Below are 57,671 nucleotides of genomic sequence, written 5' to 3'. Positions count from 1 at the left end.
GACCTGGAGCATTGCCAGCAATGCGACGATTGTTTTACCTGAGCCGACCTCGCCCTGCAGCAGCCTACTCATCGGTACGGGAGCAGAAAGTTCGGCGGAGATAACGGAATTGACCGCCTGCTGCCCTTCTGTGAGTGGGAAGGGCAGATTCGCCAGCATCGAAGCCTGCTGGCCTTCCGCGTGTTCGGGGCACGCTGGGGCTATCCTGGCAGAGACATCAGCACGGCGAAGCGCCATGACGAGTGCGAGTGACAGAGCCTCATTGTACTTGAGACGCTCGATGAACGGTTCGGGTCCGCGGTCGTCAGGCTGGTGAATCCCCCGGACCGCTTCGTCAAAACCAACCATCCCCTCTGGAACGGCATCGAGTGGCTCGGGGATCGGGGGGGTCTGTGTCAGTACCGCATTCACCGCACCGAGCAGCGCCCAACTGGTCGCCCCTTTCCTCGCTGGATAGACTGCGAGGTACTCAAGCTGGGACAGCAGTTCTTCCAGTTCCTCCGGGGAACCGAATTCTCCGAGGGTGCGCAGGGAACCCGTGGCGAACTGTTTTCGTCCTGGCTCGGGGAGGATGACGTACGCCGGATGAGAGATTTCGGCCTGTCCCCGGTAGATCCGGAGTTTGCCGGAGAACATCGCCCGGACCCCGGTCTTGAGCTGACGGGCCGGTAGTTTCGCCTGGAAGAATGTGGCTGAGAGTGCGTTCGATCCATCACTGATCATAATCCGGTGCATCTGTTTCCCGGTGGATGTGTACCCGGTTTTCGCGGAGATCACGGTGCCGACGCAGGTGACGGTGTCACCGACTTCAGAATCATCGACATTCACCCCCGCACCATGATGCGACCAGGCGCGGGGAAAATGCAGGAGAAGTTCATCGACGGTAGTGTATCCGAACGCCTTCTCCAGCGATCCCGCGACCGTCTTGGGGACGAGGCCATCTATTCTCCGGGGATCCCGCCAGCCGAGCATCTCTTTACTCCACCCCAACCTCGGCCAGGTGGTCGAGCCCCTCCGCGGGGTAGACCATCACCTCAATATCACCGTTACCGACTCCATCAAGGTGGTCGGTGAATCGAGCGAGGTCGAGTTCTGCGGCGGCAGTGTCGGTGAGCAGCAGAGTAACCAGTTCACCACCACGACCGAGGAGTCGGATGCAGGTCTGTTCAAGTGCCGCCTGGAGATCATCAGCGACGAAAAGTATCCCGCTTCCGCTGGTTACCAGGATGTCCCCCCGCGCGCAGGGGCCTGCGACGGTGAGTGCCGCCTTTTCCGCCCGCTGGAGAACTGCAGTACGCATGGATCCTGCGGCCTCGGCCATCGCGTAGGAATCCACCGCAACGGGTTGATCCGGATCATGGACCGCCAGCGCCGCGATACCACTGACGAGGCGGGCCGTCGGAAGAATCGTCATGGTACGTTCCGCCGCATGCGCCGATAATTCCGCGGAGACCATCTCTCTACGGGTGAGCAGGCCGTTCGGAAGCAGAATCACTTCACCAATACCCCGCATACGTAATTCCGCGAGAATCCTGGAGACGATGTCGGTAGTTCCGTCCACTCCGTCATCGATGTTTCGCGGCGTCGGCGTGACGACAATCGCACCAGCCTGCTGGTAGAGCTGAGCAAGCGGCCCCTCCGGGGCGACCGCCAGAACCGCCCGGCGCCTCGTCTCGACATGTGGGGTCTCCGGAAGTATCTCGAGCCGCAGATCACTCACTTCCCCGGCGCGAAACAATTCCTCGATCACGGGTCCGGGTACATCAGTGTGAATGTGGACCGTGACCGCATTCACGGAGTCGTCCGGAGATGCGGCAACCGGAGCGAGAATGAGGCTGTTCCCCATCGGTAACAGGGTTTCCCGGAGCTTCTCTGGTCGGATATGTTCTGCGAACCGGAGGAAGCACATGACCTCGAGCTCACGACTGTTTGCCCGTCGGTTGTCGCATCCCGATGGCTCCGGGGTATGTTTCTGTTTTCCGGTACTTCCGAAGGAGTCCACGACATCTTCTCCCCTGACTGTTCCCTCGATTTCATCGAGCAGCGCCTGCAGGAGGATGACGAATCCGGCACCACCTGCATCGACGACTCCGGCCGAGCGCAGAACTTCGAGCTGGGACGGAGTCTTCATCAGTGCGGTGCGCGCTGCACTGACGGCAGCGGTGGCGGTCTCCCGGAGTCCTTCTCCTGCTTGGGCCGCTGCAACGGCCGTCGCCCGGAGAACAGTGACGACGGTTCCTTCTACGGGCTCCGTGATTGCTCTGTCCACCAGGCGTACCGCGATCGCGAGGGAGTTTTTCAGACATCTCCCGTCGATGCTCCCGCTGGCTGCGGCCTGCGCGATTCCGCTCAGAACCTGGCTCAGCACCACACCCGAGTTCCCCCTCGCGCCACGAACCGATCCTGCGGCGAGAGCCGCGGCAACGGAGTGTGCGCTGTCCTGCTCCCCGTCATCCAACCTCGTTGCCTCGGAGAGCGCTGCCTCCATCGTGTACGTCATGTTCGAACCGGTATCCGCGTCAGGGACCGGGAAAACGTTCAGATCGTTGATCTCTTCCCTGCGGGTGGACAGCGCATCCACCGCCCGTTCCGCCCAGGACAGGAGGGCGGTTCCGTCGAGGGATACGTCAGAGGCCATGGTTGACTAGTCTACAGTCGCCAGTCCACGGGTTGTGCACCCTGCCCGGCGAGAATCTCGTTGGCACGACTGAACGGGCGCGAACCGAAGAAACCCCGGTGGGCCGAAAGTGGCGACGGGTGCGGTGAACATATACAGGGGGTGTTCCCGAGGAAACGCTGCGTGTTCTGCGCGTCACGTCCCCACAGAATGGCGACGAGGGGGCGGTCTCGTTCGGCGAGCGCCGTGATCGCCACTTGGGTGATCTCCTCCCATCCCTTACCACGGTGGGAGGCCGCGGCACCGGGCCTCACCGTCAAAACACGATTGAATAACGCGACCCCCTGCCTGGACCAGGGGGTCAGGTCACCGTCTTCCGGGATCGGTAGCCCGAGGTCGTCAGAGTACTCCCGGAAGATGTTGGCTAGTGACTTCGGCAATGGCCGGACACCAGGCTGGGTGGAGAAGGACAGCCCCATGGCATGGCCGGGAGTCGGGTACGGATCTTGCCCGACGATGAGCACCTTGACCTCATCAAAGGGGTAGGTGAAGGCCCTCAGCACATCGACACCCGCGGGTAGATAACCACGACCGGCTGCGTTCTCCGCGCGGAGAAAGTCTCCCATGCGATGGATCGCAGGTTCCACAGGGGAAAGAACCCGCTGCCAACCTTCTTCAACGGGGAGGGCACTGTGATCGGTGGACGGGGGCATGGGAATGTCTGTGTCACTCATGGCGTCACCAAGTCTATGTTCCCAGTGGTACCCCGGGGAAACTGTCCCACCCGACACTATGTGCCGGAGCTTCGGAATCAACGCTCACTACGGGGCAGGACGTCGCGCGGTGCCGGTGAACCGCCCCGATCACCCGGAATCCGCTGGGAGCGTCCTTTGATGTCGTCCCGATGAGGGTGTGATCCTCACCACCGGAGAGTATCCATCTCCACGGATCCTCCCCGAGGAGTTCTCCCGCTGCGGTGAGCGCAGAGTCCGGTGCGATGGCGAGCGAGGCCAGATCGATCGCCACGTCACTGCGCTGGGCGAGAGTCGTGAGATCGGCGATCAGACCGTCGGAGTTGTCCGTCATCGATGAGGCCCCCGCAGCACGGGCGATCACGCCTCTACCGGGATCAAGTGCGGGGGCGACGTGGGCATCGACCAGCGCGGAGAACTCGGCGGGGACGTCATCTCTCCCGAAATGTCGCAAGAGTGCGAGGCCAGCAGCCGAGTATCCGATCCGTCCGGCGGCGATCACGGCTTGCCCCGGCCTGGCGGCATCCAGGGTCAACGCAGGCATACTTCCGCCGAGATGTCCGATGGCGCTCATGCTGACCACCAGGCGGTCTCCACAGGTGAGATCACCACCCGCGAAGTCCGCACTGTAGTCAGAAACCCGTTCACTGACGCCTCGGGCCAATTCCGTGATGAATTCGACAGGGGTATGGCCCGGCGCGGACAGCGCCAGCACGACGGCTACCGGCCGGGCGCCCATCGCCTCGATATCGGCGAAATTCTGTATCACAGCCTTCTGCCCGATCTCAGCGGCTGAGGACCAGTCGAGTCGAAAATGCCGTCCCTCAACGAGCATGTCCGTGGTGACCACAGTGCGGGTGTTCGGGTTCGGCATCGGGAGAACAGCGGCATCATCACCGTTCCGGTGCGATGGTGCTGCCTCGAGAATCGCACGAATCGTCCCCTGTTCCCCGATATCGGCAACGGTCAAGCCACTGTAGTGGAGGGGATATACGGTGGACACGGTGTCAATCACTCTTTTTCGGTGGTGGGTACGAGCAGGGGCTGGAGGCGACCGGACGGCTAGGATGGGGTTCCATGACCGCCGAGCAGTCCACTCCATTTAACCGTGTTCCACTGTTCATTGCCCTCGGACTCTCCGTGGCACTGGTGATCGGCACCCTTATCGGCGCCCGGATCGTCTATCAGCGCGCCGCCCTCCAGCCTGTCTCGATGAGCATGATCGACTCACCCGAGGCTGATTCCCCGGAGTGTGCACGCCTCACCGACACACTGCCCGACGAACTCCTCGGACACCCCCGAGCGGAGCTCACCGAACCGGCTCCCCCGGGTGCTGCGGCCTGGCGCTCCAACTCCACCACGCGGATCACCATCCGGTGCGGAGTCTCGCTACCGCTGCAGTACACGACGCTCTCCAGGCCGACAGAGGTCGACGGCACCCACTGGTTCCGAGTCGATGATGCAACCACCGGTTCATCACTGCGAACCTGGTTTTCCGTGGACACCTCCCCCGTTGTCGCCGTCACCGCAGATGACAAGTCCCTCAGCGGTACTGATCATCCCCTCGCGGAACTGTCCGGTGTACTCGGGTCTCTGCCGCACAGGAATCAAGAAGCCGCGCCGCCGCCGCTGGCAGACCTCGCGCCGGGATCATCCGACACTGACTGCGACAAACTGCTCCTCTCTCTTCCGGAGCGACTGGCCGGGGATACCGGATACGCCCGGCTCGACGATTCCGGTATCAAAGCATCAGGCCTTCCAACGGGATCAGCAGCGTGGATCGCACCGGGGGTGGAACCCGTCGTTCTCCGATGCGGCGTCGCGGACTCCCCGTCCTACGAACCGGGTGTCCAGGTACAACAGGTCAACGACATCGCCTGGTTCGAGGATCCCAGGTTGGCGAACGGTACCACTGCGGGAGTCTGGTATGCCCTGGGGCGGACCACCAATGTCGCCGTCTCGATGCCACAGACTGCGGGGAACACCGCGATCGTCGTCATCGGTGATGCCATCACCCGCAACATTCCCGGGAAAACTGGCGCCCAGTAACCCCGGCGCCGGACTTCGCTGTTCCGTGCTTTTCACCGTTCCGTTTCCGAGGAAGGACCACAATGACCATTCTCCACAGCGGGCGACCGGATCTCCCCGGTTTCGACCGCCACGGTGGCGTCTATTCAAACCCGGAGTGGTGTGCCTTCGTAGATTCGGATGACCCCACCATGGAGCCCGCGTATTTCTCGGATGCAGCCGGAACTTTTCTTATCGCCCACTACTGCCCCGCAGAACCTCCACCGCACTATCCCCGAGGTCTCGTTTTCGGTGGGCGGGGAGGATGTACCTCCCGTCTGCTCCTTGCAGACGGTACTTCGGCTGAGCGGATTGCGGACCTGATATCCGCTGCCGTCGACATGTTTCCAGACTCCCGGGGGGCCTGGTCCTGGCCATTCCTTCCGGGAGACGATTCCGGGAGGCTCATCCGGGCCTTGGGGATCAGTGCCTCCCAGCTTCGGCTCGCCGGCGCGGACTGCACGGTCCGTGTTGCCCCCGGCGGCGTCGAGGCACATATCGCCGATGCACTGCAGTCCCGCGAAAGACGGGAGGATGTACGTTCTGAGCTCACAGAGTTCGCCAAAGGACCTGTCCGAATATCCGCCACCCCCGGCACAGACCCGGCGTCCCCCTCTCCTGATGTCCTGGCGCCACTGTTCCACGCGGTGGAACGAGCACACGGGCACCCCATCACAGAACTCAGGGCGCTCGAACTGCTCCGGCGTCGGCATGAGTTCCTGGCAAGATCGACAACGGTGTTCACCGCGACCGACCCCGCCGGTACCGTTACGGGATTCAGTGTGCTACGTCACGTCGGAGATGAGGCGACCGTGGACATCGTGGGACTGGCAGATCCAACATACGATTCAGCGGCTGGTCCACTTTATTCACACCTCGCGTTCTGGGCACCGCTGGAGTGGTGCGCGACACAGGACAACAGAATTCACACGCTCCATCTCGGGATGCAGGCCTTCGAAGCGAAGACCAGACGCGGGGCGGCGATGCGCTCACTGTGGACCGTCACGGTACCCGCGGAAAACATCTGTTGATTCAGTGCAGTGCACGAGCTACCAGGATGTCGAGAAGCTCACTATAGGAGACCCCTGATGCGGCAAGAACCTGCGGATACATGGAGATCTGGGTGAATCCGGGCAACGTGTTCACCTCGTTGATCACTGGCCCGTCGGGGGTGGCGAAGAAATCGACCCGGGCGAGACCGTCCGCGTTCACTGCGCGGAACGCCGCGACGGCCATCCGGCGGATCTCCTCCGTCGTCGGCTCATCCAGTGGAGCCGGGATCTGCGGGGTGACCGCATCATCGAGGTACTTCGTGTCGAAGCCGTAGAAACCCTCGTCTCCTGATTCAGTCCCCTGTAGCTGTGCCGGAACGGAGGCAAACAGTTGGCCGTCCGGGTACTGCAGGACACCGACCTCGACCTCTGGGCCGGTGATCTGGGATTCGACGATGACCTTATCGTCCTCTGCGAATGCCGTGTCAAGGGCCGCCGCGAAGTCACCCCAGTCCGTCACCCTGGACACCCCGATCGATGAACCGCCCTGGGCGGGTTTCACGAACACAGGCAGCCCCAGCCTCGCCCGCTCATCGGGATCGAGCTCCCGGCGTTCTCGGAGGATGATCTCCGGTGCGACGACGAGACCCGACGCCGAAAGCAGCTTCTTCGTGTACTCCTTGTCCATGCAGCACGCTGACGCCAGAACGCCGCAGCCCACGTACGGTACCCCGGAGAGCTCGAACATCCCCTGGACGGTTCCATCCTCGCCGAACCGGCCGTGCAGTGCCGGGAAGATCACGTCCACCTCGGCGTGCACCTGTCCGGCACGCTCCCCGTCAAGGATCATCAGGCACCCCCGGGACTCCGGATCGAGGGAGAGCCGGAGACGTTCCCGCAACTGCACCTCCGGCAGGCTGCGCCCGGATATGGTGAGCACCCGAGGATCGGGTTCGCCGATCGTCCACACCCCCTCGCGGGTTATTCCGACCGGCACGATCTCGTAGCGTTCCGGATCGAGGTGGGACATGATCGCGCCGCCGGTCACGCATGACACGGAGTGCTCGGAGCTGCGGCCCCCGTAGACGACCGCGACGCGGATGCGGCGATCAGATCCGGGGTTGCCCCATGCTGGGGCGGTACTGGGTTCAACGGGTGAAGTCACGACCGTCATCGTACCGAGCGCCCTGCTCGGTGTCCTCTTCCGCCCTATTCCGCCTTCTTCGAACGTCCCATCAGCGCACGGATCATGGTGTCCACGTCCATTCCGCCGTGACACACCCCAACGACCGCCTGGGTGATCGGCATCTCGACGCCATGTTCGCGGGCGAGCTGCCAGACGGACTGGGACGATATGACACCCTCGGCGACCTGGCCGTGGGTTGCCCGGGCAGCATCCTCGAGGGAGTCACCTCTACCGAGGCATTTTCCGAAGGAGCGGTTCCTGGACAGTGGCGAGGAGCAGGTCGCGATGAGGTCACCGATGCCGGCGAGACCGGCGAAGGTCCGCGCATCCGCTCCGAGGGCCTCACCGAGCCTGGAGATCTCCGCGAGGCCCCGAGTCATCAGCGAGGCGAGGGAGTTCTCCCCCAATCCTTTCCCTGTCGCCATTCCGCAAGCCAGGGCGATGACGTTCTTGCACGCGCCGCCGATCTCACAACCGATGACGTCGTCGTTGGTGTACGGGCGGAAGTAGGGTGCAGCGAGTGCCGCCTGAACCACTTTCGCGCGCTTTTCGTCGGTGCACGCTATGACCGTCGCCGCAGGCTGTTCGAGGGCGATCTCGCGGGCGAGGTTCGGTCCCGAGAGAACGGCGATACGGTCCGGATCAACCCCGGCGACCTCGGCGATCACCTCCGTCATCCGGAGGTGCGTGCCCCGCTCGATACCCTTGGCCAGGCTCAGCAGGGTCGCTTTCTCCGGAATGAGTTCCCGCCATTCGGAAAGATTCTCCCGGAGCGTCTGGCTCGGGACCGCTAGCACAACGATGTCAGCGTCCTGCAGTGCCTTGGCAGGCTCGGACGTCGCCCAGATCTCCCTCGGCAGGACGAGCCCCGGGAGGTAATCGGTGTTCTCTCGGCTGATCTGGATGGTACGGGCGACCTCGCTGCGGCGGGCCCAGAGTGTGACGGCACTCCCGGCGTCCGCGAAGACCTTGGCGAGGGTGGTGCCCCAGGAACCGGCGCCCATGACTGCGACTCTGACCATGATCGTTCTCCTCGTCCTCGGTGTCCGGTGCGGCGAACCCCTCCGCCGACGGTTCCCAGAAAACCCTCACCCGATTCTAACGCGTACGATCCGGTCCCCCACCCTGGGGACATCCGGGAATCCTCAAGCGGCCGACCCGTGGTTTTGCGTTGCAGCAGGCATCTGACTTGACTCAGCTTCGCGTGACACCTTTCATATTGACCCGGTAACCAGTGGGAAAAGATTTCGCCGAAGCGAACTGTGTTCCCTAAGGCAATAACGGCTGTCTGTAATGTTAATCACGTTTGCTAGCATGTATTTTAGTTGTTTATTAGGCTCCGAAAAGTGAAGGGGCCAAGCCTCTCCAAACTCTGAACATCCCGGCCCGGTTTAAGGCTTATCCGGCCTGAGGATTAGATACGAAGACAAGTCGTGTAATCGGAGGAACCTTCAATGACACGTACTCTAGGATTAACTGTCTCACTCGCATTGCTTCTTTTGGGATCACCGACCGCCGTCGCTGACCAGCCAGAAGATTTGCAGGCACTGTCGAGAATCTCGCCAAAAACCAAGACCCATTTCCAACAGAACGGCCCCTTGGTGCACAGCGCCTTGAAGACAGGCTGAGCGCCATCGAACCCCTTTACACTGACCGGGAAGTGGCCGAGTTGACTGTTTTTGGCTTTGGCAGAGCGGCTGAAATGAATCCTGAGCTTGCCCGCTTGTTCCAGACGAATAATCCTCAACAGGTTCACCCTACTGAAGAGCAAGTTACGTTTGTTTACGACAAACTGCTCGAAAAAATCCCGGATTACCATGATGAAGTTTCGCTCAAACTGCAGAGCGGAGACCCCGTATCTTACGCAGCAAGCAATTGTGACCACTGCACAGGCTCTTCGTGAGATCGAGAGGGAATACAGCCACACATCAGGAGAGAACCAATATACACCGTACGGCTGGCATGATACTCACGCCTATGTTGAACTCAATGGTACTGCTGTTTTAAATGCTGCGGTATATGCAAATATGGCTGTAGCGACTGAGGTAGCCTTCGTTCTTTACATTGTACCCGGAGCTGTCAGTTATCAGTTCCCCATGATGGCGAATACGCTGGACGGCAACCTCTTCATTGCTCAACTTTGTGAACAATTCAGAAAGTGATATCAGGTCGCAGATGACTAAGAAAATCTCATTTTTTTCTCGCATTTGCTGTTTTTCTGGCGTTTAATATAGCAGGCTTATTTGCAGGTATACCCACTAACGCTGCAGCTTCACGGCAACAGGACAGTCTGCACTGGTTTTTGTACACCTTCGCTCCGCAAAACTGGGCATACTTTACCAAAGATCCCGAATCATCGGAACTGATTGTTGTCGACGGTGATTCTCTCCAAAGCCTGATGCGAACCCCTCAAAACCGTCCGTCAAATTATTTTGGCATATCTCGGAATCAACGCGCTCAAGGCCCTGAGATTGCTAAGCTTGTCTCACAGATACCAGACGACAAATGGAGGGACTGCGTCGATAGTTTCTCGTCATGCCTCAAAGATGCGCAAAAAATAACTCCTGAAGAAATTAGGAACACCTCATCACTGCAAACAATATGCAGAGACGTGATAATCACCTTGAGTCATATCACCCCTTGGTCTTATCGATCACTAACTACAGATGAATACAGGATCGAAAAGGCCGCAAAGGTACGAGTGATATGTGATGACTGATCAAAATGTGCCAATAATCAAAGAAGAATCACCGGCAAAACTCAACGCTATAATTGGATCTGCGAATATTCAATCTAAGTTCATTTCAATTGGCAGAGCAATCATCGCTGTCGCACAATTGAGCTTCATTCTCTTCACCTCGCAAGAGGCGCGATTTGCGGAGGTTGGTCCGCAACCGTTCGGACCGCGATGTCAAAGTTGGAATCAGGCCGGTCTGTACTGCGTGGTTGGTAAGGAGCATTTTACCCTGGCTGACGTGGCGATTGCGTTTGGGCTGATCCTGGTTATAAGCGGTTTCTACCCGCGTTGGACCGGAATCCTACATCTCTACATTACCTACACAATATCGACTGCAGTCACTCTTCCAGACGGCGGAGAATCTGTAGCGCTTATTTTTGTTGGCCTTCTTGCGGTTGTGAGCTTGAGTGATAACAGGCGTAATTGCTACCTCACAAACCTTGATGTCGATCGTATTCCGGAACCTTTACAGGGAGTCAGTCAGGCCGCGATCATTTTTGGGCGAGTTCAGTTGTGTTATCTTTACGCTGATGCTGCGATTGCCAAGCTCGGCGTTGCCGATTGGGCAAATGGAACCGCTCTCTACTATATCGAGAAGAATGCTTTATTTGGTGATTGGTTCCAGGTTCTCGAGAGATCTGAAATTTTCGAGCATGGCTGGCTTTTAGCAGCGGCTACATGGATGCCCATAGCACTGGAATTGTTGATTGCGATTAATGTTATCGGCACCGCTAATATGCGGCGATTTGCATTCACCTTAGTTGTTATCCTGCACGGCGGTATTATATTTAATATGGGTCTTGTTAGTTTTTCCCTTATTATGATTGGCTGCTGCCTAACCATAATTACACCGCCTAATCGCTACACATATATTTCTGTTCTCTCCACATCAACAGATTCCGCTGACGTGGATGATTTCGTGGCGGTCAAGGCCGACATTCGTCCGCACCGTTTCGTCTCCCTTTTCAGATTCCACCAGGCGTTTACTCGTCCTGTGGTGTGCTGCGGGGGGGTGTCCACACAAGGCCGTTGGGGAGGTGATCTCGCTCTTGTGAAGATCGGTGAACCAGTAGAAGTACGGATGCGCTACAAGCTGACGAACAAGCTACTGAGCCACAGTCCAGAGGTAGTGGTCCACGATAGGAGAGATATGATCTCCGCCCGCCTGGGCCTGCTGAACGGGTCTCCATTCAAAGTTGAGGTCATCTCTGGTGGTGGCTCGGATCCTGGGTAGTTTTCAACCTACCGATTGCCTGGCGGGAGACCACTGCAGCAAACGCTTCGCCGCTTGGTTGAGCCCGGAAATCTTATTCTCGCGTCCAAGGAAGAGGGGCTGAAGTCGCCATTCGAACAGTCGTGGGGACGGAAACATCCTCTCGATCATTTAGTCTTGCCGTGTCGCTCAAGATAACTGCTTTCGTCGGTGTCCTCCCGGTAGATAGAGGCCCATAAGCTTGAGTGACCCCGGCACTACGTTGGATGTAAATGTATCTGCTGTCCCATCTACTACGTATAGTAGGTGGGACTTTTATTTCTTTACTGACCCAGATGCACACGAAAAGAGCCCGGACACAGTAAACGGTGTGGGCCGAGCGGGTTTACTGGGGCTTTCTCGTTGCAAGAGGGGATCGCCTGTGGTGATGATCTACCGGGTGGTTTCTGCCTTTCTACGTGCCGTTTTCTTCCAGTAAACGTGGTTACATCACCCCGGTTTCGCCCACACGACACTCCGGGATGGACAATGATGAGGACAGCACCCGTAAAACCAGCCAAGGAGAGTGGAAGCCAGATGGCAAAGAAATCGAGCGAGTCCGACAAGGACCGCAGTAATGCGCTGAATGTGACAGGGCGTTATCAGTCTATCCCGGCTCATCCCGCCGATGAGTTCCGCCGTTGCACACTCGCCTCCGGAGCTGTGCTGTGGCGCGGCGAGTTCACCGATCCGGAGAGCGTCGAGGTAGCGGTCATCCACCGTCCGCGCTACGACGACTGGTCGTTGGCCAAGGGAAAGGTTGATCCGGGCGAGTCCCTGCCTCAGACCGCCGCCCGCGAGATCGTTGAGGAAACCGGTTACGAGGTCCGGTTGGGGAAACTCCTCGGCCGAGTGACCTACCCGGTCGCCGACCGAACCAAGGTCGTTTACTACTTCACCGCGAAGGTCACCGGTGGGGAATTCACCACCAACGATGAGGTCGATGAGGTCCGCTGGCTGCCGATAACGCAGGCCCGCGGCCTGCTGAGCTACGACGTCGACCGGCAGGTCCTGGACAAGGCGGCCAAGCGGCTGGCGGTCCCGGTGGACACCCGTCTTCTTCTGGTTCGGCACGCACACGCCTTCGCGCGCCGCACCTGGTCCGGCAACGATGACGTCCGCCCACTGGACAAGAAGGGCCGCCGCCAGGCGACTGCTCTGACGGAGTTACTCGCCCCCTACCGGCCCGACCGCATCTACTCGGCTAAACCTGACCGCTGCGTCGCCACGGCAGAGCCCCTCGCCGCGCACCTCGGCCTCGACATCGAGTCCGATGTGCTGCTGGGCGATGAGGGGTGGATCACCGCGATGAAGGAGTCGAAGAAACGCTTCCGGGAGGTCATCTCCGGTGGTGGAACCCCGGTGGTGATTTCCCAGGGACTCACGATTCCTGATGTCGTCGCGTGGCTGTCCGCCGAGGGGCGACTGCCCTTGCATGAACCGGAGGCGAAGAAGGCCTCGGTGTGGGTTCTCACCTTCACCACCGACGGCGAGCTCACCGGGGCGGACTACCTCGTGAGTCCCCTGCCCTTAAAATAGGGCGTACATTTCCCGCCGCGGGGCAGCTGATTGGCCACCATCGGCAGCTCCCCGCTACACAGTTCGCAAGGAGACCCCATGGATATCGGCCTCAAGATCAAACAGTCACTCGCCTCGTATTTTGGGGTGCTCCATCCCGGGATCGATCGTCCGACGCGACTGACCGGAACGACACTGGCAGCTATCGTGTTCTTCGTCGCCAGCACCCTCTACGGCGTCTGGATCTCCACCCCGGAGCAGCATCGCGTCGAGGTGATCCAGTGTATCGTCATCGTCGTTCTGATCGTTGGCATCCATCGCTTCGCGCAGGCAATGGACGACGACGATTTCACGTACCTCTGAGCGGCGGGTCCGCAGTGCACCCCCAGGTCACGCCCGGCGGGTCACCGGTTTGAACGCCGGCCGCGCGGCTTCGAAGCGGCTGATCGCGGGTTCGTCCCGCAAGGTCAACCCGATGTCGTCCAGGCCTTCAAGTAGCCGCCAGCGGGTGTAGTCGTCGACGGAGAAAGGCAGGACGTGGGATCCGGCGGTCACGGTGCGTTCGACGAGATCCACGGTGAGTTCCATGCCTGGATCGGCGTCCATCAGTTTCCACAGGAGATCGATGTCGGTCTGTTCCATCTGTGCGGCGAGCAGCCCGGATTTACCAGCATTGCCACGGAAGATGTCGGCGAACCTGGATGAGAACACGACCCGGAACCCGTAGTCGATGAGCGCCCACACGGCGTGTTCTCGTGAGGAACCGGTCCCGAAGTCGGAGCCCGCGACGAGAATCGATCCGTTGCGGAACGCATCGTGGTTGAGCACGAACTCGGGGTCTTTCCGCCAGCCTTCGAACAGCGCATCCTCGAATCCGGTGCGGGTGACGCGTTTAAGATAGACGGCGGGCAGGATCTGGTCCGTGTCTACGTTTGAACGTTTCAGTGGAACTCCGACACCTGTAAATTCAGTGAACTTCTCCATTTTCTCTCCTGCGGCGCTCAGGCACTCGCGAGTGCGGGCACGGGCTCGAGGTCGGACGGCGCGGCAAGATGCCCCGACACGGCGGTAGCTGCGGCGACCTGCGGGGATACGAGGTGAGTTCGCCCACCAGGCCCCTGTCTGCCTTCAAAGTTCCGGTTCGATGTCGACGCCGCCCGTTCGCCTGGCTGGAGTTTATCCGGGTTCATCGCCAGGCACATGGAACAGCCGGGTTGGCGCCAGTCGGCTCCCGCAGCGCGGATAATCGCGTCAAGTCCCTCAGCCTCGGCCTGCGCCCGCACCGCGGCGGAACCGGGGACGACGAGCATGCGTACCCCGTCGGCGATGCGACGACCGTTGAGAACTGCAGCGACCGCACGCATGTCCTCGATCCGGCCGTTGGTGCACGAGCCGACGAACACAGTGTCGACGGAGATCTCGCGCAGCGGGGTCCCCGGAACAAGATCCATGTAGGTTAGGGCTTTCTCAGCCGCTGCGCGGTCCGTCTCGTCGGTGAAATCCTCCGGGTACGGAATAGACCCATCGAGAGGTAGCCCCTGGCCGGGGTTGGTACCCCAGGTGACGTAGGGGGTCAACGCAGAGCCGTCGATCTCGATGACGGTGTCAAACTCAGCTCCCTCGTCGGTGCGAAGGCTACGCCAGTAGTCGACAGCAGCGTCCCAGTCCGCTCCCGTCGGTGCGTGTCGACGCCCACGAAGGTAGTCGAAGGTGACCTCGTCAGGGGCGATCATGCCCGCCCGTGCACCAGCTTCGATAGACATGTTGCACACGGTCATACGTGCTTCCATCGAGAGTTTCTCGATGGCCTCACCCCGGTATTCAATGATGTGCCCTTGTCCGCCACCTGTTCCGATCTGGGCAATGATAGCGAGAATTAGGTCCTTGGCAGTGACATCGTCCCGGAGCGTTCCCGAGACGTTGACGGCCATGGTTTTGAATGGACGGAGCGACAGCGTCTGGGTGGCCATGACATGCTCAACCTCGGAGGTACCGATGCCGAAGGCAATCGCCCCGAACGCCCCGTGGGTCGCGGTATGACTGTCCCCGCAGACAACGGTCATACCGGGCTGTGTCAAACCCAGTTGTGGACCCGCGACGTGAACGATCCCCTGTTCTCTAGTCCCCATGGGAAAAATGGGGACACCGAACTCCTCACAGTTTTTCCGCAGGGTGTCGACCTGGGTACGGGAGATGAGATCCGCGATCTCGATGACCGCACCAGTCGTAATACCTGCGGTAGGCACGTTGTGGTCTTCGGTCGCGAGCGTGAGGTCCGGTCGACGAAGCCTACGCCCAGCAATCCGCAGTCCGTCGAACGCCTGCGGAGACGTCACCTCGTGTAGGAGGTGCAGATCGATGTACACCAGATCTGGATCATCACCGTCCCCTTTCGCCACGATGTGATCCGACCAGACCTTCTCCGCGAGGGTGCGTGGGCCGACTACCGTAACAGCGGTGGCAGCGACATCATTCGGGCCGGTCATGTCGGAGAACCTCCGTGCGTGAAAAACTGTGGGTGGCGCGGAAAGCTCCAACACTTCCCCTCGCCTTCCCACAACATGGGATGTTAGTATCAGAATATGGGACAGTATAACGCACCGGACAGTGCCGAAGGAAGCGGGATCAAGGTCCTCGACCGCGCAGTCCTGATCCTCAGCACTGTCGCCGAACACCCTCGATCACTGGCGGAACTCTGCGAATCGACAGGTCTCCCCAGGGCCACAGCACATCGGCTCGCCACAGCCCTCGAGGTCCACAACATGCTGACCCGCACCACCGACGGCAAATGGTCCATCGGGCGAACACTCACCACGCTCGGCGCACATGCCTCCGATAAGCTCATCGATGCCGCCCGTCCCGTAATGAGCGGCCTCATGGAGACCACCGGAGAATCTGTCCAACTTTACCGGCTCACCGGCACCACCCGAACCTGTATTGCCTCGCTCGAGCCCCCGTCCGGACTCCAGAACACGGTCCCGGTGGGCTCCAGAATGCCGCTCACGGCCGGTTCTGCAGCCCGTGTCTTCATGGCCTACGCCTCCCCGCAACTCCGCGGAATCATCCTCCCCGAGGCCGCGTTTACCACCGATGACCTCGAACGCGTGCGTCGCCTGGGATACGCGGAGTCAGTCAGTGAACGTGAGGCGGGGCTCGCTTCTCTCAGCGCACCAGTATTCGAAGACGCCGCAATGGTCGCGGCCTTGTCCGTCTCAGGACCTGCGGAACGCCTCCGCCCACACCCAGGACAAAAATGGGGCATGGAGCTCAGTCGGGCAGCACGCGACTTGTCGGCAATGCTGTAGATACCGATCATCCAAACACAACCGCTGCCAAGGACCCCCACCCTGATAGGTTCCTCCGCAGATTAACCATGCCGCTCCCTGCATCCACTATCACCCTCATGAGGAAAACAGAGCGCAAAAACACACCGTCAATAACCAAACCATCGGAACTCTCCTCACCTGGGTCCGCACCGGAGAAATATCCATCCCAGAGATTAAACGGCCATTCGTCTGACCAACCACAAAGTTCGTGATCTACTCGACTCACTCTATAAAGGCTATCCCATCGGTTACATCATCACATGACACAACCCCGATGTAGGCGCCAAAGACGGGAAAATTTCCGCCGACCGTAAGGTTATCATCGACGGTCGGCAACGAATAACGGATCTTACCGCCGCCATTGTCGGACACCCGGTAGTAAAGAAAGATTACAGTGAAACTCAAATCCGAATCTCATTCAATCCACTGACCGGATAGTTTGCGACACACACTCCAGCTATCGCAAAAAACAAAGAGTGAATCGAAAATATATCAACAATTCTGTCAGAAAAATCGAGAATATTTTCCCCTGCCGAGATTATCTAAGACGAAACCCACATGCCGATGAATACTTGACACAGGAGAATATCGAATATCTGCGCGATATAAAAATAGTCCGGTAGGTGTTGTCGAGCTAGAGGGAGAACTCGACATTGAAACCGTTACCGAAATATTTATCCAAATAAACTCCAAAGTCATGGTGCTCGGACCGGTAGATTTTGTGATGTCCAAAATCGCCCCCTACGGACAGTTCGTAGCCATGCTCCGAAAGCTAATAGATTACTTCTTCCACCTCTCTGAGAACCTAAACTTTTACTGCACCATCGTAGCTAATGATAAAGAATTCACCGACAGTGTCTACTTGTCAAAAATAGAGTGGCCCAGGCACGAAAATGACCAATTATACATTCCGTCATATGCAGATATAACCAGGGTTGCTTTTATGAAAGAGTTCGAACGAGGAAAGGTAACTGAACCGGCAAACCTCCTCTCCGGAAGAAACTTTGAGACACGAAGTATCGAAAAGGACATCGAAGAGAGTCATTCAAAAAGCTTGAACATGGAATTTTGAGCTTCGTCAACGAACACAACTTCAAACAGTTCTTGATGATAATCCGCTCAACAGGATTCATCACTCCATCGATGATTACATCAAAGACTGCGCTAAATTTTTCATACACATGAAATCTCATCCTCCGAGACTCCGATGTGGAGATGAACAAGATTCAACCCATCATTTGACGATGGTTCGTCTCAAGTCTCCTGACCGGACGCTATACCAACTCTCCAGAAACCACCATGAACGCCGATCTACGCACCATTGCACAGCGGGGTACAGAAACGGTGTTGGACGGAATCGAAAAGGCACAGTTATCCAACGCATTCTGGAATGTCGGAATACTCCAGAGAATGGAGAAAACATTGGTCCAGAACCCGATTCTCAAAACATTCTGGGCCGCCCAGGTAAGAAATGGCGACAAAAGATTTTTATCCTCAGACACCGACATACGTAGCATACTGGAGCAGCGCGGCGACATTCACCACATCTTCCCGAGAAACTACCTAAAAAACAGGGATTCTCCGATCAGAATATCAAGCAGATAGCAAATTACGTCTACACAGAAACCTGGGTGAATATACGCATCAATGACGCCTCACCGCAAGAGTACTTCGGAGAAATAAAGAAACAGATACGTGAAGGAAAACCCATACACGGAGCGATTATTGACCATAATAAGATTATCGAAAATCTCTGCCAAAACTATATTCCGAAATCAGTACTTGACATGGATGCCAACAGCTACGCAAAATTTCTCATTTTCCGCCACACACTGATAGCACAAAAACTACGCACCTACTACGAAGCACTCTATCTAGCACCTGGGCCAACAACCATCAATCAGTAATTCTGGATTCCGGCTCGGGAAGATCAAAAAAGAAGTGGCAGAGACCCTTTACGGATCTCTGCCACTTTTTGTACCCCGTACGGGATTTGAACCCGTGTTACCGCCGTGAGAGGGCGGCGTCCTAGGCCCCTAGACGAACGGGGCGTGCCTCGTGGACCCACCCTACTCTATGCGACCAGACCAGATGAACCAAATCGCCTGTACAAGACTAATTTTGACATCCCCAAACACCGTCCCGCCACCAAAACCCCGGGGCAGACATCAAGACCTTTACACAACCTCAACCAAAATGCTAAATTATGTTTACGATTATTTTAGGGTAGACTAATTTAAGGAGACAGATGACTAGCTCCCCCCACCTTTACCCACATCAGGATATTCTCGAGGTCAGGGAACTCCGCTGCTTACGGGGCGAGAATGAGGTTCTCCAGAACGTTGACCTGACGATCCCCTCCGGAGGTATCCTCGCTGTTCTCGGTGCGAACGGCGCCGGCAAGACTACGTTGATCAACGTCCTGAGCACACTCATTCCGTTCTCTTCCGGCTCAGTGAAAGTGGCCGGCCACGATCTCGCGACCGACAGCGCCGGAGTGCGAGAAGCCATATCACTCACGGGCCAGTTCGCCGCTGTCGACCATGAGCTCACCGGGATGGAGAACCTGATCTTCTTCGGACGCCTCGCGGGGCTGTCCAGGAAATCAGCGCATGATCGCGCGGTAGAGTTGCTCGACGAATTCAACCTGAGTGACGCCGCGAACAAGCGCCTGTCCGATTATTCGGGAGGGATGCGTCGCCGCCTCGACATCGCCGCGTCACTCGTCGTACCACCAGCGCTTCTGTTCCTCGACGAACCATCAACGGGACTCGACCCGGAATCTCGGGAGGCACTGTGGACACAGATTCTCGATCTCCGTGATCACGGGATGTCGATTCTATTGACAACCCAATATCTGGAGGAGGCAGATCGTCTGGCGGACCGGGTCGCGTTACTCAAGGGGGGCCGGATCGTCGCCGTCGACACCCCACACAATCTCAAATCGGAGTACGGACGCCACCGGTGTTCCGTTGCCTTCCCCGACCACAGCTCAGCAGCCACCGCAGGACAACTGTTGATCGCCCGGGGTTACACCGATGAGGACAACGATCTCGTGGTGAATGACACCGTCGTCAAACTTCTTGTGAGCGGGGGTTTCACTGAACTCAATCCGCTGCTCCAAGCGATTGATTCCGCAGGACTCACCATCACGGACGTGGGAATGACTCCCCCATCGTTGGATGACGTCTACTTCGCACTGGCCCGTTCGGGCACTGCGCCGTCCCGCGGGACAGACAGGAGCAACCGATGAATACCATCACCGCCCTATGGGCCAGAGGGGTCGTGCGCATCTTCCGAAACCGTGCGGCGGTGATCTCAGCGACATTCATACCCGGTATCTTTCTCGTGTGCTTCTACAGCGTGTTTTCTGATGCCACCGCTATCTTCGGGATCGACTACGCGACTTTCCTCTTTCCGGCGGCGGTGATGCAGGTGATCATCTTCACTGCCGGTGGCTCCGCGCTTGAGGTGGCACTCGACCATGAAAACGGAATCCACGCACGACTGGCGACGATGTCGATCCACCCAAGCCAGATCGTCACCGGAAGACTCTTGGCCGACACCACCCGAGCGATCATCTCCGGTGGCATCGTCACCGCTGTCGCGGCGTTTCTGGGCGCGGGCGTGGATGACGGAGTGTGGCGGATCGGCGTAGTGTTCCTCATTTTCCTCTTGCTCACGCTCGCTTTCTGCGCCGGATTCTGCGGGCTGAGTCTGCTCGGGCGCAAACCGACGTCCACAGCGCTGCTGATCCAGTCACTGGTCATGCCATTCATTATCTTCTCCACGGCATTCATCCCGGCGGAAGCGCTTTCCTCCAGTGTCCGACCCTTCATCACTCACATGCCACTATCTCCGATCCTCGATAGTGTCCGCGTAATCATGACCGGTTCCGACCTTGATCGCGGGACGACCATCGAGGCGGCTGTCTGGCTGGTCGTCCTCGCGATTCTCGCGATCATCGGTTTCTCTGCGGCTTTCTCCAAGGAGCGTAAGTGACCATGACGACCATTTCCCCCATCTTCGCGCATGTCCATCGTCTTTCCCTCGGCTGGCGCCGAACACCATCCGCTGTCGTTGGCACTCTCTGCGTGCCGGTTTTCATGATGCTTATCACTCGGGCCATGTTCGGGGACCTCATCCGCGCTGTCAGCCCTGACAACGAACTCGACCTCCTCCCATTGACGATCATGATGATCTTTGCCGTGGAGTTCATGTTGACGATCTCCACCTCCGCAGAGATGATCCGAGAGAAACGGCTCGGATTGGCAGCCCGATTCGCCACCACCCCATCCGGGACCCGAGCCTTCATGACCGGAAGCCTGGTTTTCAGCACCTGCCGGATGATCGTCGGCGGTCTCCTTGTGGTCGTGGTCGGATTACTCTGCGGACTGCGGATCCACACCACCGAAGCCTGGTTGTGGCTCGCCCTCTTCATCGTGTTTTGCGGCCTTGCAGCGGGATCTCTGTCAGCACTGATCGGTTCAGCATTCACGACACCGGAATCGGCGATGGCGGTTGCCCCGATAATCATGATCCTGCAGTTCTTCAACGAGGGTCTCATGCCCGCAGACAGATTCGTCGAGGTCGTCCGCCCTCTAGCGGTGAACTCACCCGTCAGTCACGCCGTCCGCACAGCTACCGGACTGAATGATGGAACGGGTGTCGGTGATTCCCTGTTGTTCTGCCTCATCTGGTTCAGTGGTGCTCTCATTCTGTTCGCGTGGGGGGCGCTCCGGGTCTCCCGAAAGAATTGCTAACGCTGTTCCATTCCCCACCTGGATGTGCATTCTGCGGTCCCCCGACGAAGTTTCCGTTGCTACCCTCGGTGCCATGTCCGCATACCCTTTCTCCCATTTCCTCTGGATCACGTTCATCTTCGCGGTCGTCCCCTCGGCCGTGTGGGGCGGGATTCTCGCGATTCTCGCATGGCGGTTCCCCGATGACCGTTCCGCATCCGGAGCTGGTCTCTGGATGACGGGCCTCCTTGGATTCTTCTCCGGGATCTTTGCGGCCGTCGGCTGGTTGAGCTGGTCGGCGGACGACCACGGAGACTTCACGGCGCCCGGGTTCCCGCCACCGACCAACTTCCCCTCCTGGCAGATCGCGGCCTGCGCCCTCACGGTCGGTGTTCTCTGGTTTTTGGCTGCCCGATTGTCCGCGTGGCGAAAGCTCGGCGGGTTCAGCACCGCGATCGGGGTGACCGCGGGGCTGGTCACCGCGTTCTGCATCGCGGCCGCGACGGACACCACGGGCCAATCGGGGGTCGGTGCCGTGTTCCTCGGCGCCGGCGCCAGTGTCTCGCTGACGTTCTGCGCCGGCATCCGGGCGACTGACTCTGGCGAGTCAGTCGAGAAACTCTCCCGCTTCACGCTAACCCGCTCAGATCACCGCAGTTCGATGACTTTGTCTGCGTCCCCGAGATGTTCGCCGAATCCAACAAGCACGATGAACACCGCGCCAAGGAGAAACGCGAGTGTGATCCATAAACCGTGGAACCGCGGGCCACAGAGCCGGGCGAACGAGGCCCCGAGAAACGCCCCCAGTGTGTTGAAAAGCAGATCAGTGACGTCCGAGTGCCCGAGGACGAGGACGTACTGCACTATCTCGATGCACAGACTGACTGCCACACCGACCAGGGTAACCCTCCGAAGTGCATGGTGATGATCCCCGATTAGTATGTACAGGAGCACACCGAAAGGGACGAAGAACGCGATATTACCGACCCCATCGAATACTGGCGCGAACCAACTTGTACCCCTGAATACCTCCGCGAACGGCATGAATTCCAGTGAACGGACACGCTGATTTTCCGGCCGCCACAGCAGCCCGATGACAAAAAATGCCTTCAGCATGGTCAAAGAAACCATGACTCCGCTGTAGATGATGAGAGCCACCAGCGCGGCCGCCTGCTTCCGTCGCACTATCTGCACGATTTTCCTTCCGAGCCGGAGACCACTGACCAGGAAATGCTAACACCATGCGGAACTTCATCCCCGGTGAGCGATCCACGCCACGAATGACCTCACACAAAAATCCGGTGAAACACCCTTATCGGATGCCCCACCGGACCGGAGCTACAGCGTCACGTTGTGCCGCCACTCACGATTACATCGCGAGTTCAGTCCACTCTTCAGCGGTGATGCGGGTCAAAACCTTGAAGCCATCACCCTCGGGCTTGACGATGTACGCAGTGCCCTGCGGCTCCGGGTAGATGCCAGTGGCCGCATCGAAGACGTCGTCGTGGCCGACGATGACGTTGTTCTTGCCGTCTTCGGGCTTCGTCTCGAGGAATGGGGTGATGTTGTTCTTCATCGTTTCGATCTGAGCGTCGGTGTATTCCTCGGCAGGCTCGAAGTTCAGCTTCGAGGTCTTCTCGTAACGACCGAACGCGAGATCGGCGGTGTTGTACGCACGGCAGTATTCACTGGAGACGACGTCGCCGACCGGGATCTCGAGCTTCTCGAAGGCTTCGCCGATTTCCTTGGCCTGCTTCTTGCCCAGTTCATCGAGCTGACGCTGCGTGGAGCAGTCATCGAGCTTCATGTTGGGATCTGCCTGATCGGCATAATCCTTGGCAGTGTGACCGTGCCGGATGAAGATGACGTACCCGCCGTCTTTCAGATCCTTGACGATTTCCTCGGCCGGAACAACGTTCTCGAACGTATCAGAATCGTCGTCACTCTCGGCTTCGGTACTGGTCGCCGTCGAGGACTCCTTGGCCTCATCTATGGCAGATGCTGCCGCAGAGGTAGCTTCCGCAACCTTCTCTTCGGCTTTGTCGGAACTACAGCCCGACAGCGAACCGGCCACGACCATGATGCTGGCGGTGGCGACGAGGCCGATACGACGGATCTTAGAAATCTTCATGCTTTTATACTCCTTGATTTGGCGAATGCTTATTTAGCATATCCTATCCTCTTCATTTTTGCACAGATTGTCGACCCATTCGGCCATCTCCCACCAGAACAATGGGCGGGGCCAACCTCGTCCGACCTATGAAAACGACCGTCCATTACGCACTAAAACTGCCTTTATACAGCGTTAATGCTACACATGGCCAGGTTAGCAATCCGCTAACAGTGATCTGTCTCTCGCACTGTAGAGAGATACATCACTAACCCCTCTCAGAGAAACAACCGGGACCAGAAAAGAAGAGACATGTTTGTTCTAACATCATTTCCAACGCCGTCACCGCGAACGCCACACAATGCCACCGAAACAGCTACATACAGGTGAACGCGACTACCAGTGCGACAATCGTCAGAGTCAATATTCTGGCCAATATGATTGGTCATACCTGATGATGCGTAACCGATGGCAGACGATGATCATGCAGAATCCCGCCAAGATGGTAAATGAACGATCCCAATCGATCCGCAGCGATACCGAACAGCGTTATAAATATGCACATACCCGCGGCATACAAACTGATCATGATTCCGGTCAAGGTGGGGCCGTGCCGCAGTCCGCGGAAAACGTTGATGACATGATGGTCACCATCGCGGAATATGCCATTCCGTAAGGACCGCTATCACTGCAGCCGGGGCGGGCGGGCGTCCAATAACTGCACCACCCCAGATACCGATACACACATTTCTCTCACCGGCGTCAGATCCTACGCAGCCAACTGACGCATCGGGAACCATTCGGGGAACAGCGTTCCGAGAATACAAATAATCCCCACACCTCAACGAAGTGTGGGGATTATTTTTCATTTGTACCCCGTACGGGATTTGAACCCGTGCTACCGCCGTGAGAGGGCGGCGTCCTAGGCCGCTAGACGAACGGGGCTTAAAGGACGCGGAAATCATCTCCGCTGCTGGCCTACCAGGACTCGAACCTAGAACGACGGTACCAGAAACCGCTGTGTTGCCAATTACACCATAGGCCATCGTTTCACAAGCAACCGGTCGGCTTATCACCAACCGATGCGCTGTGCAACGAGGAACACTATAACCTTATTTCTCGACTACGGACAAATCTGCAGGTGGACGGCAGATTACTTCGGCCGGCCCCGGCGAGGGCACCGGGGAGACTCACCTATCTCATCACTGACTGGCCGGGGTCACCGGGGTGATCGCCCGGGCGGCACGCAGCCGCGCCAGTGTGGAGTCCTTTCCGAGAAGCTCCATCGACTCGAACAGCGGCGGGGATACCTGGCGCCCGGACACCGCGACGCGCAACGGGGTGAACGCTTTACGTGGTTTGAGCTCGAGTTCTTCGATCAGTGCCTTCTGTAGTGACTTCTCGATGACTGGGGTCGTCCAATCCTCGACGGCGTCGAGGGCACTGATGGCGGCGTTGAGCGGAGCGACCGCATCATCCTTGAGGTTCTTCCGCGCGGCCTTCTCGTCCAGCTCAAGGTCATCGTCGGAGACGACGAGGAACTCGAGCAGATCCCAGGCATCACCGAGGGTTTTGATGCGGGTCTGCACCTGCTCGGCGGCGAAGGCGAACTTGTCGGCCGGGTAATCCGAAGGGAAGCCCTTGTACTCCTCAAGGTAGCGGCGCAGACGGTCGCGGAAATCCTCGGGTTCCAGCAGTCGGATGTGGTCAGCGTTGATCGCCTCCAGCTTCTTCTGATCGAATCGGGCCGGATTGGCAAGCACATCGGTGACATCGAAGTTGGCGACGAGATCCTCGACGCTGAAAATATCCTGGTCTTTGGACAGCGACCAGCCGAGCAGGGCGAGGTAGTTGAGCATCCCCTCGGGGATGATGCCCGCGTCCCGGTGGTTGAAGAGGTTGGACTGCGGATCGCGCTTGGACAGCTTCTTGTTGCCCTCCCCCATCACGAAGGGAAGGTGACCGAACTCGGGGGTGCGATCGGCTATGCCTATACGTTCAAGAGCGGCGTACAGCGCGAGCTGACGTGGGGTCGAGGGAAGAAGGTCCTCGCCCCGCAGGACGTGGGTGATGCCCATGAGCGCATCATCGACGGGGTTGACCAGCGTGTAGAGCGGTGCACCGTTGGAGCGGGCGACGACGAAGTCCGGCTGAGTCGCCCCCTTGAACTCGATTTCACCGCGCACCAGGTCGTTCCAGGACCAGTCCTGATCAGGCATCCGCAGGCGCCAGACCGGCTTACGGCCTTCGGCCTCGAAAGCGGCGATTTGTTCCTCGGTGAGGTCCCGGTCGAAGTTGTCGTAGCCGAGTTTCGGATCGCGCCCGGCAACACGATGGCGTTCCTCGACTTCCTCGGCGGTGGAGTACGCGGGGTAGATCTCCCCGGCTTCCTTCAGTTTCCTCAGGACATCGAGGTAGATGTCCATCCGGAGGCTCTGCCGGTAGGGCTCGTGAGGGCCACCGACGACAACCCCCTCATCCCAACCGAGACCAAGCCATTCGAGGGAATCGATGATAGCCCGATACGACTCCTCTGAGTCGCGGGCAGCGTCGGTATCCTCAATCCGGAAGACCAGTTTCCCGCCGGTGTGACGGGCGTGCGCCCAGTTGAACAGGGCGGTGCGAACCATACCGACGTGAGGGGTCCCGGTGGGCGATGGGCAGAATCGAACGCGTACATCAGACATGGTTCTCCATGGTAGTCCAGAGAACCCTGGGTAGACTGTTTCCACATGCCCCATTCACGTCCCGTGACCGCCCCTGACTTCCTTCTCTCCCGGGCGCACGGTTCGGTACGCACCCAAGGGGTAAAGGACACCTTCAACGATCCGTGGGATGCAGTCACTGCGCTGAGGAAGGGACGCCACGACATGATCGTCGGCGCACTACCCTTTGATCCGGAGGCTCCGTGTGCACTGACAGTCCCGGAAACGGTCGTCCGCTCAGACTCACCGCTGGAACCCCACGCTTACTACCGTTTCGGCCCGGGTAGCGAATTGAATGCCCGCCTCGTCGGCCTCGACCCGGACGAGAAGACCCACCTGTCCCGTGTGTCGGCGGCGGTCCGAACCATCGCCCGCACCCCGTTGGAGAAGGTCGTGCTGGCCAGGGCGGTCAACATCGCCTTCGATCCCCCCGTCGATCCGCTCCTGGTGGCGGCGAGACTCATCGACCATTCCGCCAACCGTGACGGTTTCATCGCTGATCTCTCCCCCGCCGGAGGCCATTTCACAGGTAGGACACTCGTCGGCTCATCACCCGAAGTACTGGTCCGGAGGTGCGGGTCCACAGTAAGCGCCTACCCGCTGGCCGGGTCAGCAGCCCGGCTTCGGGACCGCGACCGGGATTGCCTCGTGGGTCAACAACTCCGGACCTCCACCAAAGACCTCGCGGAGCACCGCTTCGTCGTTGACGCACTCACCGCGGCGTTGTCGCCCCTGTGTTCTTCGCTTGATGTTCCGGTTCGCCCGGAATTGACCCGCACAAATGAGATGTGGCACCTGGCGACACCGATCAACGGGAGGCTGAAAGACAGCCGTACAACAGCACTCGAACTCGCTCTCACTGTGCATCCGACGCCTGCCGTCTGCGGAACCCCCACTGAAGCAGCCCAAGCTGTGATTAGTGCGGCAGAACCCGATCGAGGGTTCTACGCCGGGGCCGTCGGATGGTGCGATTCGACAGGAGACGGCGAATACGTAGTGTCCATCAGGTGTGCCGAAGTCTCTGCGGATGGGATGTCTGCCCACGCATGGGCGGGCGGAGGCATCGTCGGTGACTCCGATCCGGAGTCAGAATTGGAGGAGACCAGCGCGAAACTGCGGACGGTGCTCCGTGCCCTAGGAATCATCTGAGCACCCTCCGTGCCTTGAGCACCTGGTCCGGGTTGTCGGGGCGCGCGTTACCGCCCGGGACGGTTCCGCATTCCTCAACCGAGAAGCAGCAGTCATCGAGAAGTTCCGCTATCTCCAGGGGCCGAATGAGCTCCTCAACGTCGACGCGCAATCGGGCCGCCTGCGCTGAGGCGTCGGTATGGTGTACCACGATCAGGGTTCCACCCGGTGCGACGAGTGCCAGGAGCTTGTCCAGTGCTGCCGTTCCACGCCTCAGCGGAACGTAGCAACAGGTCACCAGATCGAAGGTTCGCCCGGTAACTGAACGCATGCCACCGGTGATCACCTCGATGTCCACCCCGGCGGATGCTGCCGCCGCTGCGGCTCTGCGGGTAGCGGTGGCGACGATGTCGACCCCCGTGACCCGCCACCCATTCTCCGCTAACCACACACAGTCCGCACCCTCACCACAGCCCACGTCGAGAGCGGTTCCGGGGCGCAGGCCAGCAGCGAGATGGGTCAAGGCATAGTTAGGACGGCCACTCCAACGCCGGGCACGGCCAACGTAGAGATGTTCCTCACCGGAGGCGGCATTGGGATGATCTGCCATCGTGATCCTCTCAGCTCGTCGCGGGCAGTGCCCGCCGTAGGCGAACAACAGGAATGTACACGGCGGTGGCTACCACGGCGTCGATGATGTTGACGATGAAACGGCTCAGGGAATCGTCGATGAACCCGGACCAGGTCACCGCAGTGAACACCAGCATCACGAGGGTGACCAGGACAGGTATCCGCAGACCACGGTGCGGAAAGTGCATCTCCACGCAGATCCCGGAGAACACCGCCGCGACGACCGCCAGCACCAGCAACGCAAGATGTATCCCGGAGAACGACGGCGTGCTATCGGGACTGAAGAAAGGCCCGAAGGCTCCCGCGTACCAGAAGATCGGGGCGAGGCTGATCACGAGCACCTGCCAGCTCGACATCTGGAGCCCCGGGAAGAATCGACGTCGGGTATCGGTCATGATTTCAAGATTAATCCGTCAGGACGGCCCCCGCCCAGTGGACGGGGCTGAGCGGATGGCGATCAGGCGCGTTCGACGGGGTTGCCGAGTCGACCGATGCCCGGAATTTCGATCTCGATGAAGTCACCCGGCTCCATCGGCGCTGTACCGGCCGGCGAGCCGGTGCAGATCACGTCGCCGGGCAGCAGCGTGATGGACGCGGTGATGAACTCGATGATCTCCCCGATGTTCATGATCATCTGGTTGGAGTTGGAGTCCTGCTTGGTCTCCGTCGAACCGTCACGGGTGAGGTGCGCCTTGATCGGCAGGTTGGTGGTGTCGATGGAGTCGAGGTCCGTCTCCATCCAGGGGCCGAGCGGGCAGAAGGTGTCGATGCCCTTGGCACGGGCCCACTGTCCGTCAGCGAACTGGAGGTCACGGGAGGACACGTCGTTGACGATGGTGAATCCGCGGATCACGGACTTCCAGTCGGCAGCCTTGATGTTCTTGCAGGGCTTGCCGACGACGAGGGCGAGTTCGCCCTCGAATTCCACGTTGGTGGCGAACTCGGGGATCCGGATGGCCGCGCCCGGCCCGATCACCGCGGTGTTCGGCTTGATGAACAGGGTCGGCGGCAGTGATTCCGCGGACTTCTTGAACACCTCGGCGACGTGGTCGGCGTAGTTGCGGCCGATGGCCACGACCTTCGACGGGAGCGAGGGTGCCAGCAGACGAACCTCCTTCAGGGGCCACTGGCGGCCGGTAAAGGAGGGCTCGGTGAATGGGGTGCCCTCGACCTCACGGCACACCGTTGCATCGCCGTCGCCCTCCACGACCGCGAAGCACAGACCATCAGGGGTGGCAATTCGTCCAAAACGCATGCGGACGATTCTAGCGCCACGGACAACGGGGGGAGACATCGGGGCCGCACCTGTGCTGTCCACGGTTCCCCGGGCCCGCGACAACGGATCACCGCACCCGTGACATATGACAGTGTCCGTACGGTGCGACGTACCGTTTAGTGGGTGCATGAACGCTACGGATCCGTGCACCCCCAGACTGTCCCCCACCCACCGGAGGCCACCCCGTGACGACAACAGATGAACGTTTCCGATCGAACGCGATCACCGCCGCGCCGGCACTGCTGACGCTCATACCGGGCGTCGTCTACGGTCCGGAGTATCTCCCGTACACGCTAAGCCCCTGGATCCTCTATCCCTGCGTCATCGCGCTCCTGGTGGCGTACGGCGGGTTGTTCCTCTGGCTGTTCCACCGCGGCGGACGCCGTCTCGCACTCCGCCGGCGGGTGTGGGGCGCGGGAGGACTGACGGCCATCGCCGGGCTGATGCTGCCGCTGAACCCGGATTCGTCGGCGGCGGGATTCTTCCTCGCCGCGCTCTGGCTCGTCTGTTCCTGTCCGTGGCGCGTCTGGTTGCCTGGCTGGGCCCTCTTCGTCATTCTCGAGATCGTCGCCCAGTTGTTGATGGGCGTCGGGATGGGGATTATCTTTCTCTACCCCGGTGCGCCGCTCATCCTCATCATCGGGGCCATCCGGGTGTTTACGGGAAGGCAGCGCCGGGGAAGCCTGGAGATCGCGGGAGCGGTGACCTCCGAACGCTCCAGATTGGCGCTCGACATCCACGACACGGTGGGGCAGACACTGACCGCCGCGGTAGTGAAACTGCAGGTCGCCGGGCAGCTCTTCGATTCCGCGTCCTCGAATGGAGCGAGCGCGGATGACCTCGGCGCTCGCGCCCGCAGGGAGATGGATGAATCGGAGGAACTCGTCCGCCGCGCACTGACGGAGCTGCGGGCGCTCATCGGTGATCTCCACGATTCCGGTCTCGCTCGGGAACTCGATCACGCGGAAGACATCCTCACCGCCGCCGGAATCACCCCGGTGATCCCCCGGCGCGGTGTGGAGCTGGTCCCGGAGTCGCTGAGCCCCGTGATGGGGTGGGTCGTGCGGGAGGCCGTGACCAACGTGGTCCGGCATTCCGGTGCGGATGAATGCCGGATCCGGGTTGAGTCGGACCGGATCATCGTCACGGACGACGGGCGGGGGCCCGGTGCGACGGATGCCCCCGGCACCGGGACAGCGTCGATGACGAAACGTGTCCGGCAGTCCGGTGGGACACTGCGGATCACCGCAACCGAACCAACCGGAACCCGCGTCGAGGCACGGTGGTCATGACCGGGCGAATACGGATCATCATCGCCGACGATCAGGCACTCGTCCGGGGCGCGGTCGCCGCGCTGCTGTCCCTGCAGGCCGACATCGAGGTCGTCGCCGAATGCGCGGACGGCGCCGAAACCGTTGACGCCGCGCGGCGTCTGGAACCCCACGTGTGCCTGCTCGACATCGAGATGCCCGGCATGGACGGACTCACCGCGACGCAGGCGATCCGTGCGCTCCCGAACCCGCCGAAGGTACTCATCGTCACCACCTTCGGGCGGATCGGGTACCTGAAGCGGGCTCTCGACGCCGGTGCCTCCGGGTTCACCGTGAAGACGGCACCCGCGGGCGAACTCGCGGAGGCGGTCCGCCGGGTCCACCGGGGGCTCCGGGCGATCGACCCCGTGCTCGCCCGGGAGTCACTTTCCTCCGGAACCAATCCCCTGACCGCACGCGAGTGCGACGTCCTCCGACTGAGCCTGACCGGAGACACCATCGCGGGAATCGCCGGACATCTGGGGCTTTCCCCCGGTACCGTGCGCAACCACATCAGTCACGCGATGGCGAAAACCCACGCCGTCACCCGGACAGAAGCCGCCGTCACCGCCCGCGAACACGGCTGGATCTAGTTCCGCACCCGATCAACGAGCCATGACATCTGTCACCGCCAGGTGGTGACATTCCGGGGATGTACACCATCACAATGACCAGTGAGATGGATGACATGAGAAGCACAGACCACACCACACCAGCAATCTCGATCACCGGAGTGACGAGGACCTTCGGTTCGGGTGATCGGGCGGTCCGGGCCGTCGACGACGTCACCCTGGAGATCAACGCCGGCGAGATCGTCGCCCTGCTCGGCCCCAACGGCGCGGGAAAAACGAGCCTCATCGACATGATCTGCGGATTCTCCACACCCGGGAACGGCTCCATCCGGGTGTTCGGCGGGCAGCCGTCAGCGGTCACCGGCAGCGGGCGGATCGCCTGCGTCCCCCAGTCAGGCGGGCTCAATCCTTACCTGACGGTGCAGAAGACCCTTCTACTCATCGCTGCCGCACAAGGGGTGGACACAGGACGCATCGACGAAGTCGCCGAACGGGCGGGGATCACCGGGCTGATGAAGCGCCGGGTGAAGAGCTGCTCCGGCGGGGAACAGCAGCGCATCAAGTTCGCGGTTTCCCTGATCGCGGACCCCGACCTGATCATCCTCGATGAACCGACCACGGGCATGGACACTGGTGCCCGGCGCGAGTTCTGGGCCGCGATATCCCGGGATGCGGACGCCGGGCGGACGATCATCTTCGCGACGCACTACCTCGCCGAGGCCGAAGAACACGCGGAACGCGTCGTGGTGATGGCACACGGGAGGATCATCTCCGACGGGTCGGTGCACGACCTCCTGGGGGCCAGGGCGCGGACGGTCACGATCACTGGAGCACCACCAGAGGCTGTGTCCCTCGCATGCACCGGTCTCGACGCCCGGGTGGACGGTGACCGCATCACCGTCGCACCAAACCACTCCGATGAACTCGCCCGTCGGCTCCTCCGGATCCCGGGCGTCCGGGACCTGATCATCCACCAGCCGTCCCTCGAGCAGGTCTTCCTCGAGCTCACCGCTGACTCCACGGCCCGAGCGACGGCTACGGGCGTCGACACGCACAGCGCACACTGAAAGGCAGTAGACCATGACGACCACATTCCTCAACCGTCTCCTCCGCTACACACTCACCGACATCTCCATCATGCTCGCCGCGGTATTCCTCCCAGTGGCTGTGTACCTGGGTGTCACCTTCGACACCGGACAGTGGAATACCCCTGCCGGGCCGGTCGCGAACCTGCACTTTATCGTCGCCATGTCCATCGCGCTCTACGGCACGGCGACCGTCGCCGCGAACGAGGGCGCGACGATCACGGCGGAACGGGACACGAACTGGCTGCGGACCATCGCCCTCACCCGCCTGGGGATGAACCGCTACATTGCGGTGAAGCTACTCATCACGTTGGTGGTGTCCGTCGTGCCGATCCTCGCGATCGCGGCGATCTCCCCACTGCGTGGTGCCGAGGCCCCGGTCAGCATGTGGTTCGCTGTCGGCACCTGCTGTCTCTTCGGCACCGTGGTCTTCGGTCTCTTCGGTCTCATGATGGGACTCTGGTTCTCCGGGTCCACGGTCACCCGCTACATGGGATTGATCATGATGCTCATCGCGTTCATGGGCAACCTCTTCCTGCCGCTCGAGGGCATGCTCCTGGACCTCGCGCGCTTCACCCCGATGTTCGGACCGGGCATGCTCACCCGCTCGGTCATCTGGTACCTGAGTCCCGACACCGGTGGCGGGGCGGACAACCAATTGTTCCCGCTGTGGCAACTCATCCTTAACATGGGGGCATGGACGCTCATCTTCGTCGCGCTCGCGTGGCTCGGTCACCGCAGAGGGCTGCGCAGGTGAACTCCACCACCAGTGCTGGCCGGCGGGACCTGATCTCCGTCCCCGCGGCGCTGACCACCGCCCTCTGGCTGGTATTCCTCGCCCCGGCCATCGCCGAGGCCCTCACCGGGGATCACCCGGTGTGGGTGCGGGTGGTATCCGTGACCATCATCCCCGTGTTCGGTGGTCTCTACGTCGCCCTGTACGGGTTTCTCCTGACGAAGCGGGCGTCCCCGATGACCCGGCACAGATCCCTCATGGGCCTGGCCGGTTTGCTCGGGCTCACGGTGCTCAACTGGCTCCTCATCGGCCCCACCGCGCTCGGCATGCTCTACTACCCGGTCGCGTGGGCCGGGATAGCGCTGCCGATCCTGGTCAGCGCACCTTTGATCGGCGGGTCCGTCGTGGTGTTCTTCCTGGCCGGGATGGAAAACCCGGTGCCGATGTCCATCGGGATCATCATCCTCGGCTGGGCGATGATACTGACGCAGCACTACCGGTACCTCGGACTGCGGGAGGCCGAGACGCAGAACAAGCTCGCGATCCTCACGGAGCGGGAGCGCCTCGCCCGGGACATGCACGACACCGTCGGGCAGACGCTGACCGCCGTCACCGTCAAACTCCAGCTCGCCGAGCGTCTCGTCGACGCGGCACCGGAGGATGCGCGCGGTGAGATCGCGGAATCCCGTGAGCTGACCCGGCGGGCGCTGAACGAGCTCCGCAGCGTCGTGGCGGGACTGCGGGAGTCGTCGCTGGATTTCGAGCTGTCCTGTGCCGCGGACATCCTCGGGGCCGCGGGCATCCGCGCCGAGCTCCCCGAGAATCCGGCGGTCGACGAGGACGTGGAGAAGCCGATGGCCTGGGTCGTCCGCGAAGCCACCACGAACGTCGTCCGCCACTCCCGGGCGCGCACCTGCCGAATCACCGTCGGCCCACGCAGGCTCGTGGTCGCCGACAACGGCACCGGGTTCCGGGCTGACCCGGAGCAGAGAGGTAACGGGCTGCGCTCGATGCGGAGCCGCGTCGAATCATCCGGTGGGACATTCACCGTGGATAGCGGGGAGAACTCGGGGACGACAGTGGAGGCGACATGGCCGTGACAGACAACAGCATCCGCGTCCTCATCGCGGAGGACCAGACACTCGTCCGGGGAGCGCTCGTGGCCCTGCTCAACCTCGAACGCGACATCGACGTCATCGCCGACTGCGGCGACGGCGCCACCGCCGTCAATCTCGCCGCCGACCACCGGCCCGACGTGTGCCTTCTCGACATAGAGATGCCCGGGACGGACGGGATCACGGCGACCCGGGAGATCCGCGCGCTGGATGATGCACCGCGCGTGCTGATACTCACCACCTTCGGTCGCGCCGGATACCTGCGACGCGCGATGGACTCCGGGGCCAGCGGCTTCATGGTGAAGGACTCCCCAGCGGAGGAACTCGCCGAAGCGATCCGCCGCATCCACGCCGGACTCACCGTGATCGACCCCGCTCTCGCCCGGGACTCACTCGCCGCCGGGCACAGCCCGTTGACCGAGCGCGAGGCCGAATTGCTCCGTCTGGCGCTCACCGGGGCGACAGTGGCCGACATCGCCGCAAGCGTGCACCTGACCCAGGGGACGGTACGTAATCACCTGAGTCGCGCGATAGCCAAGACCCACACCGCCAACCGGATGGAGGCCGCCGTCACCGCGCGGGACCTGGGGTGGATCTAGGGGAGGTCAATCAGCAGATCAGCGATGTGTTGCGGGTTCCCAGTAGCGGAAGATACTGCACACGTTCACTCCGTGACACAAGGGTCACGGCTGCATCGTCTTCATCGTGTCGCCCCGCGCGTTCGCCGCGAGCGCCAGATACAGCTCCGCGCACGCCAGTGCGTCGGTGAGTGCGTTGTGACTGCGGTAGAACGGCAGGCCGTAGCGCCCACGTACCCGGGTCAGGCGCAGATCCTCACCCCTCGGATAGGTGCCCATGCGTTCCATGTGGCGGCGTTCGACGGCGAAGGTGTCGACGACCGGGACCATCAGATCGGCACCGAACATCTGCCTGCACGCGTACCCGAGGAATCCCTGCTCCATGTGCGCGTAGTGGACGAGCATGGCCCGCCCCGCGAGTGCGTCCAGCAGCCGCGCCACCGCCACAGCCGGGTCCTCACCGGCGGCGACGGTGTCGTCCGTCAGACCGTGGACGGTCGCGGACTCCCCCACCGAATCATCCCCCTCGCCGCTGCGGAGCACGACATGCCCGGCACCGGACAAGTCGATGGCTCTGCCGTTGACGGGTACCCAGCCGATCGACAACAAGCGGTCCTGCCCCGGGGTGAGGCCGGTGGTCTCCACGTCGACGGCGAGCAACGGCAGTGTGTCCAGTTTGTCGGAGGGAACCGGGAAACTCGCGCGGTAGAACTCAGCGAGTGGTCCGGTCGCCGCCCGAATCGTGCGGGAACGTTTGTCCAGACCGAACATCAGATGCTCCTGATCGGATACTTCGTAGCCAGTGCGTTCTGCATGTTCTTAATGATCTGGAAGGCGTCGCGCAGATGCTCGGAGTCGAGTTTGCCCAGCGCCTTCGGGTTGATGTGGTAGTTCGGTTCCTCACCACGTCGAACCTGTTCCGTCTGCTGTTTGAGGGCGATGGTGTTGAGGAAGTCGAAGGCGTCGATGAGTTCGGCTGCGCCGCCAGTCGATACCGCTCCCTGCCCAGCGCTGAGTTTCAGGCGTTGGCGGGTGCCGACGGCGTCGATACCGCTGGAGAGGGCGAACAGGCGGGCCATCTGGACGATCGCGGCGGTACCGCCTTTCTTCACATCGAGGGTGTTCGCGTAGTCACCCGAGCGATCCACCACCAGCCCCCGGAAAAGTCCGAGCGGTGGTTCGCGGCGTGCCGCCAGTGCACCGAGGTGTGCGTGCATCCGCTGCGCCCCCTTGGCCTGCTGGACCGCGAACTCATGCACCTGTTCGGCGAGGCTCTCATCACCGTGGATCGCCCGGAAATCAAAGAACGTCTGGGCATGGAGCAGGGCGTCTGGTTCGGGTGCGGTGATCCAGTTGTGGAACGTGGAGATCCACGTCGAGACCGTCATCCGCCAGTCCGGGTTCATCGCCATCATGTTGCCTGGACAGAGCACCTGGCCAGCGGCGGCCAATCCTTCACAGACGTACGTCGCGAGATTAGCGAAATACTGGCCGTGTTCCGCTTCATCATAGGAATCATCCAGGACCATCGCATTGTCCTGATCGCTGGCCAGGCCCATGCCTCGGCGTCCCTGTGAACCGACGACGACGAAGGTGTAGGGCACGGGCGGGTCGCCGAACTTTTCTTCCCCCAGTTGCAGCAGACGCCGTGCGAGACCGTCCGCCGCGACAGTGAGCAGCCCGGTGACCTCCTCTGAACTCGCGCCGCGTTCGATGAACCGGACCGCGACGTCGTGGGCGTTGTCGTAGACCTCCTTCAGCTCCTCCGGAGTGTTGCGTCTGGAGAGATCCGCTGTGAGGTAGATCGGGTCATGGCGTAGGAGCCGCATGATGTCCGAGGAACTTACCAGCCCCACGAGGCGGCCTGACTCGACGACCGGCAGGTGATGAACCCGGCGTTCAGCCATGAGCAGCATCGCCTCGAAAGCGGGCATGTCGGGGGTCGCGGTCTTCGGCCCTGCCGTCATGATCGAGCTGATCGGCCCATCCAGGTCGGTTCCCCGGGCGATCCCACCCCGCATGTCGCGGTCAGTGACGATCCCCGCAAGATTCCCGGAGCGCGTGATCAACAGGGAAGATACTCGCTTATCCTCCATCTTTTGTGCGGCCTGTCTCATGGTCACACCGTCCTCGACCGATACTGGTTCGGTAACCATGAAGTCCTCGACGAGGGTCCTGAGGACATCGGAGGCGGAGTCCTGCCGCAATGTTGCGGCGGCGGCAGCGATCCGGGCAGACTGACCGGAGTAGTACCGCTGCACTTGGGGATGTTCTTCGGCCAGCACCGCGAACGCCGCACGCGGAAGAATGAGAAGGAGTGTGTCCTCAACGGCGATCATGTCATACCGTGAGGCCGCATTGTCCCCCACGAGCGTCGAATAGCCGAAGGTACGGCCTGCTCCGCGCCGATCCAGGAGAATGCCGTCGGAATCCGTGATATCCACGGCACCTGACCGGATGAGGTGGAGCGCGTCGTTCGTGTCCCCCGTCCCGACGATCGTCGCCCCACGACGAACATAGCGCATCTCCATCTGCGCGGGCAGTTCGTCCAGTACGTCCTCCGGTAATTGCGCGAACGGATCGGTGGTGGCGAGGAAGTCGCGGACCTCGTCAAGTTCAACAGACATGAAGCCAGTCTATCTGGTGATAGACAACACAGTGACCCTTCCATCGTGATATGCAATATTATTTTACGGCAAAGATGAGCTCCGGACGATCACTTCACTCATGACGAGTTCCCGTGTGAGCCCTAGTATCGCGCCTCGAACTTTTGTACGCTGGCTACAATCAACCACTTACCTGCAGCAGACACTAGCGTCCCCCTTTTCATGTGGGACGCCCTCTGCATGCCTTTACACGTCATTCCTTGAGGTGATTTGCTTTGTCCACCCCTCCCGTTGAACCGGGTACCCGACCACGCCCCATCAGGAACAACTCGCTTCCTTTGGACACCGTCAGCGACGAGGTCCTCTGCGACGTAGCCTGCACCAACAGTCCCCGGTTCATCCGCCACGAGGACGGCTGGGCCCTCGTCCTGGCAACGACCCAGGGTGCGCCCGGACGCAGCCTTTTCGCAGATGTCTCGGGAATCACCGACCGGTCGCGTCTCGACGCCGGACTTATGCGCCCCCACCCCCGAGTTCCGAAGGTCAGGGCCTGCATCCTGAAGGTTCCCTCCGGATGGCGCGGCAGCGTCCGTTATCTCCCTATGGAAGGTGCCAATCCAAAGGCACCACTCGGTGCCGCGCAGCGGGCTTGGTGGAAAGACCTTGTCCGAGGCGCACTACTTCCCGAGGGGGAGGAAATCTACCACTCTGTCGGCCCCGCAACCGTGGTGTCCGCACCCGACGCGCCAACGGATCACGCAGCCGAGGAAAACCCGGACTGGGTCGCCCGAACGGTGAACATCGAAGCCCGCGAACCGCGCTGCATGCGACTCGTTGAAACCGGAGGAAGCGGAACGCCACTCATCATCTTCGACGGCCCTCTCTTTCATAATGCAGGCGCCATGGCGGCCCTCTCCACATTGGATGTGGTTCCCTCACACATCGCATTCATCATCCACGGTGGCGGAGTCGAGGGACGCAACCGTGATCTCCTCCGGAACGACGACTTCACAGCGGCGGTACTCGACACCGTGGCCCGAGAGACCGGCGCACAGCGGGGCGTCGTCGCAGGCTCCTCCTATGGCGGGCTGGGTGCTCTCTACGCCGCCGCAACCAGACCCGAGCAGGTCGCTGGAGTCATCGCACTATCCACACCGTTCTCCCGGTTCGAGGACTGGGAGCTGCTGGGCAAACTCCCGGAGCGGATCCGGGTCATCATCGACGGCGGCACGCTCGAGTGGCTGATGGCCCACGGTTTCGAACACGCGGAGGACCGCCTGCGCGAACTCGGTGTGAACCACATTGCCAGAAGGTTCGTCGGTGGCCACGACATCGCCTGCTGGCGGAGACGGATGGCCGAAGACTATAAGCTGATCGTGGAATAGAACACCGGACATCTCACCGGGCTCGGGTGTACCATTTCCCCGCATGATGGACACACCGCCCGACCCCGCACTCCCTATCAGTGAGTTCGCGTTCCCGGGACCGTTGCGCGATGCGCTGGTCGCGGCGATTCTCAGCGGGGAGAAAACCGCCACCTCCACTCTGCTCCGCGAACACGAGGCCGAAGGTACTGAGCCTCGGATGCTGCTGGGCACGCGCGAGGTCGTGGTCGACAGCGACAACCGGCCGGTGTGCGTCATCGAAACAACGGACGTAGTGATTCGCCGATTCGGCGACGTTGACGATGAGTTCGCCCGCGCCGAGGGCGAGGGGTTCGCGACCTCCGGGGAATGGGCGTCCGCGCACCGCGGGTTCTGGCACAGCACCGAATACCGCGAAGCGATCGGCGATCCCCACTTCACCGTCAGCGAGGACACACCCGTGGTGTGCACCCGCTTCCGCGTGGTGCGACGGTAGGGATTGTCGATAACGCATGCCCCGGTGAAACGTCCGTAGCCCCGTGACGCCGGGAATCCACGGAAACGGACCGGCGCAACAGGGGCACGGCGAAATCAGGACCCGGCGGGACTCCGCCCCACACCCGCCACGGGTTCCCCGCTAGAACTACCCCAGAGCCGCGACGATCCGGTCCCCCACCTCGCTGGTGACAACCCCACCGGTGCCTCGGGAGGCGACATCCTCCGCGACGGCCTTCTCGATGCGTGCGGCGTTGTCCTCGTCGCCCAGGTGGCGCAGGAGGAGTGCAGCGGAGAGGATCGCGGCCGACGGGTCGGCGATGCCCTTTCCGGCGATGTCCGGCGCGGAACCGTGGACCGGTTCGAACATGGAGGGATTGACGCCCGAGGCGTCAATGTTGCCGGAGGCGGCCAGCCCGATCCCGCCTGTGACCGCCCCTGCAAGGTCGGTGAGGATGTCGCCGAAGAGGTTGTCGGTGACGATGACGTCGTAGCGCGAGGGGTCCGTGACCATGTAGATGGTGGCGGCGTCGATGTGGTTGTAGTCGACGGTGACGTCCGGGTACTCGGCGGCGACGGCGTCGACGGTGCGCTGCCACAGTCCACCGGCGTGGACGAGGACGTTGGTCTTGTGCACGAGAGTGAGGCGCCCACGGCGCGCACGGGCGCGCTCGAAGGCGTCGCGGATGACGCGCTCCGCGCCGAAGCGGGTGTTCTGGCTGACTTCGCTGGCGACCTCGTGCTCGGTTCCCTCGCGGAGGAGGCCGCCGTTGCCAGCATAGAGGCCTTCGGTGCCCTCGCGGACGACGACGAAGTCGATCTCGCCCGGGTCCGCGAGCGGGCTGGCGGATCCCGGGTAGAGCTTCGCGGGCCGCAGGTTCACGTGGTGGTCGAGAGCGAAGCGCATCCTGAGCAACAGGCCGCGCTCGAGAACCCCGGGCGGGACCTCCCCGGGTGCGCCGACGGCACCGAGCAGGATCGCGTCGTGTTCCCGCAGGCTGGAGAGGTCATCGTCGGTGAGGGTCTCGCCGGTGGAGAGGTAGCGGCGTGCACCGAGATCGAAGTCGGTGGTCTCGATGTCGTCACGTACCGCACGGAGGACTTTGAGTGCCTCCGCCGTGACCTCTGGACCGATTCCGTCGCCGCCGATAACCGCCAGTTTCATTTGATGAGACTCCATTCCCACATAGTGAACTCTTGTGGGTGAGTCTAACACTTCTCCCCTGGACACACAGCCCCCGAACGGAGCCGGATCAGACCTGCCGGAGCACAGCCTTCAACTGTGACCCGGCGCCGATGACACCTGCTCGGATCACAGCGTCGACCTGCGCGTCACTGACACCGGCAGCCACCGGGACACCGACCCGGGACACCAGCCACCACTCACCCGACTGCTGCACAGCACACACAGCAGCCGTGGTGGACAATGCGTTCGCATGGTTACAGACGTGCAGCAACTGCCCGGGATCTGGTTCACCGGTGGCGGGCACGCGGGCGGCTACGCGGATCACCACATGTTCGGGGTCAGCGAGAATGATGTCAACAGGGGTTCCATCCATGGCAAGGCACACCGTCGAGGTTTCCTCGTCGAAGGGCACCTCCTCCACACCCCGGGCAGCGAACCATCCGGTGATGCGTTCCCGGGTCAGGGGTGGCAGATCCTGGGTGGTGGAACGGATGCTGGACCGCCCCGGGGTTTTCCCGGTACTGGGAGCCGAATCAGGAACGGCCTTCGCCATCGTCTCGGCCAGTTCCTCGCCGATACACAAGGCGGTGCGGATGAGTCCGGCGATCTGTCCTCCGGTCACGCCCTCCCCGATCGGAAACACCAACCGGGCAGTGACATCAAGTGGTGCCGCATCCGCAGCAGAGGTGTTCTCACCCGGCGCGAGAACCGTCCGCAGGGGTTCCCCACCCGGTGCCGAGAGGTAGGTGTGAGGCGCGCGGGGCGTGGAGTTGACAGCATTCGCGGCGACGAGGGCCGTGACATAGTCGGCTGCCGTGACGTTTCCGTTGTACTGAAGAAGGGCGATAACGCAGGGCTCGTCACTGTCTCCGCTGATGCTGACGGTGAGAGTGACGGGACCATGGTCGACGGTGACATCGGCACCGGGGGCAGCGGCCCTGGGTTCAAGGCCGATGCTGCGGGCAGCGGACTGCACCATGGCGGTGTCAGGCAAGGTGGGTGTGTTCATGAGCGGAACTGGTTGCTTTCTCGGTTCGATCAGGGTCAATCCGGGTTGAACCTGGATTGAATCAGGGGCGCTCAACGCCGTCTTCTTCTCTATCCAACCTACGCCACCGGACAGCGGGATTCCGGAATGAGTCACATTACTGTTTCCTTTTGTACCGCAATACCGCTAAAATAAAATCTCTGTGTGCCCGATCGGATAGCGCTATGCGCCCGGTCGGGCTTTTCCTTACATCAGCCGCGTCTTCCCCGGACGACCGCAGGAAAGCCGTGGACTGACCCGCGAACCGCGCATCCCGGGCATCGGGAAGCGTCACGCTGATACCCTATGATCCATCGAAAGGCCCCCATGCCGCTTGAGCGCTCCGCCGTGAACGACACCCACGGAGACATCAGTATCCCGGCTTCCTTCCGGGCCGCCTTCTCTTCCCCACGCCGATTGCGCATCGAGGTCCTCGCGGGCCTCGTCGTCGCCCTCGCGCTCATCCCGGAGGCGATCAGCTTCTCCATCCTCGCGGGTGTCGATCCCAGGGTCGGGCTGTTCTCATCCTTCATCATGGCGGTGACCATCGCGTTCGCCGGTGGGCGTCCGGCAATGATCAGTGCGGCGACGGGTGCGGTAGCCCTGGTCATCGCTCCGCTCGTCGCCTCACACGGACTGGATTATCTCATCGCGGCGGTAATCCTCGCTGGTATCCTCCAGATCTTGCTCGCCGCGACGGGCGTGGCGAAGCTGATGCGCTTCATTCCGCGTTCGGTGATGGTCGGCTTCGTCAACGCCCTGGCGATCCTGATCTTCATGGCGCAGATACCGCACCTCTACAATGTCCCGTGGGTGGTGTACCCGCTGATGGCGGTCGCCATCGCGATCATGGTGTTCCTGCCCCGTGTGACGACGGCAGTTCCGGCACCACTCATCGCGATCATCGTGCTCACCGCAGTGGCAATGCTCGGCGGGTTCAAACTCCCCGATGTTGCCGACCAGGGTGAGCTACCTTCGAGCCTGCCGCACTTCCTCATCCCGGATGTCCCGCTGACGCTGGAGACTCTGAAGATCATCGCTCCCTTCTCGCTCGCGATGGCGCTCGTCGGCCTGATGGAGTCGCTGATGACGGCGAAGCTCGTCGATGACATCACCGAGACCCGCTCGGACAAAACCCGCGAGGCCTGGGGTCAGGGCGCGGCGAACATCGCCTCCGGCTTCGTCGGCGGCATGGGTGGCTGCGCGATGATCGGCCAAACGATGATCAACGTCAAGGAATCCCGCGCCCGCACCCGCCTGTCCACCCTGCTCGCCGGCGTCTTCCTGCTCATCCTGGTGGTCACCCTCGGCGACATCGTCGGACAGATCCCCATGGCCGCACTGGTGTCCATCATGATTATGGTCTCCGTCGGCACCTTCGACTGGCACTCCATCGCACCCCGAACCCTCACCCTCATGCCCTGGTCCGAGACCGCGGTCATGCTCGTCACCGTCGCGGCAACCCTGGCCACCCACAACCTCGCCATCGGCGTAGTCACCGGCGTGATCATGGCGATGGTCATGTTCGCTCGCCGCGTCGCCCACCTGACCACCGTGGAAAAGATCGCCGACGTCGACACCGACGACGACGGGCGGGTCAACCTCCGCACCTATCGCGTCGTCGGCCAACTGTTCTTCGCCTCGTCGAACGATCTGGTCTACCAGTTCGACTACGACAACGATCCCGCCCAGGTTGTCATCGACCTCACCGACGCCGAGGTGTGGGACGCCTCGACCGTCGCCACCCTCGACGCCATCACCCGCAAGTACGCGGCGAAGGGCACGGAGGTGCAGATCATCGGCCTCGACGGCGCGTCGAAGCGGCGCTTGGACCGGCTCACCGGCGAACTCGTCTGATCCGGCGGCTGTGGCTCCACGGCGCCCCTCCGGCGGACCTGCCTTGTTACCCTGTCGGTGACCGGGCGCCGTTTCCCCACAGGTACAAGGGGATGACTTCTTCGAGGAGCCGGATGCGCACCAGCGACGACCTCGCCACCTCCGGGACCACCACCGGCGGATTCTCCATCCGCCGCTGCCTGAACACGGCCCTGAGCACCTTCCTCAGGAACATATGGGGATGGCTCGGATACGGGATTCTCGCGATCCTGTTCCCGACGCCGACCCTCCGGTATGAGGACTCCGAAGGGGGCAGCGCGACCGCCGAAACAGTCACCGGCGCAATCATCAACGGTGCGATATCCACGGCGTTGTTCGCGCTCGGGTTCACCTTCATCATCCGGGCCGCACTCCGTGACACCGCGGACGACGGGGACACCACGGACGGGGAATACGGAAACGCCTTCCCCGTGATCCTGCTGATCGGCGCCGCGTTTCTCACGGTTCAGGCGGCCATGATCCACGTCGCGGGCCTCCTGGGGCCGGAGTGGGCGCTCATCGACGGGCCGTGGTACTTCCGCCTGCGGCTCACCGCCCTGATCACCGCGGCCGTGAGCGTTCTGCTGCTGCCCTTCGTGCTGTTCGCCCCGTTCCTCTGCACCGACGGCGCGCCGGTCGGTGAGTCCCTCGCACGGGGCTTCGCCATGGGCCGGGCGCACTATCCCAGGATCGTCACGCTGCTGCTCGTCTGCATCCCGGTCATGATGTCCGGTGCGCTCGCGCTCGGGGTCGGAATCCTCGTCACAATCCCAGTAACGATCCTCACCGTCACCGCCGCCTACCGGCAACTCACCTGTGACGGTCGGGAGATGCCTTACAGCGCCCGCCCCTGAACGCCCCGGGACGCACCCCGCACACCCGGAAACCTTGACACCCGATGGAATCACACAGACACGCAGGTGCGTCACCATGGTGTCACCACCCACACGACACGGGAATGAGTTAAAGGCGTTCGGTAACACACCCCCGCTGCCTGCACACGCCAAGTAACAACGTTAGTTTGGGAGACATGAAACCCCGAACCATCGGCGTGACAGAAGTAGCACTGCGCGATGCACACCAGTCCCTCATGGCAACCCGCATGGCACTGGAAGATATGGTCGGCATCTGCGAGGAGATCGATAACGCGGGCTACTGGTCCGTCGAATGCTGGGGCGGAGCGACGTTCGACGCCTGCATCCGATTCCTCAACGAAGACCCTTGGGAGCGCCTGCGCACCTTCCGGAAACTGATGCCCAACTCGAAACTCCAGATGCTGCTGCGCGGCCAGAACCTCCTCGGCTATCGCCACTACGAGGACATGGTGGTGGACAAGTTCGTGGAAGTGTCCGCAGAGAACGGCATGGACATCTTCCGCGTGTTCGATGCCCTCAACGACCCCCGGAACCTCGAGCACGCCATGTCCGCGGTGAAGAACGTCGGTAAGCACGCCCAGGGCACGATCTGCTACACCGTCTCCCCGCTGCACACCGTGGAGGGCTACGTCGAACAGGCCGGACGCCTGCTCGACATGGGCGCGGACTCCATCGCGCTGAAGGACATGGCCGCACTGCTCAAGCCGCAGCCCGCCCACGACATCATCCGGGGCATCAAGGACACCTACGGCGAGGACACGCAGATCAATGTCCACTGCCACTCCACCACCGGCGTCACCCTGGTCACCCTGATGAAGGCCATCGAGGCGGGTGCCGACGTCGTCGACACCGCCATCTCCTCAATGTCCCTCGGCCCTGGCCACAACCCCACAGAATCACTGGTGGAGATGCTTGAAGGCACCGGGTACACCACAGACCTGGACATGGAGCGGCTCATCACCATCCGCGACCATTTCAGGAAGGTCCGCCCCAAGTACGCCGAGTTCGAGTCGAAGACGCTGGTGGACACCAACATCTTCCTCTCCCAAATCCCCGGCGGCATGCTGTCCAACATGGAGTCCCAGCTCAAGGCACAGGGTGCGGGTGACCGTATCGACGAGGTCATGCGGGAGGTCCCCGTCGTACGGAAGGCCGCAGGCTACCCGCCGCTGGTGACCCCGAGCTCCCAGATCGTCGGCACGCAGGCCGTGTTCAACGTGCTCATGGGCCGCTACAAGGTGCTGACCGCAGAGTTCGCCGACCTCATGCTCGGCTATTACGGCGAGTGCATCGGTGAGCGCGACCCGGAGCTCATCGAGCAGGCCAAGAGCCAAACCAAGAAGGAGCCCATCACCTGCCGCCCGGCGGACCTGCTCGCCCCTGAGTGGGATGAACTCGTGGAGCAGGCTGAGGCTCTCGAGGGAGCTGACGGCTCCGATGAGGACGTGCTGACCAACGCCCTGTTCCCGGGCGTCGCACCCGGTTTCTTCACCACCCGTAGTGAAGGCCCGAAGTCCGTCGGAAAAACAGCCGAACAACTCGCGGAAGAGAAACGCGAGGCGGGCACACACACCGCCCCGATCCGCGGACCCATCACCTACCGCGTCAGTCTCGGCGGCCGCAGCCAGACCGTCCGTGTCGAACCCGCCTAAATCTCTCCAGCCACCCCACGAAGGAACGGTCCCCCAACCCCATGGCCCACGACAGCATGGATGCACGACTCGCCGAACTCGCCGAACGCCGCTCGATAATCTTCGCCGGCGGCGGTGAGAAGAAGATCGCCGCACAACACGAACGCGGCAAACTCACCGCCAGGGAACGCATCGACCTCCTCGTCGACCCCGACACCTTCCAGGAGACCGGAGCCTTCACCACCCACCGCTCCACCCGCTTCGGCATGGACAAGGCGGCACTGCCCGCCGATGGCGTCGTCACCGGTTCCGGCGCCGTATTCGGCAGACCCGTGCACATCGCCTCCCAGGACTTCACAGTCATGGGCGGGTCCGCCGGTGAAGAACAGTCCATCAAGGTCGCCGCGATGATGCAGGCCTCCGCCACCACCGGCACCCCCTTCGTCCTGATCAACGACTCCGGCGGCGCCCGCGTACAGGAGGGCATCGACTCACTCTCCGGCTACGGCAAGGTCTTCTACAACAACGTCCTGCTGTCCGGGGTGGTACCGCAGATCTCCATCATCGCCGGCCCCTGCGCCGGAGGTGCCGCCTACTCCCCTGCACTCACGGACTTCGTGATCCAGACCCGCCGCGCCACCATGTTCATCACCGGCCCCGGAGTCATCAAAACGGTCACCGGCGAAGAAGTCACCGCCGACGAACTCGGCGGCGCCGACGCGCACATGACCAAGTCCGGAAACATCGACTTCATCGCCGAGGATGACGAACAGGCTATCCTCCTCGCCCAGAAACTGCTCAGCTTCCTGCCGCAGAACAACACCGAGGAACCACCGATCATCGACCCCGATGACATCGTCGAAGACGACCCCGAACTCCGCGACATCGTCCCCGTCGACGGCCGCCGCGGCTACGACGTCCGCGACGTCATCGGACACATCATCGACCACGGCGACTTCCTCGAGGTCCAGGCCGGGTTCGCCCGCTCCCTCGTCGTCGGCTTCGGACGCATCGTCGGCCGCACAGTCGGGTTCATCGCCAACCAACCCAGCGTCATGTCCGGAGTACTCGACATCGACTCCTCCGACAAAGCCTGCAAATTCATCCGCTTCTGCAACGCCTTCAACATCCCCCTCCTCACCTTCGTCGACGTCCCCGGCTTCATGCCCGGTGTGTCCCAGGAACACGGCGGCATCATCCGCCACGGCGCGAAGGTTCTCTACGCCTACTCCGCCGCCAGCGTCCCCAAAATCACCGTCGTCCTCCGAAAAGCCTACGGCGGCGCCTACGTCGCAATGTGCTCGAAGGATCTCGGCGCGGACAAGGTCTTCGCATGGCCGACAGCCGAGATCGCCGTCATGGGCGCCGAAGGCGCAGTCAACGTCGTCTTCCGCCGCGAAATAGCCGAAGCCGACGACCCCGAGGCCCGCCGCGCCGAGCTCGTCGAAGAATACCGGGACACCTTCTCCACCCCCTACATGGCCGCCAGCCGAGGCCTCGTCGACGAGATCATCGACCCCGCCACCACCCGCAGAGAAGTCGCCTACGCACTCGAACTACTCGCCGCCAAGCGGGTCCACCGGCCAGCGAAGAAACACGGGTTGGGGCCGGTGTAACTGGACCGACCCCCACGTAGTACACCGGACACCGACAGATCCCAGGAGAACACCGTGAACACCATGAACCCGACACCAGACGAGCGGCCCGGACGAGAAGACCAGCTCATCGGCCGACTCAAGGCCACCGAAGACACGCTCAGGGCCATGAGCGCACGGATCGATGCACTCGAACGTGAACTTAAGGAGTTGCGCCACCGTTCGGACGTGGAGATACCGGAGGACATCCTCATGGCTATCTCCGCCGCGGTATCCGCATATCTGGGCAATTCCGGCAAGGTCCGCGCCGTCCGATTCCATCGCCACCGGACCTGGGCCCAGCAGGGGCGCCGCGCGGCCCAGACTCACCACCGCACCCAGATGTAACCAGACCGACCACACCCCCGGGCGCACCGAAACCTGCGCCGCCGAAACCCAGCTGATCGCCCCAAAGGAGCACACCGCACATGAAACTCAAGGTCACCGTCAACGGCGTCGCCTACTCCGTCGACGTGGAGGTCGAGGAGGAGCAGCGGACCCTCGGTCCCGTGATCTCCATGGGCTCGAGCCCCGTCAACACCCCGGCGGCACCGACCACCGCATCCGTCCAGGGTGTGTCCTCGAACGCGGTCGTCGCTCCCCTGGCCGGCAGCGTGTCCAAGGTCCTCGTGGGAGAAGGCAGCGTCATCGAGGAGGGGCAGGTTCTACTAGTACTCGAGGCAATGAAAATGGAAACTGAGATCACCGCACCCGTGAATGGAACCGTCGTCTCCCTCCCCGTCAGCGTCGGGGAATCTGTACAGGGTGGGCAGGTTCTGTTGGAGATTGGGTAGTTCGGGGCTTGGGGTGCGGCGTTGGGTTTTGGGAAAGAGCATGGGCGGGGCAGCCTTCGTCGCACTAAAACTCGATGGTCTGTTTATACACAGTACCCATCCAGGTAAATGAAATAGACCTGACCAAATACCTAAACGCTACCGGAAGATACGGTGATTAGCATAAGCAAAAATCGGCCCATTTGCATCATCCATTCAATATAATATTAAAGCTGTTTCTTGTCGCTCCAGCCAAAACATTTTTAGCCAACACCCAGCATTACTCGAAACCCCCAGCATGCACTATCGACAAAACATGCCCAAATACCTAATCAAATCAACCAAAATGCGCCCAAAATAAGACACGGATAAACAACTAAAAACTTTTGTAGAAGACGTAAATACTGCATACCGAAACGGGAAAAGCCAAGTTCGAGGAACTAACTTTAGCCATACTACCGACCCACAACGGAAGAAGGCGACACACCCCCCAAGCCCCACCCTCCTAAAGGTTCCGATACCCATACACCTATTTCAGTAACCTGTTAGACCAACGAGGTTCAACCGAATCACAAACATTAAAAAGAAACTAACCCATAACTTTATCCGAAGTGGCAGGAGCCACCTTACATTCCACAATCCCCCCGAGACGCAAGCCTAAAACACCTAGCCACAAACGAGAGCAAACCAATTTCCAAACATAGAATAGCCCGTCGAAAAAACCAAGCTACCAATCCCCATATAAAGAACCTTTACCCCAATAATCCAAGGAATCTCATTAAACCCGCTATAACCGCACCACTACAATACAATATGCAGGTATTTTAGACGCAGCAGAAGTTCCACTTCTAAAGCACGATAATAAAACTAAACAAGGTAAAATTATTTCCACCGAACATTAAAAACTACGACCAGACCATGAAAAGGCCACGTAAACGGTCTTTCATTCGAAACATCAAGGCCTGCACTAGGCGACTCACTCTCCCACTAACGAAAAAGAATTATCCTCAGCCTTCCAAATTACTCAACAAAAGGCAATTTCACAAAAGCGAAACAAAATATCCAAGAAGAAAAATAAAAACGACCTGTGCCCATCATGACGACACGAGATAAAAAAAGTCCGACAAACCGCAGGAGAAAATAGGCTGTAGCAGCTTCAAAAATATACGTTACGAAAAGAAAAAGGCGGAATCCCACCGCCAGTGAACTCCGCCGCGCTGGTGTGTACCCGAACGAAGGAGCGCACCCCTTCTCTGAATCAATGTTCAAGCCTATTGGATCGAACACCACGTGCAAGACGAGCAAAATGTAATAAAACAACATTATCGAACAAGTCGAAATGGAGTAAATTCCATCTGCCCGGACCTAGACCAAATCCAGACAACCGAAGAGCGACTAACACCAAAAAAATCGTTATTAGCCGACAACACAGTTAGTGAGGAGTTGCACAATGGGCTCGGGTTGGTGACGATGAGCGCTCCGCTAGTATATCACACGCATCTTTTTACGTTCAAGCGCTGAGGAAAACGACGGGCCAATCGCCCAGGTACAAAACGCACCGAAGCCGTCTTCACCCCTGACGGCATCACGAACTTCCGTCGAAAACCAATCGCTCATTAAGTACCTGTCAAAAAACGCTTCCGGAACCAACTTGCAAGGATACGATAATAAAGCAAGTTTTAAGATAGTGGCTTCAACCAGGGATTCTACTGAATCACCTTCAATAATCTCCCTAATCTTAACGCACAAGGTCTTCTTAGCAAAACTATTATCAACTGAAGCAAAGAAAGCACGAACACTTGGCGGATCCTTCGGGCACCTGGAACGATTTCCGTGAGTCTGACAACTTTCACACATCGGCCACAGAGATCTAAACAAACAAATTAGCGAGAACGCATCGAGATTCCATCTTTCTCCACATACGCGTAAAAGCTGCTCAACCTCTTCTTCAGAGAGGGGGCGTTTCATCGAAACTAAGAAATCAATTAAATTGATCCTTCGGACATCAATGCCAAAAGGATCGACAGATCTAAAGAGCTCATCTACAACGATTCTGCGAACTCTATCAAGCCCAACTTCTTTCGCAATACGCGAAGCCGGAGTCGCGCTATGTTGATCTGAAAAGCCTTCCAAATATTTTAATACCAAACTAAGAACCCTGCAGATCTTTAAATTACTCTCGTAGGATTCTGAAAAACCATAACCATAGAAGGAAAAACGCAAAACATCGATAAAATAGTTAATTATCCAATCATTGCGAATATCTGCTCTGTTTTCAGAGTCTTCCCGCTCTTGAACATAGGATTTCAATTCTTCACAAAAACGCTCAACACTATTGACGACCGCACCAAGTAGATAGTTTATAAAACTATGTAAAGGAACATCCGCTATTTTTCCAATCAGCAGAAGTTTGACCTTGGCATCATTGATACGAAATTCGGGTTTGCTTTTGCTCTTAGCTGCGTCAAAGGCTGAGGGCCTGAGAAAGTACTGCCCGATCAATTCTCGACACATTCCACGGGCGATACTCTCATTCCGCTGGAAAGGAAAAGCGTCTATTTGTTTTTTCGAGTCGTTTAAAGATAACTTGTATTCCGCTAAGCATCGCCGAATAACGTCCTCGAATAAAGACAGCCGATTCGGGTCCTTAAAGAATGCGAAATAATCATCAATGTACCGGAAAATTTCATAATCTTCACCATAAACCAATTCCGGTTTGATCTTCGAAATACTAGACAATATATTTAGATCGATCTCCTGCAAGATACACTCCGCAAAGATTCGAGATACTTCAGGACCTACAACGATTCCATTAGTTTCTTTCCAGTTTATAAACTGTAATAGTTCGTCAAATCTATCGCCGAAATTCGGCAATCCTCTCAAGTCGGAGCTGTAACTCTTTGAGCAATCAAGGCCGTTAACGACCCACGAAATACTATGTGTATAAAGGCTATCAAAACAATGCGAAACATCTAAACGTATTAGATTTCGGTATTTATTTTCACAACGAGAGAACTCCTCCGAATCTACAAAATTCGACAACCAATTGTACCTAACATATTTAAAGTATCGCCCTTCCGAGGAAATTCGCTGCTTCCGAATGGGCGTGCTTTCATTAGGTTCATGGCCGCCAGAAAATGAGTTATCGTGAACCGATTCGTGGTATGGAAGAATTTCTTTAACCTCTACGATACGCGAAACACCTACCGGCTTGCGTATACTGAACAGACTTCGATTGCAGTAATTTATCATCGACGATTCAAAGTAATCGTAGAAAGCGCAAATACGTAACATCGCAGCCGGATGAATAATTGAAAGCGTCCTTTTTTTAACGGGACTAGCAGGAACAACAACTCTATATGGCGAACATGCTTTGGGAAGCGAACATATTGGCCTCCCCATAGAATCTGTATTACCCTTGAAAATTAATCCAAAGCCTTTTGTACTAATTTCCTGTTGCCAAGGTGTAGTGTTCTGGCTAACTGTAAACTCATAATCATATTTCTTATTTATCATCTGCCAGTTCCACTGAACGTCAATTGATCTGAAAAACTCAAAAAAACTGTTCGGATCAAATGATAACGGTAGTTCATGGGGAAATACTTCCGACAAAATCGGCCTAAGCCAACTTGTAGATACTTTACGCCGATTAAATGACATTTTGATTTTCCTTTACTAGATTATATTTTTTAGTCTTTTATAGGTAGATGGAACGTAAGTCCTATCATTAAAGCGATCTGCGAAACTAAATCTCTCAACCGAACGCCGGGTTTCTTGCGATAGGCCACGGCATCTCTCTATTTTATACTTTAGATACTCGTCGAGCTTCTTCAGCTGCCCATTATTAGTACCAATAATCTTATTCGAATAGTATACGCCTACTACAACGTGCCGTTTGGCATTAACGAGGCTCGTATTCCCAGTTAGGAAGTTCAGTCTCATAATCAGAGTTGAATCCCGTAGATCTTCTAAGTCTGCGGTTGAATTCGGCGCTTTTTCCCATGCGTCGAATATTCTATCGATTTTGTTTTTTAGTTTTGTATACCTTCTATTTGAAAGGTACACCCTGCAAATTCCAGATTTATCGATGCAGAAAGAGTACCCAATAAAGTCGATGCTCTGTCCAACGGTACCAGAAGGGGGTATCCGATTATCTCGTACAGTTTGTCTCTTCGGCGAAGACACTAAGAACGTCCGACTTTTTTTCCTACTTATCTCTAAACCAATCGCCGAGAGTGATGATGCAAGTTCTTTTTTCAAAGACTCGAGGTCCGTTAGACCATTCGCTATAATAATAATGTCATCTACGTAGCGACCGTAGTATAATATATCGGTTCTATGCCGCCATTCCTTATCAAACTCTTTCATGTATAGATCGGCAAGTTTCGCGCTAATACCAACTCCCTGAGGTATCCCTTTCCGATCTACGTCACTACTTTTCAGATTTAAAGCCCTATTTTTCGCGGAATTAAAACTCTCCAACAACGATTCGACAAGTTTAATTGAGACTGGGTCTACACGGCGTGACCTAAGCAATAGATCTAACACTCTACGTTGGTCAATCGAGTCGTAAAACTTATATATGTCCAGCTTGAGAATTCTGAGTGAGCCCGGCCGATTCATTTGATCCCGAATTTGTGCAGCAATTAGATGCCTCGATGGCGAATATAGGGAGAATGAACGCTTCAGCACATATTGCAACTCTAGATCGATTAATTTATAGGAGAAGCTAGATGGCAGCAGATAGAAACTCCGGTTTTTGTGCTTAACAGGACCTTTTAGTTCAAAGTTGTATTTTGAGTCGTAGATATCAAAAACAAGAGTCAAGGCGTCTTCTAAATACTTTGTTACAGCTTTATGCTTCTCCCCTTTTAATTGATTGATTTGATTATAAAGATTATCTTTTTCCTGTTTTTTTAGCTTCTCGTTTTTCAGCTGGTTAAAATTTTTAGTGATTTTTTTGTTGTTCGTTTTAATTCCAGGAATCATCAAAGAATAGTCATTACCTTGACGCTCCGCCTGTTTTAATCGATTCCTTAGACTCTGTACCGTGTATTGCTGTTTCATTATTTCTCCACATTTCGGTATTCTGCTATGGTTCGGTAGGCAGTATATTTTCCTGCCGAATTTCTCTTAACTTTTTTCTTTATCGATTTAATTTGATCGCTAGTATAATTTAATTTATGGAGGCGAGCCAGGGAGTGGGCGGGTTTCGTTAAATTGCGATCCGGTTAGAAAAGTGACGTATATCTTGATTTGAGCTACGTAAGTAGTTGTATAAATTTCCCCTTTTTATATACTAATACTCCGGACAAGTCGGTTGAAGTACACGCTTTAACTTTGACTGTGATGATCGTATGATCCCCTCCTTCGTACCACGAATCTACCACCCCCAGGAACCACGCCACAGCACCTTTGACAAAGGGCACACCAACCTTTCCTCGACGCTCAATATCTACCCCATCGAAGCGATCCTCCACATGCCGTGCGAACTGCACCGCCAGTTCGAGCTGATCTGAAGCGAGCACAGAAATACCGATCTCACGGCCGACAGCGAGGTGTGGTAATGACTTGGACTTGTTCTCGATACACACGACCACCATTGCGGGTTCGAGGGACAGTGACGCGAAGGCACTGACCGTCAGCCCGATGTCCATCCCTTCGGAATGGGTGGTTACCACCGTCACCCCGGAGGGGAACGATCCAACAGCGGTGCGTAGTTCGAGGCCCGATACCGTTTCAGTCACGATCACCTACTCTACCCCTGTTTTCCAAGCCCGGACGGCACGAGAACTGGTTCAGTCGAAGAAGAACGGACCGCCAACGGGCGCTTTGGACGAGTACGCCTTCCCGGCGTCAACGATGCAGACACCAAATACAAAAAGAACCGCCACTCCACCGCATCTCCCCCATCAAGGGGAAGAAAAGGCGGAATGGCGGTTCGTTCAACGACCGGGTTATCAGACCCCGAAGTCCACCTGGAAGGCGGTTGCGTCGAGGTCAGCACTGATGGCTTCGACGATCTTCTCGGGTACCTCGGCGTCGACGCGGAGAATCAGCGTCGCGCCGGTGCCAGAGGCGTCCTGCGACAGGGCTGCGGCGACGATGTTGATGCCCTCCCCACCGAGGTGGGTACCAACCTTGCCCAGTGCACCGGGCTGGTCCGTGTAGTGGAGGAACAGGTTGCGGCCCTCGGCGCGCATGTCGAGGCCGCGTCCCTTGAGGCGGACGATCTTCTCCACGCGGTCGAGTCCGGCGAGAGTACCGACGACGGCGGCGGTGGCGCCGTCGGAAGCGATGGCCTTGACCTCGACGGTGGAGCGATGGCTGACGGCCTCGCTCTCGGTGTTGACGGTGACGTCGACGCCCCGTTCTTCGGCGATGCGGGGGGCGTTGACGAAGGTGACCTGCTCGTCGATCATCGAGGAGAACAGGCCGCGCATTGCGGACAGGCCGAGGGAGTCGACCTTCTCGGTGGACAGCTCGCCGCGGGCGGTGACCTCGAGGGCGACGGGGGCGGTGTCGAGGAGTTCACCGGCGACGAGGCCGAGTTTGCGGGAGAGGTCGAGCCAGAGGGCGACCTCTTCGCCGACGCGGCCGCCGGAGACGTTCACGGCGTCGGGGACGAACTCGCCGGCAAGTGCCTTGAGCACGCTGTCTGCGACATCGGTGCCTGCCCGGTCCTGGGCCTCGACGGTCGACGCGCCGAGGTGCGGGGTGACCACGACCTCCTTGAGTCCGAACAGCGGGGAGTCAGTGCACGGTTCGGAAGCGTAGACGTCGAAACCGGCACCCCGGATGTGGCCGGAGGTGATGGCGTCGGCGAGCGCCTGCTCGTCGACGAGGCCGCCGCGGGCGGCGTTGATGATGATCTGTCCCTTCTTGGCCTTGGCGAGCAGCTCGGCGTCGAACATGCCGGCGGTCTCCTTGGTCTTGGGGAGGTGGATCGTGACGAAGTCACTGCGGCTCATGAGTTCGTCGAGTTCGACGAGCTCGACGCCGAGCTGCGCGGCACGTGCGGGGTTGGCGTAGGGGTCGTAGGCGATGACGGTGGTCTCGAACGCGGCAAGGCGCTGGGCGAAGAGCTGGCCGATGTGTCCGAAGCCGACGATGCCGACGGTCTTGCCGAAGATCTCGACGCCCTGGAAGGATGAGCGCTTCCATGCGCCGTCGCGCAGGGTGGCATCGGCGGCGGGGATCTGGCGGGCGGTGGACAGCAGCAGCGAGATGGCGTGCTCGCAGGCGGAGTGGATATTGGAGGTCGGGGCGTTGGCGACCATGACCCCGCGCTCGGTGGCAGCGGCGATGTCGACGTTGTCGAGGCCGACGCCGGCGCGGCCGACGATGGTCAGCTTCTTCGCCGCTTCGAGGACCTCGCGGTCGACGGTGGTTGCGGAACGGACGAGCAGGGCGTCGGCGTCGCCGACTGCGGCGAGCAGCTCGGGTCGGTTGGGTCCGTCGACCCAGCGAACCTCCACGCCGTCGCCGAGGGCGTCGACGGTGGACTGTGCGAGCTTGTCTGCGATGAGTACTACCGGGCGGCCATTCTGGCTCACGTTCTTACTCCTGGAGTGCTGGTTGCGTCCGCGTCCGGGCAGGCACGACCGCGTCGGCCCGGGGCGGGTCCACGCCGGCAAGATGTGGCGTGCGACTGTGCTTCAGTGTAGACCGCACTATCGGTGTGTCCACCGTGGGCACCCATGGTGGATCATTTGGTGGTGCAGAACACAGTTCGGAACCCCGAAAAGAGGGCTTCGGAGCGAGGCGAATGCACCAGACGCTACTGGTAGCTGACGAACCAGGGACGCGGATTGATGTCCATCGTCTGCTGTGGGGTGAACATCGGGGTGTCTTCGTCGATGAAGTTCTTCCACGCGATGAAGTACCTGGGATCGAGCTCCTGGCGGAGTACATCAAAAGTGGCGAACTTGTCTCCCGCTGTCCCGTGTCCGTCGGCGTGGAGCACGAAGGCGAGCTCCGGGTGTTCGAGGTTGATGTTCTCGCGGTTGCGGATCATCTGGAGCTGGAACTGGTGCAGCACGAACGCCTTCTGCGGGAGCTTGTTGTCTGCGGTGAGTTCGGCGAGCCAGTCGGCGACCTCGTTGATTTCCTCCGCTTGGACGTGGCCGACCTGTTGGAGAGGTACCTCGTCAGGCCCGAGTTTCCATTCGGCGTCGAGAGCGAGGCCGACGTTGGGGAGCTTGAGCAGGTCCGTGTAGATCTTTGCCTGGTCGATCAGGCGGGCTCGGCCCGGCTGGAGGTCGAGGACGGCGTAGCCGCCTGCGTCGGTGATGGCGTCAATGTAGGGACGCAGTTCTTCCGGATCGGCTTCGTTGGAGTAGTCGCCGTCAGGTCCGGGTGATGCGGAGGCCACGGTGGCGATAATCTCGAAGGCGGGGATCACGGGTTCCTCGGACAGCGGTGCGTACTGGGCGACGAGCTCGTTCAGGTGGGCGACGGATTCTTCGGGGCTCCGCTCCCCCATGATGCCGAGTGCGCCGCCGGAGGGATGCCCGTAGTAGGCGATCATGCGTCGCCCGGGGAAAACGAGTTGTCCGCCGCCGGGTTGTTCGGCGGTGACCATGGTGGCCCGCTCGGTGACGCGCGCGAAGTGCTCCGTGCTGCCGAACATCTCACCGAGTGCGATGACCGGATCACCGTCGAGGCCACGGATCAGATCAACGGACTCCCCGCTGATCCGCGGGTCTGCGTAGTCCAGAATCTCGACATCGGCTCCTGCGGCACGGGCGGTGGCCACTGCCGTGATACCGGTGCCGGGAGCCGCGAGGACGAGCGGTGCCCGGTCCTTGTCTTTGGCCCGGGTTGGGAGCTTTTCCGTTGGGGCCGGGTCGGCGGCGGAGGTCGACTGGCTGATCGAGGATTCCTCAGTTTCCGGGGTCGCGTCCGCCGTATCGTCACCCGCAATGTCTACTTCCCGGCCTGCGGTCTCCGCTTCTGTTGCGTCGAGCAGATCCCCGGGGGTGAGTGCCGCGATCTGCCGGAGTAGTGCGGCCGGGGTGGTCTCGGGAGTGACCTGCTCCGGGTTCTTCCCGGTGAGTGTCTCGAATCCCGTGGTTGTTCCGTCATCGGTATGCACCGTCACGGTTTCAGGAAGTTTCACCACCGCTCCGCCGACGGTGACGACGATCTTCGCACCGAGTCGATTGATCTCGGTTGTGAGTGCTTCGTCATTGTTTCCGGTGGCGGTGAGTACGGGAAGCCCCGCTGTAACTCCAATACTTGCGGCACGCTGCTGAGATGCGGGATCGAGAGCGGTGACGATGACGGCAGGGGCATCGGGGAAAAACAGTGCGCTGACCTCGATACCGGAGAGATCCGTGTCCGGGAGAACGCGGGGTTCGGTCCCGTAACGCTCAGCGATCGGTGTTTTAGTCCGAGCGGATGAGGAACGAGCGTCGCCCTGCTCCGAATTTCCTTCGTTAGCACTGTCAGAGACACATGCGGCGAGTCCGGATCCTACGAGCATCGCTCCACAGATAAGTGCGATGATGCGGTGGCGGTTCGGTGTCAGGGCGCGGTGGTCATGCGGCATGAAGCTCAACCGTCTCTTTCATCAGATCATTGGGGGTCTTGGTGGAAGATACTAGGCACCGGGACGATACATCCGCGGTGCAGACCGGGTGTTCAGGAATCGGTGTGCAGCACATCGGGGGCCGGAACCTGGTCAGCGGTACCATCGCCATTGCGTTTCCTGGTGGTGTCGGATCGAACGGTGCAGGCGAAGGCATCAGGTCCTTCCTCACCGCCACC

At 59.8% G+C, this 57,671-nt stretch carries 54 protein-coding genes and 3 tRNA genes (2 of these 57 running past the window's edge); 30 read left to right on the top strand and 27 right to left on the bottom strand.

Features of this window, described 5'->3' with window-relative positions; all coding sequences use genetic code 11:
• The 4 genes in view from QWU43_RS06210 to QWU43_RS06195 are tightly spaced (at most 13 nt apart) and all read right to left on the bottom strand, a layout consistent with a single transcriptional unit that may run on beyond the window.
• A protein-coding gene (locus tag QWU43_RS06210; RefSeq protein WP_370914972.1) for an ATP-dependent DNA helicase RecG crosses the window boundary here: on the bottom strand, positions 1–972 show its 5' portion. The gene continues 1,146 nt to the left of window position 1, outside the view; 972 of the gene's 2,118 nt are visible here — the first part of the coding sequence; its start codon is at positions 970–972; its stop codon lies off the left edge, out of view.
• 4 nt (positions 973–976) lie between these two features.
• Positions 977–2,638 (bottom strand): DAK2 domain-containing protein, encoded by a 1,662-nt coding sequence (locus QWU43_RS06205; RefSeq protein WP_370917396.1) that lies wholly within the window; start codon positions 2,636–2,638, stop codon positions 977–979.
• 11 nt (positions 2,639–2,649) lie between these two features.
• Positions 2,650–3,351 carry a uracil-DNA glycosylase gene (locus QWU43_RS06200; RefSeq protein ID WP_370914974.1) on the bottom strand — a complete coding sequence of 234 codons (702 nt, stop codon included), beginning with the start codon at positions 3,349–3,351 and terminating at the stop codon, positions 2,650–2,652.
• A 13-nt stretch (positions 3,352–3,364) separates the two neighbouring features.
• Positions 3,365–4,372, bottom strand: a complete 1,008-nt coding sequence (locus QWU43_RS06195; protein WP_370917395.1) for a thiamine-phosphate kinase — start codon at positions 4,370–4,372, stop codon at positions 3,365–3,367.
• Between the two features lie 74 nt (positions 4,373–4,446).
• Here QWU43_RS06195 and QWU43_RS06190 point away from each other — a divergent pair, with 74 nt between their 5' ends.
• A complete protein-coding gene (locus QWU43_RS06190; RefSeq protein ID WP_370917394.1) occupies positions 4,447–5,418 on the top strand; it encodes a DUF3515 domain-containing protein in 972 nt (323 codons plus the stop codon).
• A 62-nt stretch (positions 5,419–5,480) separates the two neighbouring features.
• Positions 5,481–6,467 carry a hypothetical protein gene (locus QWU43_RS06185; RefSeq protein ID WP_370917393.1) on the top strand — a complete coding sequence of 329 codons (987 nt, stop codon included), beginning with the start codon at positions 5,481–5,483 and terminating at the stop codon, positions 6,465–6,467.
• Between the two features lies 1 nt (position 6,468).
• Here the strand turns inward: QWU43_RS06185 and QWU43_RS06180 are convergent, their stop codons facing one another.
• Both QWU43_RS06180 and QWU43_RS06175 read right to left on the bottom strand, forming a co-directional pair.
• Entirely contained in the window at positions 6,469–7,593 is a 1,125-nt protein-coding gene (locus QWU43_RS06180) for a D-alanine--D-alanine ligase family protein (RefSeq protein ID WP_370917392.1), read from the bottom strand.
• A 44-nt stretch (positions 7,594–7,637) separates the two neighbouring features.
• The gene (locus QWU43_RS06175) at positions 7,638–8,636 is read right to left on the bottom strand and encodes an NAD(P)H-dependent glycerol-3-phosphate dehydrogenase (RefSeq protein ID WP_370917391.1); all 999 of its coding nucleotides are present in this window, start codon (positions 8,634–8,636) and stop codon (positions 7,638–7,640) included.
• 638 nt (positions 8,637–9,274) lie between these two features.
• On the opposite strand from QWU43_RS06175, the gene QWU43_RS06170 reads away from it, so the two are divergent.
• From QWU43_RS06170 to QWU43_RS06145, 6 genes are all read left to right on the top strand, one after another.
• Complete coding sequence (locus QWU43_RS06170; RefSeq protein WP_370917390.1) at positions 9,275–9,517, top strand: hypothetical protein; 243 nt, start codon at positions 9,275–9,277, stop codon at positions 9,515–9,517.
• Positions 9,492–9,776, top strand: a complete 285-nt coding sequence (locus QWU43_RS06165) for a hypothetical protein (protein WP_370914981.1) — start codon at positions 9,492–9,494, stop codon at positions 9,774–9,776. Before QWU43_RS06170 ends, QWU43_RS06165 begins: the two co-directional genes overlap by 26 nt.
• 56 nt (positions 9,777–9,832) lie before the next feature.
• Positions 9,833–10,333: an SdpA family antimicrobial peptide system protein gene (locus QWU43_RS06160; RefSeq protein ID WP_370917418.1), complete on the top strand. Its 501-nt coding sequence runs from the start codon at positions 9,833–9,835 to the stop codon at positions 10,331–10,333.
• Positions 10,326–11,585 carry a sporulation-delaying protein SdpB family protein gene (locus QWU43_RS06155; protein ID WP_370917389.1) on the top strand — a complete coding sequence of 420 codons (1,260 nt, stop codon included), beginning with the start codon at positions 10,326–10,328 and terminating at the stop codon, positions 11,583–11,585. Before QWU43_RS06160 ends, QWU43_RS06155 begins: the two co-directional genes overlap by 8 nt.
• A gap of 555 nt (positions 11,586–12,140) precedes the next feature.
• Positions 12,141–13,142 (top strand): NUDIX domain-containing protein, encoded by a 1,002-nt coding sequence (locus tag QWU43_RS06150; RefSeq protein WP_370917388.1) that lies wholly within the window; start codon positions 12,141–12,143, stop codon positions 13,140–13,142.
• A 78-nt stretch (positions 13,143–13,220) separates the two neighbouring features.
• On the top strand, positions 13,221–13,484 hold the full coding sequence (locus QWU43_RS06145; protein WP_370914985.1) for a hypothetical protein: 264 nt from the start codon (positions 13,221–13,223) through the stop codon (positions 13,482–13,484).
• Positions 13,485–13,511: 27 nt separating this feature from the next.
• On the opposite strand, the gene leuD is transcribed toward QWU43_RS06145, so the two are convergent.
• Positions 13,512–14,105 carry a 3-isopropylmalate dehydratase small subunit gene (leuD, locus tag QWU43_RS06140; protein WP_370914986.1) on the bottom strand — a complete coding sequence of 198 codons (594 nt, stop codon included), beginning with the start codon at positions 14,103–14,105 and terminating at the stop codon, positions 13,512–13,514.
• A gap of 17 nt (positions 14,106–14,122) precedes the next feature.
• A complete protein-coding gene (leuC, locus tag QWU43_RS06135; RefSeq protein WP_370914987.1) occupies positions 14,123–15,607 on the bottom strand; it encodes a 3-isopropylmalate dehydratase large subunit in 1,485 nt (494 codons plus the stop codon).
• Between the two features lie 96 nt (positions 15,608–15,703).
• Between leuC and QWU43_RS06130 the strand changes: the two genes are divergently transcribed.
• The 3 genes from QWU43_RS06130 (at position 15,704) to QWU43_RS06120 (ending at position 18,354) form a co-directional block, all read left to right on the top strand.
• Positions 15,704–16,426 carry an IclR family transcriptional regulator gene (locus tag QWU43_RS06130; RefSeq protein ID WP_370914988.1) on the top strand — a complete coding sequence of 241 codons (723 nt, stop codon included), beginning with the start codon at positions 15,704–15,706 and terminating at the stop codon, positions 16,424–16,426.
• A gap of 718 nt (positions 16,427–17,144) precedes the next feature.
• Entirely contained in the window at positions 17,145–17,519 is a 375-nt protein-coding gene (locus tag QWU43_RS06125) for a hypothetical protein (protein WP_370917387.1), read from the top strand.
• A 559-nt stretch (positions 17,520–18,078) separates the two neighbouring features.
• Entirely contained in the window at positions 18,079–18,354 is a 276-nt protein-coding gene (locus tag QWU43_RS06120; protein WP_370914991.1) for a hypothetical protein, read from the top strand.
• 71 nt (positions 18,355–18,425) lie between these two features.
• Here QWU43_RS06120 and QWU43_RS06115 read toward each other — a convergent pair.
• Positions 18,426–18,498, bottom strand: a tRNA-Glu gene (locus QWU43_RS06115).
• A 197-nt stretch (positions 18,499–18,695) separates the two neighbouring features.
• Here QWU43_RS06115 and QWU43_RS06110 point away from each other — a divergent pair.
• The 3 genes from QWU43_RS06110 to QWU43_RS06100 are packed head-to-tail and all read left to right on the top strand — an operon-like array spanning position 18,696 to position 21,210.
• Complete coding sequence (locus tag QWU43_RS06110) at positions 18,696–19,700, top strand: ATP-binding cassette domain-containing protein (RefSeq protein ID WP_370914992.1); 1,005 nt, start codon at positions 18,696–18,698, stop codon at positions 19,698–19,700.
• Positions 19,697–20,449 (top strand): ABC transporter permease, encoded by a 753-nt coding sequence (locus tag QWU43_RS06105; protein WP_370917386.1) that lies wholly within the window; start codon positions 19,697–19,699, stop codon positions 20,447–20,449. Before QWU43_RS06110 ends, QWU43_RS06105 begins: the two co-directional genes overlap by 4 nt.
• A gap of 2 nt (positions 20,450–20,451) precedes the next feature.
• Entirely contained in the window at positions 20,452–21,210 is a 759-nt protein-coding gene (locus tag QWU43_RS06100; protein WP_370914994.1) for an ABC transporter permease, read from the top strand.
• Positions 21,211–21,837: 627 nt separating this feature from the next.
• Here QWU43_RS06100 and QWU43_RS06095 read toward each other — a convergent pair.
• Together QWU43_RS06095 and QWU43_RS06090 are read right to left on the bottom strand one after the other, a co-directional pair.
• Positions 21,838–22,374, bottom strand: coding sequence for a VanZ family protein (locus tag QWU43_RS06095; RefSeq protein WP_370914996.1), 537 nt, complete (start codon positions 22,372–22,374; stop codon positions 21,838–21,840).
• A 184-nt stretch (positions 22,375–22,558) separates the two neighbouring features.
• The gene (locus QWU43_RS06090; RefSeq protein ID WP_370917385.1) at positions 22,559–23,320 is read right to left on the bottom strand and encodes a histidine phosphatase family protein; all 762 of its coding nucleotides are present in this window, start codon (positions 23,318–23,320) and stop codon (positions 22,559–22,561) included.
• A gap of 463 nt (positions 23,321–23,783) precedes the next feature.
• On the opposite strand from QWU43_RS06090, the gene QWU43_RS06085 reads away from it, so the two are divergent.
• Positions 23,784–23,975, top strand: a complete 192-nt coding sequence (locus QWU43_RS06085) for a hypothetical protein (protein ID WP_370917384.1) — start codon at positions 23,784–23,786, stop codon at positions 23,973–23,975.
• 196 nt (positions 23,976–24,171) lie between these two features.
• On the opposite strand, the gene QWU43_RS06080 is transcribed toward QWU43_RS06085, so the two are convergent.
• The 3 genes from QWU43_RS06080 to gltX form a co-directional block, all read right to left on the bottom strand.
• Positions 24,172–24,244, bottom strand: a tRNA-Glu gene (locus QWU43_RS06080).
• Positions 24,245–24,272: 28 nt separating this feature from the next.
• A tRNA-Gln gene (locus tag QWU43_RS06075) sits at positions 24,273–24,344 on the bottom strand.
• A gap of 157 nt (positions 24,345–24,501) precedes the next feature.
• Complete coding sequence (gltX, locus tag QWU43_RS06070) at positions 24,502–25,986, bottom strand: glutamate--tRNA ligase (RefSeq protein WP_370914999.1); 1,485 nt, start codon at positions 25,984–25,986, stop codon at positions 24,502–24,504.
• 45 nt (positions 25,987–26,031) lie between these two features.
• On the opposite strand from gltX, the gene QWU43_RS06065 reads away from it, so the two are divergent.
• Positions 26,032–27,153, top strand: a complete 1,122-nt coding sequence (locus QWU43_RS06065) for an isochorismate synthase MenF (RefSeq protein WP_370915000.1) — start codon at positions 26,032–26,034, stop codon at positions 27,151–27,153.
• Here QWU43_RS06065 and QWU43_RS06060 read toward each other — a convergent pair.
• From QWU43_RS06060 to QWU43_RS06050, 3 genes are all read right to left on the bottom strand, one after another.
• Complete coding sequence (locus tag QWU43_RS06060) at positions 27,146–27,742, bottom strand: class I SAM-dependent methyltransferase (RefSeq protein WP_370915001.1); 597 nt, start codon at positions 27,740–27,742, stop codon at positions 27,146–27,148. The two genes, QWU43_RS06065 and QWU43_RS06060, sit on opposite strands and share 8 nt — an antisense overlap.
• A gap of 10 nt (positions 27,743–27,752) precedes the next feature.
• Positions 27,753–28,157 carry a hypothetical protein gene (locus tag QWU43_RS06055; RefSeq protein ID WP_370917383.1) on the bottom strand — a complete coding sequence of 135 codons (405 nt, stop codon included), beginning with the start codon at positions 28,155–28,157 and terminating at the stop codon, positions 27,753–27,755.
• A gap of 62 nt (positions 28,158–28,219) precedes the next feature.
• Complete coding sequence (locus tag QWU43_RS06050; protein ID WP_370915003.1) at positions 28,220–29,017, bottom strand: fumarylacetoacetate hydrolase family protein; 798 nt, start codon at positions 29,015–29,017, stop codon at positions 28,220–28,222.
• 206 nt (positions 29,018–29,223) lie between these two features.
• On the opposite strand from QWU43_RS06050, the gene QWU43_RS06045 reads away from it, so the two are divergent.
• The 6 genes from QWU43_RS06045 to QWU43_RS06020 are packed head-to-tail and all read left to right on the top strand — an operon-like array spanning position 29,224 to position 34,455.
• Positions 29,224–30,330: a sensor histidine kinase gene (locus QWU43_RS06045; RefSeq protein WP_370917382.1), complete on the top strand. Its 1,107-nt coding sequence runs from the start codon at positions 29,224–29,226 to the stop codon at positions 30,328–30,330.
• Entirely contained in the window at positions 30,327–30,941 is a 615-nt protein-coding gene (locus tag QWU43_RS06040) for a response regulator transcription factor (protein ID WP_267173364.1), read from the top strand. The genes QWU43_RS06045 and QWU43_RS06040 overlap by 4 nt, the downstream gene beginning before the upstream one ends.
• Positions 30,942–31,000: 59 nt before the next feature.
• On the top strand, positions 31,001–31,987 hold the full coding sequence (locus QWU43_RS06035) for an ABC transporter ATP-binding protein (protein ID WP_370917381.1): 987 nt from the start codon (positions 31,001–31,003) through the stop codon (positions 31,985–31,987).
• A gap of 13 nt (positions 31,988–32,000) precedes the next feature.
• Complete coding sequence (locus QWU43_RS06030) at positions 32,001–32,762, top strand: hypothetical protein (protein WP_370915006.1); 762 nt, start codon at positions 32,001–32,003, stop codon at positions 32,760–32,762.
• Entirely contained in the window at positions 32,759–33,841 is a 1,083-nt protein-coding gene (locus QWU43_RS06025) for a sensor histidine kinase (protein ID WP_370917380.1), read from the top strand. The genes QWU43_RS06030 and QWU43_RS06025 overlap by 4 nt, the downstream gene beginning before the upstream one ends.
• Positions 33,838–34,455, top strand: coding sequence for a response regulator (locus tag QWU43_RS06020; protein WP_370917379.1), 618 nt, complete (start codon positions 33,838–33,840; stop codon positions 34,453–34,455). Before QWU43_RS06025 ends, QWU43_RS06020 begins: the two co-directional genes overlap by 4 nt.
• Before the next feature lie 84 nt (positions 34,456–34,539).
• On the opposite strand, the gene QWU43_RS06015 is transcribed toward QWU43_RS06020, so the two are convergent.
• Together QWU43_RS06015 and QWU43_RS06010 are read right to left on the bottom strand one after the other, a co-directional pair.
• Positions 34,540–35,205, bottom strand: coding sequence for an exonuclease domain-containing protein (locus QWU43_RS06015; protein WP_370915009.1), 666 nt, complete (start codon positions 35,203–35,205; stop codon positions 34,540–34,542).
• Positions 35,205–37,061, bottom strand: coding sequence for a DUF294 nucleotidyltransferase-like domain-containing protein (locus tag QWU43_RS06010; protein WP_370917378.1), 1,857 nt, complete (start codon positions 37,059–37,061; stop codon positions 35,205–35,207). The genes QWU43_RS06015 and QWU43_RS06010 overlap by 1 nt, the downstream gene beginning before the upstream one ends.
• Before the next feature lie 254 nt (positions 37,062–37,315).
• On the opposite strand from QWU43_RS06010, the gene QWU43_RS06005 reads away from it, so the two are divergent.
• Positions 37,316–38,425 (top strand): alpha/beta fold hydrolase, encoded by a 1,110-nt coding sequence (locus tag QWU43_RS06005; protein WP_370915011.1) that lies wholly within the window; start codon positions 37,316–37,318, stop codon positions 38,423–38,425.
• 43 nt (positions 38,426–38,468) lie between these two features.
• On the top strand, positions 38,469–38,900 hold the full coding sequence (locus tag QWU43_RS06000; RefSeq protein ID WP_370915012.1) for an ASCH domain-containing protein: 432 nt from the start codon (positions 38,469–38,471) through the stop codon (positions 38,898–38,900).
• Between the two features lie 147 nt (positions 38,901–39,047).
• Here QWU43_RS06000 and QWU43_RS05995 read toward each other — a convergent pair whose 3' ends face one another.
• Positions 39,048–40,064: a 3-isopropylmalate dehydrogenase gene (locus QWU43_RS05995; RefSeq protein WP_370917377.1), complete on the bottom strand. Its 1,017-nt coding sequence runs from the start codon at positions 40,062–40,064 to the stop codon at positions 39,048–39,050.
• A gap of 88 nt (positions 40,065–40,152) precedes the next feature.
• Complete coding sequence (locus QWU43_RS05990; protein WP_370917376.1) at positions 40,153–41,229, bottom strand: YbjN domain-containing protein; 1,077 nt, start codon at positions 41,227–41,229, stop codon at positions 40,153–40,155.
• 210 nt (positions 41,230–41,439) lie between these two features.
• Here QWU43_RS05990 and QWU43_RS05985 point away from each other — a divergent pair, with 210 nt between their 5' ends.
• The 6 genes from QWU43_RS05985 (at position 41,440) to QWU43_RS05960 (ending at position 47,921) form a co-directional block, all read left to right on the top strand.
• On the top strand, positions 41,440–42,969 hold the full coding sequence (locus QWU43_RS05985; RefSeq protein WP_370917417.1) for a SulP family inorganic anion transporter: 1,530 nt from the start codon (positions 41,440–41,442) through the stop codon (positions 42,967–42,969).
• Between the two features lie 113 nt (positions 42,970–43,082).
• The gene (locus QWU43_RS05980) at positions 43,083–43,841 is read left to right on the top strand and encodes a hypothetical protein (protein ID WP_370917375.1); all 759 of its coding nucleotides are present in this window, start codon (positions 43,083–43,085) and stop codon (positions 43,839–43,841) included.
• A gap of 176 nt (positions 43,842–44,017) precedes the next feature.
• Positions 44,018–45,514: a methylmalonyl-CoA carboxytransferase subunit 5S gene (locus QWU43_RS05975; protein ID WP_370917374.1), complete on the top strand. Its 1,497-nt coding sequence runs from the start codon at positions 44,018–44,020 to the stop codon at positions 45,512–45,514.
• Positions 45,515–45,555: 41 nt separating this feature from the next.
• Complete coding sequence (locus QWU43_RS05970; RefSeq protein ID WP_370917373.1) at positions 45,556–47,109, top strand: acyl-CoA carboxylase subunit beta; 1,554 nt, start codon at positions 45,556–45,558, stop codon at positions 47,107–47,109.
• Between the two features lie 147 nt (positions 47,110–47,256).
• A complete protein-coding gene (locus QWU43_RS05965; RefSeq protein ID WP_370917416.1) occupies positions 47,257–47,475 on the top strand; it encodes a hypothetical protein in 219 nt (72 codons plus the stop codon).
• Positions 47,476–47,555: 80 nt separating this feature from the next.
• The gene (locus QWU43_RS05960) at positions 47,556–47,921 is read left to right on the top strand and encodes a biotin/lipoyl-containing protein (protein WP_370917372.1); all 366 of its coding nucleotides are present in this window, start codon (positions 47,556–47,558) and stop codon (positions 47,919–47,921) included.
• A gap of 1,461 nt (positions 47,922–49,382) precedes the next feature.
• Here QWU43_RS05960 and drt3b read toward each other — a convergent pair.
• The 6 genes from drt3b to QWU43_RS05930 form a co-directional block, all read right to left on the bottom strand.
• Positions 49,383–51,560 carry an antiviral reverse transcriptase Drt3b gene (gene drt3b / locus QWU43_RS05955; protein ID WP_370917371.1) on the bottom strand — a complete coding sequence of 726 codons (2,178 nt, stop codon included), beginning with the start codon at positions 51,558–51,560 and terminating at the stop codon, positions 49,383–49,385.
• Between the two features lie 15 nt (positions 51,561–51,575).
• Positions 51,576–52,967, bottom strand: a complete 1,392-nt coding sequence (drt3a, locus tag QWU43_RS05950; RefSeq protein ID WP_370917370.1) for an antiviral reverse transcriptase Drt3a — start codon at positions 52,965–52,967, stop codon at positions 51,576–51,578.
• A 194-nt stretch (positions 52,968–53,161) separates the two neighbouring features.
• Positions 53,162–53,647 (bottom strand): flavin reductase family protein, encoded by a 486-nt coding sequence (locus tag QWU43_RS05945; RefSeq protein ID WP_370917369.1) that lies wholly within the window; start codon positions 53,645–53,647, stop codon positions 53,162–53,164.
• A 213-nt stretch (positions 53,648–53,860) separates the two neighbouring features.
• Positions 53,861–55,456 (bottom strand): phosphoglycerate dehydrogenase, encoded by a 1,596-nt coding sequence (gene serA, locus QWU43_RS05940; protein ID WP_370917368.1) that lies wholly within the window; start codon positions 55,454–55,456, stop codon positions 53,861–53,863.
• A 224-nt stretch (positions 55,457–55,680) separates the two neighbouring features.
• On the bottom strand, positions 55,681–57,453 hold the full coding sequence (locus tag QWU43_RS05935; protein ID WP_370917367.1) for an MBL fold metallo-hydrolase: 1,773 nt from the start codon (positions 57,451–57,453) through the stop codon (positions 55,681–55,683).
• 92 nt (positions 57,454–57,545) lie between these two features.
• Positions 57,546–57,671: the final stretch of a DUF262 domain-containing protein gene (locus QWU43_RS05930; RefSeq protein ID WP_370915025.1), read on the bottom strand. It continues 1,770 nt past the right edge of the window; only the last 126 of its 1,896 coding nucleotides appear in the window; its start codon lies off the right edge, out of view — the gene reads right to left on this strand; the stop codon is at positions 57,546–57,548.

The sequence above is a fragment of the Corynebacterium sp. CCM 9204 genome (assembly GCF_041357695.1).
Classification (GTDB): domain Bacteria; phylum Actinomycetota; class Actinomycetes; order Mycobacteriales; family Mycobacteriaceae; genus Corynebacterium.
Note: the sequence above shows the minus strand (reverse complement) of the source record. Positions and strands in the feature narration are given on the sequence as shown.

Excerpts from the sequence above, each read along its gene's own strand:
- QWU43_RS06205 (WP_370917396.1), bottom strand. The coding sequence starts at position 2,638 with ATGGCCTCTGACGTATCCCTCGACGGAACCGCCCTCCTGTCCTGGGCG.
- QWU43_RS06200 (WP_370914974.1), bottom strand. The coding sequence starts at position 3,351 with ATGAGTGACACAGACATTCCCATGCCCCCGTCCACCGATCACAGTGCC.
- QWU43_RS06190 (WP_370917394.1), top strand. The coding sequence starts at position 4,447 with ATGACCGCCGAGCAGTCCACTCCATTTAACCGTGTTCCACTGTTCATT.
- QWU43_RS06185 (WP_370917393.1), top strand. The coding sequence starts at position 5,481 with ATGACCATTCTCCACAGCGGGCGACCGGATCTCCCCGGTTTCGACCGC.
- QWU43_RS06175 (WP_370917391.1), bottom strand. The coding sequence starts at position 8,636 with ATGGTCAGAGTCGCAGTCATGGGCGCCGGTTCCTGGGGCACCACCCTC.
- QWU43_RS06155 (WP_370917389.1), top strand. The coding sequence starts at position 10,326 with ATGACTGATCAAAATGTGCCAATAATCAAAGAAGAATCACCGGCAAAA.
- QWU43_RS06150 (WP_370917388.1), top strand. The coding sequence starts at position 12,141 with ATGGCAAAGAAATCGAGCGAGTCCGACAAGGACCGCAGTAATGCGCTG.
- QWU43_RS06145 (WP_370914985.1), top strand. The coding sequence starts at position 13,221 with ATGGATATCGGCCTCAAGATCAAACAGTCACTCGCCTCGTATTTTGGG.
- leuD (WP_370914986.1), bottom strand. The coding sequence starts at position 14,105 with ATGGAGAAGTTCACTGAATTTACAGGTGTCGGAGTTCCACTGAAACGT.
- leuC (WP_370914987.1), bottom strand. The coding sequence starts at position 15,607 with ATGACCGGCCCGAATGATGTCGCTGCCACCGCTGTTACGGTAGTCGGC.
- QWU43_RS06130 (WP_370914988.1), top strand. The coding sequence starts at position 15,704 with ATGGGACAGTATAACGCACCGGACAGTGCCGAAGGAAGCGGGATCAAG.
- QWU43_RS06125 (WP_370917387.1), top strand. The coding sequence starts at position 17,145 with ATGGTGCTCGGACCGGTAGATTTTGTGATGTCCAAAATCGCCCCCTAC.
- QWU43_RS06110 (WP_370914992.1), top strand. The coding sequence starts at position 18,696 with ATGACTAGCTCCCCCCACCTTTACCCACATCAGGATATTCTCGAGGTC.
- QWU43_RS06105 (WP_370917386.1), top strand. The coding sequence starts at position 19,697 with ATGAATACCATCACCGCCCTATGGGCCAGAGGGGTCGTGCGCATCTTC.
- QWU43_RS06100 (WP_370914994.1), top strand. The coding sequence starts at position 20,452 with ATGACGACCATTTCCCCCATCTTCGCGCATGTCCATCGTCTTTCCCTC.
- QWU43_RS06090 (WP_370917385.1), bottom strand. The coding sequence starts at position 23,320 with ATGAAGATTTCTAAGATCCGTCGTATCGGCCTCGTCGCCACCGCCAGC.
- QWU43_RS06085 (WP_370917384.1), top strand. The coding sequence starts at position 23,784 with ATGCAGAATCCCGCCAAGATGGTAAATGAACGATCCCAATCGATCCGC.
- gltX (WP_370914999.1), bottom strand. The coding sequence starts at position 25,986 with ATGTCTGATGTACGCGTTCGATTCTGCCCATCGCCCACCGGGACCCCT.
- QWU43_RS06065 (WP_370915000.1), top strand. The coding sequence starts at position 26,032 with ATGCCCCATTCACGTCCCGTGACCGCCCCTGACTTCCTTCTCTCCCGG.
- QWU43_RS06060 (WP_370915001.1), bottom strand. The coding sequence starts at position 27,742 with ATGGCAGATCATCCCAATGCCGCCTCCGGTGAGGAACATCTCTACGTT.
- QWU43_RS06055 (WP_370917383.1), bottom strand. The coding sequence starts at position 28,157 with ATGACCGATACCCGACGTCGATTCTTCCCGGGGCTCCAGATGTCGAGC.
- QWU43_RS06050 (WP_370915003.1), bottom strand. The coding sequence starts at position 29,017 with ATGCGTTTTGGACGAATTGCCACCCCTGATGGTCTGTGCTTCGCGGTC.
- QWU43_RS06040 (WP_267173364.1), top strand. The coding sequence starts at position 30,327 with ATGACCGGGCGAATACGGATCATCATCGCCGACGATCAGGCACTCGTC.
- QWU43_RS06035 (WP_370917381.1), top strand. The coding sequence starts at position 31,001 with ATGTACACCATCACAATGACCAGTGAGATGGATGACATGAGAAGCACA.
- QWU43_RS06030 (WP_370915006.1), top strand. The coding sequence starts at position 32,001 with ATGACGACCACATTCCTCAACCGTCTCCTCCGCTACACACTCACCGAC.
- QWU43_RS06015 (WP_370915009.1), bottom strand. The coding sequence starts at position 35,205 with ATGTTCGGTCTGGACAAACGTTCCCGCACGATTCGGGCGGCGACCGGA.
- QWU43_RS06010 (WP_370917378.1), bottom strand. The coding sequence starts at position 37,061 with ATGTCTGTTGAACTTGACGAGGTCCGCGACTTCCTCGCCACCACCGAT.
- QWU43_RS06000 (WP_370915012.1), top strand. The coding sequence starts at position 38,469 with ATGATGGACACACCGCCCGACCCCGCACTCCCTATCAGTGAGTTCGCG.
- QWU43_RS05995 (WP_370917377.1), bottom strand. The coding sequence starts at position 40,064 with ATGAAACTGGCGGTTATCGGCGGCGACGGAATCGGTCCAGAGGTCACG.
- QWU43_RS05985 (WP_370917417.1), top strand. The coding sequence starts at position 41,440 with ATGCCGCTTGAGCGCTCCGCCGTGAACGACACCCACGGAGACATCAGT.
- QWU43_RS05980 (WP_370917375.1), top strand. The coding sequence starts at position 43,083 with ATGCGCACCAGCGACGACCTCGCCACCTCCGGGACCACCACCGGCGGA.
- QWU43_RS05975 (WP_370917374.1), top strand. The coding sequence starts at position 44,018 with ATGAAACCCCGAACCATCGGCGTGACAGAAGTAGCACTGCGCGATGCA.
- QWU43_RS05970 (WP_370917373.1), top strand. The coding sequence starts at position 45,556 with ATGGCCCACGACAGCATGGATGCACGACTCGCCGAACTCGCCGAACGC.
- QWU43_RS05965 (WP_370917416.1), top strand. The coding sequence starts at position 47,257 with ATGAGCGCACGGATCGATGCACTCGAACGTGAACTTAAGGAGTTGCGC.
- QWU43_RS05960 (WP_370917372.1), top strand. The coding sequence starts at position 47,556 with ATGAAACTCAAGGTCACCGTCAACGGCGTCGCCTACTCCGTCGACGTG.
- drt3b (WP_370917371.1), bottom strand. The coding sequence starts at position 51,560 with ATGTCATTTAATCGGCGTAAAGTATCTACAAGTTGGCTTAGGCCGATT.
- drt3a (WP_370917370.1), bottom strand. The coding sequence starts at position 52,967 with ATGAAACAGCAATACACGGTACAGAGTCTAAGGAATCGATTAAAACAG.
- QWU43_RS05935 (WP_370917367.1), bottom strand. The coding sequence starts at position 57,453 with ATGCCGCATGACCACCGCGCCCTGACACCGAACCGCCACCGCATCATC.